The 41,459-nt window shown below is 62.9% G+C and carries 38 protein-coding genes (1 of these 38 only partly in view); 23 read left to right on the top strand and 15 right to left on the bottom strand.

The window, feature by feature from the left end; translation table 11 throughout:
* Positions 1-42: 42 nt before the first annotated feature.
* The 8 genes from HWE17_RS09700 (at position 43) to HWE17_RS09665 (ending at position 9,727) form a co-directional block, all read left to right on the top strand.
* On the top strand, positions 43-1,941 hold the full coding sequence (locus tag HWE17_RS09700) for an ATP-binding protein (protein WP_176388624.1): 1,899 nt from the start codon (positions 43-45) through the stop codon (positions 1,939-1,941).
* Positions 1,942-1,944: 3 nt separating this feature from the next.
* Entirely contained in the window at positions 1,945-3,291 is a 1,347-nt protein-coding gene (locus tag HWE17_RS09695) for a sigma-54 dependent transcriptional regulator (protein ID WP_070224931.1), read from the top strand.
* Positions 3,292-3,407: 116 nt separating this feature from the next.
* A complete protein-coding gene (locus HWE17_RS09690) occupies positions 3,408-3,851 on the top strand; it encodes a hypothetical protein (protein ID WP_176388623.1) in 444 nt (147 codons plus the stop codon).
* A gap of 27 nt (positions 3,852-3,878) precedes the next feature.
* A complete protein-coding gene (locus HWE17_RS09685; RefSeq protein ID WP_176388622.1) occupies positions 3,879-4,391 on the top strand; it encodes a hypothetical protein in 513 nt (170 codons plus the stop codon).
* Positions 4,392-4,507: 116 nt separating this feature from the next.
* Positions 4,508-4,837: a hypothetical protein gene (locus HWE17_RS09680; RefSeq protein WP_176388621.1), complete on the top strand. Its 330-nt coding sequence runs from the start codon at positions 4,508-4,510 to the stop codon at positions 4,835-4,837.
* Between the two features lie 69 nt (positions 4,838-4,906).
* Positions 4,907-5,587 carry a hypothetical protein gene (locus HWE17_RS09675; RefSeq protein WP_176388620.1) on the top strand — a complete coding sequence of 227 codons (681 nt, stop codon included), beginning with the start codon at positions 4,907-4,909 and terminating at the stop codon, positions 5,585-5,587.
* A 91-nt stretch (positions 5,588-5,678) separates the two neighbouring features.
* A complete protein-coding gene (locus tag HWE17_RS09670) occupies positions 5,679-7,997 on the top strand; it encodes a DUF3274 domain-containing protein (RefSeq protein WP_176388619.1) in 2,319 nt (772 codons plus the stop codon).
* Positions 7,998-8,104: 107 nt separating this feature from the next.
* A complete protein-coding gene (locus HWE17_RS09665; protein WP_176388618.1) occupies positions 8,105-9,727 on the top strand; it encodes a DUF2875 family protein in 1,623 nt (540 codons plus the stop codon).
* Between the two features lie 2 nt (positions 9,728-9,729).
* On the opposite strand, the gene pbpC is transcribed toward HWE17_RS09665, so the two are convergent.
* Positions 9,730-11,820 carry a penicillin-binding protein 1C gene (pbpC, locus tag HWE17_RS09660; protein WP_176388617.1) on the bottom strand — a complete coding sequence of 697 codons (2,091 nt, stop codon included), beginning with the start codon at positions 11,818-11,820 and terminating at the stop codon, positions 9,730-9,732.
* Positions 11,821-11,837: 17 nt separating this feature from the next.
* Entirely contained in the window at positions 11,838-17,546 is a 5,709-nt protein-coding gene (locus HWE17_RS09655) for an alpha-2-macroglobulin (protein WP_176388632.1), read from the bottom strand.
* Between the two features lie 516 nt (positions 17,547-18,062).
* Between HWE17_RS09655 and HWE17_RS09650 the strand changes: the two genes are divergently transcribed.
* Positions 18,063-19,088, top strand: coding sequence for an OmpA family protein (locus HWE17_RS09650; protein ID WP_035826268.1), 1,026 nt, complete (start codon positions 18,063-18,065; stop codon positions 19,086-19,088).
* 70 nt (positions 19,089-19,158) lie between these two features.
* Positions 19,159-20,106 (top strand): YihY/virulence factor BrkB family protein, encoded by a 948-nt coding sequence (locus HWE17_RS09645; RefSeq protein WP_035826263.1) that lies wholly within the window; start codon positions 19,159-19,161, stop codon positions 20,104-20,106.
* A 62-nt stretch (positions 20,107-20,168) separates the two neighbouring features.
* Here HWE17_RS09645 and HWE17_RS09640 read toward each other — a convergent pair whose 3' ends face one another.
* From HWE17_RS09640 to HWE17_RS09630, 3 genes are all read right to left on the bottom strand, one after another.
* Positions 20,169-21,260: an AI-2E family transporter gene (locus HWE17_RS09640; protein ID WP_099402586.1), complete on the bottom strand. Its 1,092-nt coding sequence runs from the start codon at positions 21,258-21,260 to the stop codon at positions 20,169-20,171.
* Positions 21,261-21,437: 177 nt separating this feature from the next.
* Positions 21,438-21,749, bottom strand: a complete 312-nt coding sequence (locus HWE17_RS09635) for a BON domain-containing protein (RefSeq protein ID WP_035826258.1) — start codon at positions 21,747-21,749, stop codon at positions 21,438-21,440.
* Positions 21,750-21,831: 82 nt separating this feature from the next.
* Positions 21,832-22,386: a hypothetical protein gene (locus HWE17_RS09630; protein WP_035826256.1), complete on the bottom strand. Its 555-nt coding sequence runs from the start codon at positions 22,384-22,386 to the stop codon at positions 21,832-21,834.
* A 269-nt stretch (positions 22,387-22,655) separates the two neighbouring features.
* Between HWE17_RS09630 and HWE17_RS09625 the strand changes: the two genes are divergently transcribed.
* From HWE17_RS09625 to HWE17_RS09615, 3 genes are read left to right on the top strand one after another with little or no spacing between them, the layout of a single operon-like run.
* Positions 22,656-23,102 (top strand): glycine zipper 2TM domain-containing protein, encoded by a 447-nt coding sequence (locus HWE17_RS09625; protein WP_034786328.1) that lies wholly within the window; start codon positions 22,656-22,658, stop codon positions 23,100-23,102.
* Between the two features lie 59 nt (positions 23,103-23,161).
* Positions 23,162-23,314, top strand: a complete 153-nt coding sequence (locus tag HWE17_RS09620) for a DUF3309 family protein (protein ID WP_010396415.1) — start codon at positions 23,162-23,164, stop codon at positions 23,312-23,314.
* Between the two features lie 44 nt (positions 23,315-23,358).
* Positions 23,359-23,661: a hypothetical protein gene (locus HWE17_RS09615; RefSeq protein WP_176388616.1), complete on the top strand. Its 303-nt coding sequence runs from the start codon at positions 23,359-23,361 to the stop codon at positions 23,659-23,661.
* A 3-nt stretch (positions 23,662-23,664) separates the two neighbouring features.
* Here the strand turns inward: HWE17_RS09615 and HWE17_RS09610 are convergent, their stop codons facing one another.
* The 7 genes from HWE17_RS09610 to HWE17_RS09580 all read right to left on the bottom strand — a co-directional run bounded on the left by HWE17_RS09610 (position 23,665) and on the right by HWE17_RS09580 (position 28,040).
* The gene (locus tag HWE17_RS09610) at positions 23,665-24,819 is read right to left on the bottom strand and encodes a patatin-like phospholipase family protein (protein ID WP_035826254.1); all 1,155 of its coding nucleotides are present in this window, start codon (positions 24,817-24,819) and stop codon (positions 23,665-23,667) included.
* Positions 24,820-24,953: 134 nt separating this feature from the next.
* Positions 24,954-25,292 carry a hypothetical protein gene (locus tag HWE17_RS09605; RefSeq protein ID WP_035826249.1) on the bottom strand — a complete coding sequence of 113 codons (339 nt, stop codon included), beginning with the start codon at positions 25,290-25,292 and terminating at the stop codon, positions 24,954-24,956.
* Positions 25,293-25,313: 21 nt separating this feature from the next.
* Positions 25,314-25,700, bottom strand: a complete 387-nt coding sequence (locus tag HWE17_RS09600; RefSeq protein ID WP_034758936.1) for a phage holin family protein — start codon at positions 25,698-25,700, stop codon at positions 25,314-25,316.
* 18 nt (positions 25,701-25,718) lie between these two features.
* Entirely contained in the window at positions 25,719-26,021 is a 303-nt protein-coding gene (locus tag HWE17_RS09595) for a YqjD family protein (protein WP_035826246.1), read from the bottom strand.
* Between the two features lie 58 nt (positions 26,022-26,079).
* On the bottom strand, positions 26,080-26,616 hold the full coding sequence (locus HWE17_RS09590) for a bacterioferritin (RefSeq protein ID WP_099402792.1): 537 nt from the start codon (positions 26,614-26,616) through the stop codon (positions 26,080-26,082).
* Positions 26,617-26,703: 87 nt separating this feature from the next.
* On the bottom strand, positions 26,704-27,603 hold the full coding sequence (locus HWE17_RS09585) for an OmpA family protein (RefSeq protein WP_034758945.1): 900 nt from the start codon (positions 27,601-27,603) through the stop codon (positions 26,704-26,706).
* A gap of 32 nt (positions 27,604-27,635) precedes the next feature.
* Complete coding sequence (locus HWE17_RS09580) at positions 27,636-28,040, bottom strand: DUF4398 domain-containing protein (protein ID WP_051959496.1); 405 nt, start codon at positions 28,038-28,040, stop codon at positions 27,636-27,638.
* Between the two features lie 256 nt (positions 28,041-28,296).
* Here HWE17_RS09580 and HWE17_RS09575 point away from each other — a divergent pair, with 256 nt between their 5' ends.
* Positions 28,297-30,336, top strand: a complete 2,040-nt coding sequence (locus HWE17_RS09575; RefSeq protein WP_176388615.1) for an AsmA family protein — start codon at positions 28,297-28,299, stop codon at positions 30,334-30,336.
* Between the two features lie 181 nt (positions 30,337-30,517).
* The gene (locus HWE17_RS09570; RefSeq protein ID WP_077401543.1) at positions 30,518-30,736 is read left to right on the top strand and encodes a glycine zipper 2TM domain-containing protein; all 219 of its coding nucleotides are present in this window, start codon (positions 30,518-30,520) and stop codon (positions 30,734-30,736) included.
* A 95-nt stretch (positions 30,737-30,831) separates the two neighbouring features.
* Here HWE17_RS09570 and HWE17_RS09565 read toward each other — a convergent pair whose 3' ends face one another.
* Entirely contained in the window at positions 30,832-31,608 is a 777-nt protein-coding gene (locus HWE17_RS09565) for a Crp/Fnr family transcriptional regulator (RefSeq protein ID WP_255206177.1), read from the bottom strand.
* 186 nt (positions 31,609-31,794) lie between these two features.
* On the opposite strand from HWE17_RS09565, the gene HWE17_RS09560 reads away from it, so the two are divergent.
* The 4 genes from HWE17_RS09560 (at position 31,795) to HWE17_RS09545 (ending at position 34,024) form a co-directional block, all read left to right on the top strand.
* Positions 31,795-32,460, top strand: a complete 666-nt coding sequence (locus tag HWE17_RS09560; RefSeq protein WP_176388614.1) for a glycine zipper 2TM domain-containing protein — start codon at positions 31,795-31,797, stop codon at positions 32,458-32,460.
* A gap of 166 nt (positions 32,461-32,626) precedes the next feature.
* Complete coding sequence (locus HWE17_RS09555) at positions 32,627-32,869, top strand: hypothetical protein (RefSeq protein ID WP_035826237.1); 243 nt, start codon at positions 32,627-32,629, stop codon at positions 32,867-32,869.
* Positions 32,870-33,052: 183 nt separating this feature from the next.
* Positions 33,053-33,199, top strand: a complete 147-nt coding sequence (locus tag HWE17_RS09550) for a lmo0937 family membrane protein (RefSeq protein WP_010396376.1) — start codon at positions 33,053-33,055, stop codon at positions 33,197-33,199.
* Positions 33,200-33,340: 141 nt separating this feature from the next.
* On the top strand, positions 33,341-34,024 hold the full coding sequence (locus HWE17_RS09545) for an OmpA family protein (RefSeq protein ID WP_235211818.1): 684 nt from the start codon (positions 33,341-33,343) through the stop codon (positions 34,022-34,024).
* Between the two features lie 70 nt (positions 34,025-34,094).
* Here the strand turns inward: HWE17_RS09545 and HWE17_RS09540 are convergent, their stop codons facing one another.
* Positions 34,095-36,938, bottom strand: coding sequence for a pitrilysin family protein (locus HWE17_RS09540; protein ID WP_176388613.1), 2,844 nt, complete (start codon positions 36,936-36,938; stop codon positions 34,095-34,097).
* A gap of 292 nt (positions 36,939-37,230) precedes the next feature.
* Here HWE17_RS09540 and HWE17_RS09535 point away from each other — a divergent pair, with 292 nt between their 5' ends.
* The 3 genes from HWE17_RS09535 (at position 37,231) to HWE17_RS09525 (ending at position 39,782) form a co-directional block, all read left to right on the top strand.
* On the top strand, positions 37,231-37,506 hold the full coding sequence (locus HWE17_RS09535) for a hypothetical protein (RefSeq protein ID WP_035826233.1): 276 nt from the start codon (positions 37,231-37,233) through the stop codon (positions 37,504-37,506).
* 82 nt (positions 37,507-37,588) lie between these two features.
* Positions 37,589-39,136 carry a TerC family protein gene (locus tag HWE17_RS09530; protein WP_176388612.1) on the top strand — a complete coding sequence of 516 codons (1,548 nt, stop codon included), beginning with the start codon at positions 37,589-37,591 and terminating at the stop codon, positions 39,134-39,136.
* A gap of 67 nt (positions 39,137-39,203) precedes the next feature.
* Positions 39,204-39,782, top strand: a complete 579-nt coding sequence (locus HWE17_RS09525; protein WP_176388611.1) for a DUF3617 domain-containing protein — start codon at positions 39,204-39,206, stop codon at positions 39,780-39,782.
* Here the strand turns inward: HWE17_RS09525 and HWE17_RS09520 are convergent.
* Complete coding sequence (locus tag HWE17_RS09520) at positions 39,770-40,879, bottom strand: porin (protein ID WP_176388610.1); 1,110 nt, start codon at positions 40,877-40,879, stop codon at positions 39,770-39,772. The two genes, HWE17_RS09525 and HWE17_RS09520, sit on opposite strands and share 13 nt — an antisense overlap.
* A 317-nt stretch (positions 40,880-41,196) precedes the next feature.
* Here HWE17_RS09520 and HWE17_RS09515 point away from each other — a divergent pair, with 317 nt between their 5' ends.
* Positions 41,197-41,459, top strand: the start of a protein-coding gene (locus tag HWE17_RS09515) for a site-specific recombinase (RefSeq protein WP_035826217.1). The gene runs 1,849 nt beyond the window's last position; 263 of the gene's 2,112 nt are visible here — the first part of the coding sequence; its start codon is at positions 41,197-41,199; the stop codon falls past the right edge of the window.

The following is a 41,459-nucleotide window of genomic DNA, read 5'->3' as shown; positions in this document are numbered from 1 at the left end:
GTCGTAACAAACCCGAGAATTTAACCCGACACACGGAGCACCATGGCATTCGGCAAACGGACCCTGAGACCCGCGCTCGTCCCCATGCTGGCCGTGGGATCGCTGGTCGTGCTGACGTGGGCATCGTATGCCTGGGTCCAGCAGCGCCAGCTCGATGAATTGCACCGCACCCTCGATTCGCGCGCGGAACTGTATGCGGCGTCCATCGGCGGCGCCCTCAATAAATACGAATTCCTGCCCCTGGCCGTGGCCCAGAGCGATGCCGTGGCACAATTGCTGGAGCAGCCCAGCGCCGACAAGGTCACGCAGATCAACGCCTACCTGGTCGACATGAACCGCCGCGCGGGCGCCTTTGCCGTCTACGTGCTCGATGACAAGGGCACGACCCTGGCGTCGAGCAACTGGCAAGAGCGCAGCTCGTATGTCGGCGTCAACTACGGTTTCCGGCCCTACTTCAAGGATGCGTTCGCGGGCGGCATCGGCCGCTTCTACGGCATCGGCGCCTCGACCTTCGAAGCCGGCTATTTCATTTCGCAACCCGTGCAGCGCAACGGGCGCATCATCGGCATCGTCGCCGCCAAGGTCAACCTGGACTGGATCGAGCAATCGTGGCGCACGCCCGGCGCGGGCGAACAGATCTGGGTCAAGGATGCAAATGGCGTGCTGATCCTGGCCACCACACCCGCCTTCAAGTTCAAGACCCTGGCCCCGCTGTCGGCGGCCGCGAAGAACAACATCAGCGAACAGCGCCAGTTCCTGCAAGAAAATCTGCCCATCCTGCCGCACCGTGTCAGCCGCCAGTTCGCCGACGGCGCCAGCGTGATGACCCTGGAACGACCGCAAACGGGCGATACGCCGGCCCTGTCCGGCAGCGCGGACAAGGTGGATTACCTCGCCGTGAACCGCGCCCTGGGTCCGCTGCAATGGCAGATCACCGTGCTGGCCGAACTCGACCAGGTTGACGAGGCGGCGCGCAACGCGGCCATCGCCGCTGCGCTGGGCTGGGCCTTGCTGCTGCTGGCCCTGATGTATGCGCGCCAGCGCCGGCGCCGCATCGCCGACAAGCTCAATGCGCAGCAAACCCTGGCGCGCGCCTATGAACAGCTGGAAATCAAGGTCGAACAGCGCACGGCCGACCTGGTCCACGCGAACGGCCGCCTGCAAGCCGAGGTGGCCGAGCGCGAGCGGGCCGAACAGACCCTGCGCTATGCCCAGGCGGAACTGGTGCAAAGCGGCAAGCTGGCGGCCATCGGCCAGATGGCGGCCGGCGTGACGCACGAACTGAACCAGCCGCTGGCCGCCCTGCAAACGTTTTCCGACAATGCCAAGGTGTTTCTGGCAAGGGGCCGCATCGACGATGCGCTCGACAACCTGTCGACCATTTCCGACCTCGTCAAGCGGCTCGGCTATGTCACGTCGCAATTGAAAGGCTTTGCGCGGCGCAGCGACGATGCCCGCAAGCCCGTCAGCGTGCGCCAGGCATTTGCGCAAACCATGCTGCAAATCCGCACGCGCAAGCATTCGCAGCGCCTGACCCTGCATGAAAACTGGCATGAGGACGACATCATCGTGCTGTGCAACGCCATCGGCCTGGAGCAAGTGTTCACCAACCTGATCACCAACGCCATGGATGCCGTGCCGGAAAGCGAACCCGTGCAGATCTGGTTCCAGGTGCGCCGCGAAGGCGACCTCGCCGTGCTGCATATCACCGATAATGGCCCCGGCATCCCGCTGGCCTCGCTCGACAAGATATTCGACCCCTTCTATACCACCAAGGAACACGGGCTGGGCTTGGGATTATCGATCAGCGCAGGCATACTGCGCGCGGCCGGCAGCGCCCTGGCCGTGCGCAACCGCAGCGCGCAGGAAGGGGGCGGCGCACAATTTACCATCACCCTGAGCTGCGCCCCGGGGGAGCATAAGATAGAGACGAAGGAATAGGGAATGCACGAGAATAATTTTGAAGGCATGCAAGTGCTGCTAGTGGAAGACGATGCCGTCGTGCGCAAGGGCGCCCGGCAATCGCTGGAACTGGCGGGCCTGCAAGTGACGGCTGTCGCCACGGCCGAGGAAGCGCTGCCCTACCTGGTGCCTGAATTTGCCGGCATTTTATTGAGCGACATCAAGCTGCCCGGCATGGATGGCTTGAAACTGCTCGATATCGCCGTGGCACAGGATGCCAGCCTGCCCGTCATCCTCGTCACGGGCCACGGCGACGTGTCGATGGCCGTGGGCGCCATGCGCCGTGGCGCCTACGATTTCATCGAAAAACCGTTCTCCGCCGACTTGCTGGTGGAAGTGTGCCGCCGCGCCCTGGATAAACGCCACCTGGTGCTGGAAAACATGAACTTGCGCCGCCAGCTCGAGCAGCGGGTCGGCATCGAAGCGCGCATCGTGGGCCGCAGCGCGGCCATGGCCAAGGTGCGCCAGCTGGTGCTGAACCTGGCGCCGAAATCGGCCGACATCATCATCCTCGGCGAAACGGGCACGGGAAAAGAACTGATCGCCCGCTGCCTGCACGACTTCAGCGAGCGGCGCGACCACCCTTTCGTGGCGATCAACTGCGGCGCCCTGCCCGAATCGATCTTCGAGTCGGAACTGTTCGGCCACGAGGAAGGCGCGTTTACGGGCGCGCAGCGCCAGCGCATCGGCAAGATCGAATACGCGAACGGCGGTACCCTGTTTCTCGATGAAATCGAAAGCATGCCGCTGGCCCTGCAAGTCAAGCTGCTGCGCGTGCTGCAGGAGCGGCAGGTGGAGCGGCTCGGTTCCAATAAACTGATTTCCGTCAATTTCCGCGTCATTGCCGCCGCCAAGGAAGACTTGAATGTGCTGGCGGAACAGGGCAAATTCCGGCCCGACCTGTATTACCGCCTGAACGTGGCCAGCCTGACCCTGCCTGCCCTGCGCAACCGGCGCGAAGATATCCCCCTGCTGTTCGAATTTTTCGTGCTGCAGGCGGCGCTGCGCTATGGCCAGCCGGCCGCCCTCGTCAGCGGCGAACTGATCGCCTCGCTGATGGCGCAGCGCTGGGCCGGCAATGTGCGCGAGCTGCACAATGTGGCCGACCGCTTCGTGCTGGGCTTGCTTGACGACACCCTCAGCCCGGCCGGCTGCCGCGAAGCGTCGCTGGCCGAGCAAGTCGACACCTTCGAGATTTCCATCATCGAGGAAGCCTTGCGCCGCCACAACGGCAACGTCATCGACGCGGCTGCAGCTTTGAATATCCCGAAGAAAACCCTGTACGACAAGCTCAAGCGCTTCGATATTTCCACCGAGCAGTTCCGCTGAGGCCTGCGCCGCGGCCAGCCATGCACCCACAGCCGCGGGCGGCGCGCTCCTACTTGCCGGCCTGCCCGCGCATGCCAGAATCGTGACTCCACTTCCTGCCAAGAGAAGGAGTTCCCATGAAACCATCCGCATTGATGCTGGCCATCCTGCTGTTCGCTAGTGCAAGCGCCCTGGCACAGGCCCAATCGACGGGCACTGGCAACACCGGTACGTCCGCGCAGCAAAACACATCGCAAGACGACGCGACGACGACGCGCAAGAATGGCAAGAAACAGCACAAGAAATCCGGCAAATCGCGCAGCCACGATACGGGACAATCGACCAGCGCGGGACAACCCACCAGCGGCACCAACTCGGGCGGCGGCGCCCCGGGCAGCGCTGGCCAGTCCGCAGGCAACGCCGCGCGCAGCGGCACGCAAAACATGAACGGCAATACGGGCGGTACAGGCACGTCGGGGACATCGGGGACATCGGGGACATCGGGAACTTCCGGCAATACCGGCACCTCTGGCACGTCGGGCAACACGGGCGTGGTACCGCCGCGCCAGCCTGGCCGCTAAACGCCAGCAACGCGGCACGGGATAGCCATGAAGGCGCTGCAGGCCGCGCTGCTGCTGCACGGCCTGCTGGGCGGGGCCGACGTCATCCTCAACCACGAGTTGCTCGTGCGGTTGCCGTCGCGCCCGGGTGCGGCCGCCGAGCAGCGCCTGCACAGCGCCCGCGAAGCCATCTTCGGCCTGCTGTTCCCCTCGCTGGGCCTGTTCAGCTGGCATGGCTGGCTCACTTGCTGGCCTGTAGCTTTGCTGCTGGCGGAAATACTCGTCTCGCTGCGCGACACCGTGATCGAAGGCAACACGCGCCGCTTGCCCGTCCCGGAGCGCATCCTGCACGTCCTGCTCTTCATTAACCTAGGCGTGATCGCCACCTTGCTGCTGCAGGCGCTGCCCGGCTGGCTGGCCCTGCCGACGGCCATGCAAGTCCTGCCGCCCGGTGGCCCCGGCCAGTGGCTGGCCGCCATGGGCGCCATCTCGCTGGCGTGGTGCGTGCGTGACGGCCTGAGCGCGCGGCGCCTGCGCTTGCGTGCGATCCAGCATGCCTGAACACTGGCAATATGCTCACACACGCATGCGGCATATTCCTACTTGGAAACGGCGGCATGCATGTGACAATCGAGTCTCGACAGCAGTATTCCAACTTTCTACACAGGACACGCACCATGAAAACTCCCGCTCTCTTGCTGGCCGCCACCCTGATGACCGTTGGCGGCGCCTGGGTGCAAGCCCAGTCGACAACGAATCTGAACCAGACGGGCAACCACACCAACAATGCCAGGGATCCGGGCCAGCAATCGGATGCCTCCGACAAGCTCGACAACAAAGGCAAGCTGATCCACGACGGCAAGACCAGCAAAACTCGCACGGACAAACGCACGCGGCGCGGGAAGCCGGCAGCCAACCCGGAAAACAAGCCCCACACCGGCGCGCCAACCGAGCCGCCAGCGTCGACGCCAGCAGTGCCCAGCATCCCCGTCGCCCCCACGAAATAGTGTCAGCGCTGCGCCACGTTGCTTTCAGGCACGCTATCATCGCGCCTTTGCAAAATAGCCAGGAAGACAATGAAAGCAGCATGGTGTGGAATGATGGCGGCAGGGGTATTGACGGCCGCGAGCGTACAGGCGGCGCCCACGGTGGGCGAGTGCATGGAACTGACGACGGGTGTCAAGTTCAGCAAGAACAATGGCGACGCGCAAGTCAACGTCGAGGAACTATTCGAGGGCAAGAAACAAAAGGGCACGCAGCTGATCCTCAATGGCGGCGTGCTGCTGGCCACGTCCTACCAGGACATCCGCGACGGCCAGGTATTCCTGACGGGCAACGTCCACTACAACGAAGACGGCACAGTGCGCAGCAAGAACGTTTACACGCCGCAGTCCGCCATCCCCGCCAACATGCGCCCCGGCCAGGAAGTGCGCGTGCAATTCTCGGACACGCAAACGAGCACCCACTACCCGCTGGCGGGCCTGTCCGACAAGATCACCACCTCGACGCGCACGGACGAGCGCAATTTCTCCATCACCTTCCTGGGCTGGGAACGCCTGGAACTGGGCGGCCGCCGCTTCCCCGACGCCTGCAAGTTCGAACTGCATGACGTGGGCGGAAAAAGCAAAGGCAAAAGTGGCGAATACGTGTGGTACGCGCAAGGCTTCGGCGTGATCATGACGGACAAGCTGGACAAGAATGGCGAGGTGCAGCCCGCGTATCGGATTGCGCTGACGAAGATCCTCAGTGCGCCATAAGGCGGCCCTCTCCCCGCAATGCTTGCGTAAACGCAATTAAGCCGCCGTCCCGCCCCTCTACACTGTCCTGTCTGGTCAGCATGGAGCGGCGATGGCATATCCAAAACTTCCCTACACCAGCGGCAAGAGTAGCGCCCTGCTCCATGGCGGCCGCCTCAACGACGCCATCGTGCGCATCCGCCCTGAACTGCCCGGCAACGTCATCGTCATCCATGGCGTGAACGACGTCGGCACCAGTTTTGGCGCCGTGGAAAAAGGACTCTGCCAGGGACTCGATGCGCGCATGTATGGCGGCGGCCACGTGTTCACCCCGGCCACCTACCGCCTGCCGCAGGCATCCGACAAGAAGGAAGCCTTGGCCGATCCGGACGATGTATTTTTCAAGCGCCAGCCGGATGACACGACGTACAGCCCCGTCATCCCGTTTTACTGGGGCTTTCGCGAACAAGGCAACGCCAGCAAAGTGGTCAACGGCCAGAACACGGACCGCTATGGCAACCGCCTGGACAAGGATATGTCGAAGAACGGCGGCCCGTTCGGCAATGCCACCAATACCCTGCCCGACATGTGGAACAAGGGATTATTCTCTCCGTACGACGTGGGCGGCGACCCCGTACGCCCTTTGAAGACGGCGCCGGGCCGCATGTACATGGTGCTGGCGGCCAAGCGCCTGGCCGCGCTCATCGCCATGATCCGCGATTACGACAGCGACGACGTGGTTTCCATCGTCGCGCACAGCCAGGGCTGCTTGATCTCGCTGCTGGCGCAAGCCTTCCTGCTCGACGAAGGCAAGCGACCCGCCGACACGCTGATCCTCACGCATCCGCCCTACAGCCTGGTGGAAGACACGACCATGTTCTTCGGCGCGGCGGAATCGAGCCGCATCTTTGGCGGCGGCCGGGATGCGGTAATGGAAAGCCAGTACGACGCCATCAACAACCGCCAGACGCTGCATGCGCGCCTGCAAACCCTGGCGCAGATCGTACAAGGCGTGGTGGCAAAAAGGCATGCCACGCCCGCCTTTACACAAATCAAGGATCACACCGTCTGCCATGGGATGGCAGGCGCGGCATGGCGCGCGGAAGCGGACCGCGACAACCGGGGCAAGGTCTACCTGTACTTTTGCCCCGAAGACATGACTGTAGCGCTGGATAATATGCAGGGCATCGGCTGGCAAGGCATACCCGACCACATCGATGGCCATGGCCTGTCCAAAACCAAGGGCAAGACGGACAAAAGCATCTGGGGTGATGGCCCCACCTACTGGGAAAAGGATTTCCAGCGCCGGCAACCGCTAGCGGAACTGGGTAAAGGATTTTACCAGCGTGTCTTTACCAACAAACAGCGCCCCGATGCGGCTGGCAAAAACAATGGGCCGGTGCTGGTAGGCCTGCCGCCGCACGACTTCGCCCTGCGGCTGGAAGGCGAGGACGACCATGCCCACGTGGCCGGCGCCAACCGGGGCCACCGCGGCAACCACGACGAGGCGCCATGGCCGCCCGTCAAACCCAGCAAATGGAATATCTTTTCCACGGAAGCGGGTCGGCGCGAAGGCTTGCGCACGATCAATGGCGAAGCCTTGCGCGTACCCGGGAAAGCCGTGCTCGACGGCGGCGAGATCCGCCCTGGGCAATTCCCGAAGGATTCCGACCAGGCAAGGCTGCCGCGCGACCAGCAAGGACCGTGCGAGGAAGTCGACCCAATCGATGCAGCCATCGCGGTGACCAGCAAGAAAGGTTTGCGGATGCGCAAGCAGGAAATCAATGCCGATCCGCGGCCGCTCAAGCATCGCATTCCCGAATACGGCGTCGGCATGTTCGGCTCGGGCCAGCGCGATCAGGTGGAAAAAGCCCTGAACCTGGGCAAGGAAGCAGGCGACCAATGCAAGATCGACCGCGTCTCGCGCCATCCGGGTGGTGGCGACAATCTGCTTGTGAATCGCGAAGAAACGCCGAACGAGGCGCGCAAGCGCTGGCAGAACGAGGTCAGCCCAAAATCCTTCCACGGGGCCATCATCGGCAACGCGGAAAACCATCGCAACGTGACGGCGTATGACGTGGCCATCGGCAGCGGGAAGGCGAGCAGTGATCCAAGGTTTTATGAATATTTGTGCGCCGTTGCCGACTGGCGATTACAAGGCGATATCCGCAATCCAGTGCGACCATCCATCCCCCGATGGAATGACTTCAAGAAAAAATTTGCAATCTACCTGGCGGCAGAACCGGCGCAGCGCCAGCTCATTATCAAAGGCAATGCCGACTACTACAGCTCGGGAGTGTTGCCAGCCTTCGTGCCTGCCTTGCAGGCGGGTCTACCATCCACTGTTGTGTGTGAAACAATCAACGGCAGGCGTACCGAATCGGTCGTCACGCCAGTCGTCCACAAGCCAAGCGACGATATCCCAAAATGAAAAGTACATTTCCACGCTTACGATACCCACTCGGTGCCGCCCTCATCGTGTTGGCTCTATTTGGGTCTTTGCTGATCGGTCCGTCACCTTTCTTATTGGAGTCCACGATGCGTAGTAAATTATGGCACCACCTGCAATGGCTGTTGCTGATCCCGCCCATCGTCGCGGCTACATTGCTCGGCTCTCGCTGGCTGCATTCGTCCAAGCCTGTGGCCATCGCACAGCCGCAAGTGCAACAAGCGGCGCCCAGCGAACAGGACAAGCGGGAATATGTGCTGGAAGTCATCGGTCTCGGCGTCACTCTGGACAAGTATCGCCAAGGCAAGCTGTGGGAAGCGCTGCAGCAGGGAAATGCCTATGCCAGCATCCGCGAACAGGACAAGGAAAAATACACCTGGGACGCCATGCAAAGAGCTGGGATAGCAGGTGGCCGCGGCGGCGACACGCTGGAGAATGGGGCGAGGGATACTCCCATGTATTTCGGCGTCCCCGTTTTCAATGCTGAGCCACCGATCTTCAATTCGCGCATGCTGGACAGCCCCGACTCACCAGCCATAGGCCTGGCCGGTGGCGCCGCGTCATCCGGTCTGCACTGGCATCTGTTCGCCAGTGGTCCACGCCGCCTGAGCGAACATCCGGACCGCATCCTGGAAGAGGTATTTGCCTTTTTCGATGCCCATCCCGACGTGCCTTACATCGTGCTCAATTCCGAAGACAGCATGCCCACGCGCGACCTGTACAGTCCTGACAACTCTCCGCCGCTCACACATGACGGCCGCTACATCCCCGAAATGCCCGACACCTCCGCCCTCTTTGTGCTGGCCCGGCGTGAGCGCATCGACGCCGTGCGGAAGTTTGCATATGACGATGCGCCGCCCGAGGACAGCGTCGATGACCTCAACACCTACGGCGTGGCGCGGCGCCTGTATCTGGCCTATGACAAATTGATGCGAGCAGTGCCCCATCCAGACAAAAAAGAAGACCCGAGTGCATTCACCCAGCGTCAGCCCTCAATCGCCGAATGGCTCCCCGTCGCCGCGCAATTCGCGCAGCGCTCCGATATCCGCGGCACGGGCAGCTTCAGCATGCTCGACAGGCTCCAGCACAAGACCTACCAACCGCCCAAAGACTGGCAACCCACGCCCTGGTTTCCCTTGCCCTTCAACAAGGAACAACTGGCGCAGCTGGACCGCCTGCCGACCTTCGGTTTCATCCACCGGCCCACGTTTGTCAGGATGACGGATGAGCACGGCAAGCCCCTGACGCGGCGCGATCAGCGCGAGCAAGCCTTGCAGGCGGGCTGGCAACAAGCCTTGCGCAGCTTGCCGGAAGCCGAGCGCCCCGCTGCCCCGGCGCGCCTGGTCGCCGCCACCGGTGGCAATCAGGCGCAGCTGGTGGCGCTGCACAAGACCTTGCTGAGCCATGCGGAAGATGGCGGCACGGAACTCGACAGCGGCAATACGGCGCAGTGGATCGACACGGACCAGCGCCTGGGCAACACGGGCGCGGCCACCCTGTTCGTGCAGATGGCCATCGGCGTGATGGGCAGCTACCGCGATGGCGGCGTCAGCGCCGTGGTGAACCTGCGCAACCCGGACGAAGCGACCATCGTACTGGTCAGCCCGCCGTCGGACGAAAAACGCCGCACGCAAAAGCATCCGCACGGCGGCGATGTGCTGCGGCACTACGTCACGCCGGCCATCGACCCGGCGAATTATCCGGCGAACTGATCTCAGTGCGCGGCAAGCGGCGCCAAGGCGTTCCCCCGCACCTGAAACGCCACCTTCGCCACCGTCTTGCCAGCATCATCGACGAGGGCCAGCGCGTGCTTGCCCGGCACGGGGCGCCAGCTGATGCTGTCAAGCGCAGCGCCCATGTCCTTGCCGTCGAGCACCCAGCGCAAGTCGCGGCTGCCCTGCGCCTGGAAGAAGACGCGCTGCAGGGCGGGCGGGATGTCGGGGTCGATGGCGAGGATGCTGTCCTCGGCCGGATACATGATGGCGGGCGGCTTCACGGTGTCGCCCAAGACGGCGATGACGGGGCTTTCCGTGCCGGTGATAAACCATTCGCGGCGCGGCGCTTCCAGCGCGGGCTGGTAGGCCACCATCTGCTGCAACACGCCGGGCGGCGCTTTAGGGGCATGGCTGGGCACGTTCTTGTGCAGGTAATCCATCACGTCGCGCCAGACGGGCGCGGCGCCAGTCACGCCCGACACGTCCCACATGGGCTTGCCGTCGAAATTGCCCACCCACACGCCCACCGTGTAGCGCGCCGAGTAGCCCATGCACCAGTTGTCGCGCATGTCCTTGCTCGTGCCCGTCTTGACGGCGCTCCAGAAATTTGTTCCCAGCTCGTTGCGCAAGCCAAACGTCATGCTGCGCGCGGCGCGGTCGGCCAGGATATCGCCGACGATGAAGGCGGCGCCTGGCTCCATCACACGGCGCCGGTCCTTGCCGGCCTGCCCCGGCTGCAGGCTGGCGGTGCTGTACAAGCCGCCGTTGGCCAGCGCGCGGTAGGCGTTGGCCAGTTCCAGCAAAGTTACTTCAGAGGAGCCCAGCGCCAGCGAAGGGCCGTAGTATTCGGCAGGTTCCGTCAGGCTGGACAGGCCCACGTCCTTCAGGCGGTTGTAGAACCCGTCCTGCCCCGTCAGCAGCACCGTGCGCACGGCGGGAATGTTCAGGGAGCTGGCCAGGCTGGTGCGGGCGCTGACGTAACCCTTGAAATTGCGGTCGTAGTTTTGCGGCGCATACATGCCGGACGCCGTAGCGACGTCGAGCGGCGAGTCGTCCATGACGGACGCGGCCGTCATCAAGCGGCGCTCGATGGCCAGTTCATACAAGAACGGTTTTAATGTGGAACCGGCCTGGCGCAGAGCCGTCACGCCATCGACGTGGCTGCCGCCCGCATTGCCCACATAGGCGAGGATTTCTCCGCTGCGGTTATCCAACACGATGATGGCGCCATCGTTGACATTGCGCTCGCGCAAGGACGCCAGTTGCTGGCGCAGATTTTCCTGTGCAAAGCGCTGCAAGGGACCATCGAGCGTGCTGGCGACTTGCGCGCCCGGCTGCTTCAGCAGCTGCTGCGCCACTTGCGGCGCCGGCGCCAGCTCCGCATACAACGCGTTGCGCTGCAGGGCCGTCTGCACGCGCTGACCGATCAGCTGGCAACTGCTGTCCATGCGCCACTCTTTGGCCAGCGCGCAGGCACGCCGCGTGACGGTGGCCGGCGGCGCGTTCGGTGCGCGCACGAGGCTGGCCAGGATGATGGCGTCCGTCTGGTTCAGGCCCGACGGTGCCTTGCCGAACAGGCTGTACGAGGCGGACGCGATGCCTTGCAGTTCGCCGCGGAACGAGACGAGGTTCAAATACGCTTCGAAAATCTGCGCCTTGCTCCAGCTGTCCTCGATGGCTTGGGCGGCGCGCATCTGATCCCATTTCTGGCGCAGGCTGCGTCCGCCCGAGGACGCCTGCAAATCCGCATCGAGCTGGCCCGCCAGCTGCATGGTGATGGTCGAAGCGCCCCGGGGCTTTTTTGAAAACAGATTGTCCCAGGCGGCCGTGGCCAGCGCGGACACATCCACGCCGCCATGGCGCATGAAGCGCTGGTCTTCCGCCAGCAGCACGGCTTGCTGCACGGCCGGCGAGATATCGGCCAGCGGCACCCATGGCAAGCGCCGCACCTTCATGTCCACGCGCAACGATTGCAGCGGTGCGCCGCTGCGGTCCAGCAATTGTGCTTCCGAACTGCGGTAGGCGGCTTGCACCTGGGCCGGCGTCAAGACCGCCTCGGCGAAGACGGGGCCGGCCAGCAGGCAGCCCATGACAACAATGACACTCCTCACTGCCCCACCTTCACATTCGCGTTCGGCGACTCGCCAAACATTTCGGGCGAATACATGGCTTCGATGCGCGTGGCCGGCAGGCTGAAGTCACCTGCATTGTTCAGGCGCACCGTGTATTCCACGCTCCAGCTGCCCTTCGGAACAAACGCGTAATACGCGCGGAAGGCGTCGAAAGCCCGTTCCTCGAACGTGGGCCAGACCCAGCCCGTGGATTTTTCGCCCGCCGTCATCAGCTGCGAATCACGGCCCAGGCCGTTGCCCAGCACCGTGGCGCTGGCCGGAATCGGGTCGTCGACCACCACCCAGCTCATGTCCGCCTGCGCCGACAAGTCCAGGCGCACGCGGTAGACATCGCCGCGTGACCACTGGCCTGTCGCTTTCTGTTCCACCGGCGTAATGGTTTTCTTGATCGTGTAACCGCTGGACACGGGCGCCTTGAGCGGGATGGCCGCCAGGCTTTGCACGGTGGCCCAAGGCTTGCCGGTGCCGCTGTGCGCGAGGCCCAGGGTATCCGTGCCCTTCGGCCACGCCTGCAGCACGGGGCCGACTTTCGCCACGCCATTCCACACGAGCGCTTGCGTATCGCCGCCCAGCTTGACGGCGCTTGCGCCCGTCACGGGGGTGGATTCGAACTTCGCGGAGAACTTGGCAATCGCCAGCGTGCCCCAGGCGTTGGCTACCGTCGTATCCCAGCGGCCCTTTTTCTGCCGGCCCATGCTGCCGCGCACGAGGCGGCCGATGTCATCTTTCCACGCCGGGTTGTCCATCACGGCCAGCAGCAGGCGGTTGGCGTTGACGTCGCCCGAGACCATCAGCCACCACCAGTTATCCTTGCGCTCGGTGGAAAAGCCCATGGTCGTGCCCTGGAAATTCAGGCGCGAACGCAGGATCTGCTGCGCCTCGGCCAGCAGCGCATCGCGGCGCGCCAGGCTTGGCGTGCGTTGCAACAACAAGCTCCAGTCGATGACGGCCGAGGTAGGCCACAGGTTCGGGTTGATGCTGATGCTCTCCAGCGCATCGGGCGGCACCTTGTTCGAACGCGACAGCGCTTCCAGCGCAGCAAGTTTACGCACGGCCAGGTCGGTCGTATCCAGCGTGGAACGGCGCACGATGCGGCCTTGCACGAAGGCCGTCAAGGCTGCTTCCATGCGGTTTTTCGTCTGCTCGGGAATCGCATAGCCCGCTTCCCGGGTTGCCGACAACACATACGCCGTCAGGCTGTCGCTGCCCTGCTCCATGATGGGGAAGTATTTCAGCATGCCATCGCTGTCCAGATAGGCGGGCAGGCTGGCGGCCAGCTTGTTCCACGCGTCCTGGTCTTGCAGGGCGATGGCTTTCGACGTGTTTTGCTCGAAGCAGGTGTACGGATACGCGGCCATGTACTCGCGCACGCCGGGCAGTTCGCCACCGAGCTTGGCGACAAAGCTGGTCTGGATGCCGCCCCGGCCCGGCAAGGCGCCGGCCGGCATTTGCACGGACATATTGACGGGCTTGTCGATCTGCTGCAAGGTGGCCTGATACGTGCGCACGGGCGTGGCCTGGCCCACCTTTTGCGTGATTTTCAGTTTATCGGAGGTGTTGCCAAGCCCGCTGCCCGCTTTCGCGCTGATTTCCCACATGACCGTTTGTGCACCGAGCGGCACTTGGTAATCCCACCCCACTTCGCGCGCTTCGCCCGCCGCCAGGCTCAAGCTCTGCCGCGGCAGCGCCTTGCCGGCCGCGCTGGCGTTGAGGTCCACGCTCAAGGACGCGGCCGAGGTGTTGCGCACCGTGAATCCGGCGCGCAACTGGTCGCCTTCGCGCACGAGCGTCGGCAAGCCCGACATCAAAATCAAGTCTTGCGAGCTGCGGATATCCGTGCTGCCCGTGCCAAACAATTCCTTGCCGGCACTGGCGATGGCGACGATGCGGAACGCCGTCAGCGAGTCGTTCAGCGGCACTTGCACCGTGGCTTCGCCCTTGGCGTCGAGCTTGACGGTGCCCTTCCAGAACAGCAAGGTGTCGAACAATTCGCGGCTCGCGCCCTTGCCGCCGCCACCGCCGGCCGGGAAGGCCTTGCGGCCGAAGTGGCGCTTGCCGATCACCTGCATTTGCGCCGTCGCCGTTTCCACCTGCAGGCTGCGCTGCGCCATCATGGTGTCGAGCAATTTCCAGCTATCGTTGGGCATCAGTTCCAGCAGCCCCGTGTCGACGGCCGCCAGCGCCACTTCGGCGCCGGCCGGCAACGGCTTGCCATCGGCGCGGCGCACGCGCACGGACACTTCCGCCTTGTCCCGCGTTTTATATACCTCCTTGTCGGACACCACCATGACGTTCAGTTCATGCGCCTGCCACCCCACGTTCAGCGGTGCGATGCCCATCTTGTAAGCTGGCTTACCCAGGTCGACCAAGGCCGTCGGCTGCACGCCATCGACCCTGCCCCGCACGACAAACACGGACACGTATACATTCGGTGCGTAGTTCGGTTTGACCGGGATATTGACCACTGGTTCCCGGCCATTGAGCTGGCGCACATAGGTGTCGAGAATGCCTTCGCGCTCGACCGTGATCAAGGCCGTGCCCGCGCGGAACGGCATGCGTACTTGCAAGCTCGCTTCCTGGCCCGGTTCATAGCGTTTCTTTTCCGGCAGCACATCGATACGGTCATTGTCGCTGGCGTTGAACCACCAGTCGCCGCTGCCGGCCACCCAGGTTTCGCGGTTGGCGACGGCCGCGTTGCCGGATGCATCCTGCGTGCTGGCGCGCAAGACCAGATTGCCGCTGGCGGGCGCTTTCACGTCGCACATCAACAAGCCCTTGCCATCCGTCTTGCCCGAGCACGCCGGCCCCAGCTTGACCACTTCGCTGCTGTTTTCATACGCATAGAAGCCGCCGATCAGGCGCCGGCGGTGCGAATAGCTGTTGCGCTGGAAGAAGTCGACGGCGACCGGGGCATTCGCCACGGGCTTGCCATTCGTGCCGAGCACGGCCACCGTGAACTTGAAGGCATCCTTGCTCAAGGCCCATGCATCGGGCTTGATGCCGATCACATAGTTTGACGGCCACAGCGGCACTCTCGTGGCAACGGAAGCCGTCTCGCCATTCGCATCCTGGAAGGCCATTTCCGCCACCAGGTCGCGCGGCGTGGACAGCTGCGGCAACTGGTCGATGACGATGCGCGCGCCGCCCGCCTTGTCCAGGCTCAAGCTTTGCGTCCGCGCAGCAGCTGCACCGACACCAGCCGCGCCATGGCCTTCGTCCTGCCATTCGCCCTCGTCGTCGTCATAGCCCGTGCCTTGTTTCACAAGACCTTCCTTCACGTCGCCATTGCTGAAGCTATAGTCGGGATAGTCGGCAAACGTCACGCTCTTATCTTGCAGCACCGTGCGCAGCTTGACGGGCGCATTCGTGGCGGCGCCGCCGGCCAGGTACGTGATTTGCGCATCGAGGGCCAGCTGCTTCGCCTGCACGGCGGGTGCTTTCGGCCCTTGCAGCACGGCTTTCATGGTCGGCACGCGGAACGCTTCGACGCGGAAACTGCCGGACGGGCGTCCCGCCATCGTCACGCTGTATTCTCCCTGCTTGGCGTCGGCGGGAATGACCCAGTCGCTTTCCGCCGAGCCGCTGGCGGACCAGCGCAGCGGCAATTGATAGTTCTGGTCGCTGCCCTGGTGCGTGATGACGACGGAGGTGGCGCTGCCGGGACCGTTGTTCTTGTCGACCAGGCTCATGCCCTCGCCCGTGTGCTTGCGGATGAAATGCTTCATGTGCACGGTTTCGCCGGCGCGCAGCAAGGTGCGGTCGAATACCGTCGCCAGCAGGGTGTTGTCGGCGCGCGTATCGTCGGTCGGCAAATTGAAACGCCAGGCTTCGATGCCGCCCACCCAGTCCGACAGGGTGAACGTCATGTCGCCGCCGCTGCGCGCACTGATAAAGTAGCGGCCATTGTTCTTGCAGCTGGAATTGGCCAGCTCGCCGGGAATGTGCGCCACGCCGTCCGCCCCCGTGGCGCCTTGCCACAGCAACTTGCCGGCGCAGTCGCGCACGGCCACTTGCGCTTTCGCAACAGGCGCGCCCTTGTCGAGCGACGTCACCCACACGAGCGACGATTGCGCGCCATGCTTGAAGTGGGCCGCCAGATTCGTCACCAGCGCGGCCGTGCGGATGTAGGCCGTCGTCGGTTTGCCGAGCAATACTTTACCGAGGATCGGGCTGGCCAGCTCGACCACGTAAAAGCCCGGTTTTTGCAACGGAATGCCGATCACTTCAAAGGTTTTCTTGCCATCGGGACGCGGCAGGCTGATGGGGCGCGTGCCGGCCGCGCCCGCCAGCACGGATTTGCTCATGTTGCCAGCATATTGGGCGTACGGCTGCCAGTATTCGCCGCCGTCGCCATTGCCGGCCAGGCGCTGCATCCACTCGATGATGAACTTGTCGTCATTGTCGGGCACGCGCAAGGTGGCGCCCGTGGCGGCAGCCGATGGCTGCGCGACTTCCTTGCCCGACAGCACGGGTTCGATATTGCGCACGGTGACGGGCAGCAAGCCGTCGCCCTTGGCTTCGATGATGCCGAACGGGGCCGGGAATTTGAGCAGCGGCGGCTGTTCGCCCGTGCGCACCGTCATGGGAAAGCGCGCGCGGTTGAGCAAGGTGCGGCCCGCGTCATCCGTCAGCTTCGGCGGCAGGCTCAGGACAAAACTGGCTTGCACGGGAAAGGGGCCGTTGAAGGCGGCGCTGTACAGGAACTCGGCCTTTTCTTCCTCTTTTGAAATCGTCGGCGCATACGTCTTGCCGCCGCCCTTCAGGCTCATGGCGCGCACCTGCGCCGCGCTCACGGGCGCGGAAAACTGCACGCGCATGGGCAGGAACGGGATGCACTGTTCCTTCGGATTGCTGCGCTCGCAGCTGAATTTGGCCGTGAAGTCGGGACGCGTCTTGAACTGCAGCGTTTGCGCCTTGTCCGTGGCGATGCCGCTGGCGCTGGCGATGCCTTCGCCCCACACCAGCGACACCTTGGCGTTGGCGGGGAAGCTGCGCTTGCATTGCAGCACGGTGACGGGCAGCGGCGGCGCGCCCTTGCTGGCGACGGGCATGCCCACTTTCCAGACCGTGCCGCGCTTCTTGAAATACACGGTCAGGTAGCGGTCGAGAAAGCTCTTGCGCAGGGTCAATACCTGCTCCAGCTCCTTGCCTTTAAGCAGGCGCACGGGAATCTTTTCATTGATGCCGTCGGCGCGGCAATACGCGTTGGCGGCCACGCTGGCCTCGTTTGGCGCAGCGTCCAGGCCCAGCACGAAGATCTGGTTCTCATCGATATACGGCTGGCCGTCATACGGTACGGCCTCGACGATGGCCGGGCCGCCCGTGGTGAAACGGTACGACGCCGTCCCCTGCAAGGGCTTGCCGGCCTGGTCCTTCAGGCCCGGCTTCAAGGTGAAGCTGCACGCCACGCCGGCCGGCAAGTCGCGCTCGAAATCGTAGTTCCAGTTGCGCTCGTCAGCCCAGCGCCCCGCGCCCGCCACGACGGCAGGTTCAGCCTTGCCGCAATCGATGGCGAACGGCGCGGGCAAGCCCATGTCGCCGAACGGCACCATCGGCGTGGCGAACTGAGCCCGCACCTGGCGCACGGCCTTGACCGTGCCGCTCGGTGAAAACAGGGACACGCCGCTATCGGCCCAGGCCGGCAGAGCCATGCCCAGCGACAGCAACAGACATAGCGGGCCCATTTTGCCAAATGGCGGGGAAGAAACAGCACGGGGGTGGTCAGGCACAGGTGACTCCTTGATGAAAAGTGGCGGAGCTGGCTGCTGCGCGCAAAAGTTGCCCGAGAGAAGCCCGGCAAAGCAAGCGAACGCGGCGGGAATACAACATCAATGTAATATTAGTTATCAAGCTCATCATTGTTGCTAATATACAGTGGCACGCTGGTAACAAGTCGTACGATTGCCTCCAGTCGCGGCGCCAGGATGTGGCCGTGATTGCAAAAGTTTGCCGAGGCGAATTAGTTTTTTTCAACACCAAAGTATTTGTCGTGAATCTGCAACACCATTGATATACCGCAATGCTTTGTGCGCTATCGCACCGACCACTTGAACCTGCAACCGTATTCTCTACTCCAACAGCAGTGCATTTATCGCAAGAAAGCGCACCTGGAATTGCTGTCTATCTCTAGCAATAGCATGTCTGGCAGTTGTCGCATTGATGCAGTAGAGAAAATCTCTTATCAACGTTGGGAGTTACTTGTGAATAATCTAAAAAAAATCGCCGTTGCCGCCGCAGTACTGTGCTCCGCCCTCGGCGCACAGGCCCAGGAAATCAATCCCTCCTGGTACATTCAACCCAGCCTCAACGCACTCAAGCCAGATTCCGACTTCGCCACGGATAAAACCGGCTATGGCGCAGGCTTGCGTTTCGGTAAACCCGTTTCGCCGGACTGGGATATCCAGCTGGGCACCACGTATGCCCGCTCCAAGGATGGCGGTCAGCGCTACCAGCAAAATACGCTGGGCGTAGACGGTCTGTACATGTTCTCGCGCAAAGCTTTCCGCCCCTTCCTGCTCGTTGGTGCCGGCATGCAGCGCGACAAGGACACCAGCTTCGCTTTCGGCGAACGCAGCAAGAGCTCGCCTTACGCCAGCGTCGGTCTGGGCTTCCAGTCCACGATCAATGATCAATTGTCGTTCCAGGCTGACATCCGCAATGTGCACGGTTTCCTGCGCGGCAATACGTTCGACCCGAGCAGCAAGTCCAACAACTACTATGTCACCGTGGGCCTGAACTTCGCGTTCGACAAACCAGCTGCACCACCGCCACCACCGCCACCGCCGCCAGCGCGTGAAGAAGTCGTCGTGGTCGTGCCGCCACCACCGCCGCCACCGCCAGCACGCTTTGAAAAAGTGACGATGGCGGCAACGGAACTGTTCGCGTTCGACAGCGCCAAGCTGGGCCCGACACAGACCAAGCTCGACGAAATCGCCCGCGTGCTGAACGCCGCACCAGACGTCAACAACGTCGTCATCAGTGGTTATGCCGACCGCATCGGTTCGCCCAAGTACAACCTGAAACTGTCGCAGCAGCGCGCTGATGCAGTCAAGGAATACCTGGTCGGTCATGGTGTCGCCGCTAACCGTCTGACGGCCGAAGGCAAGGGCTCCACCAATCCTGTCGTCACCTGCGACAACAAGAAACGTGCCGACCTGATCAAGTGCCTGGAACCAAACCGCCGCGTTGAAGTGGAACAAATCACCATCGAACGCCGCGTGCAGTAAGCTCAACAGTGGTACGCCACTTGTGAATAAAAAAAGGGGCTCGCGCCCCTTTTTTGCATTGAAAGCCATCATGAATATTTCTACCCGCTATCCCAAGCTGGCTGGCCTGGCGCCGTTCAGCAAGCAGATGCGCAGCGTCATCGTCTGTTCCGTCACCGAATGGCTGGAACACCGCGCCTCAAGCAAGGGCGCCGCCCTCGCCTACTACACCCTGTTTTCCATCGCCCCCATCCTCGTGCTGGTGATTGCCATCGCCGGCTTTTTCTATGGCCCGGCCGCCGCGCGCGGCGAGCTGATGGGACAACTGCAGGGCTTGCTGGGCACACAGGGCGCCGAAGCCATCCAGCTGGTGCTGGCCGGCGCGAAAAACCATGAACAGGGGCGCATCGCCACCCTCATCGCCAGCGCCCTGCTGCTGTTTGGCGCCACCAGCGTGTTTGCCGAGCTGAAAGCCAGTCTCGATGAAATCTGGCAAGTGCCGCCATTGAAGGAAGCGGGCGCCTGGGACATGCTGCGCACGCGCTTGCTGTCCTTCGGCCTGGTGCTGGTGCTGGCCTTCCTGCTGATGGTGTCGCTGGTGGTCAACGCGGCCATGGCCATCCTCGCCAACTTCTGGGAAGGCGTGTGGAAGGACACGGCCGTGCTGTTTACCATCCTGTCGAACCTGATCGGCTTTGCCGTCATCGCCAGCCTGTTTGCCGTCATCTACAAAATGCTGCCGCGCGTGCGCCTGTCCTGGCGCGACGTGGTGATCGGCGCCGTCGGCACGGCCTTCATGTTTTCATTGGGGAAGTATGCAATTGGCGTGTATATCGGCAATAGCGGCGTGGCCAGCAGCTATGGCGCGGCCGGTTCGCTGGTAGCCCTGCTGTTGTGGGTGTATTACTCGGCACAAATCTTCTTCCTGGGCGCTGAATTCACGCGCCAGTTCGCCCTGCAGCTGGGCAGCATGAAGGATATGCCGAAGACGGACGATGGCGACGTGCAAGTCAAGATATTGAAACGCCACCAGTCCTGATTCCCTCGCTACACATGCGAAAACGGCACCCGCGGGTGCCGTTTTTCTTGCGTTGTAGCAAACTACTCGCCCAGCAATTCCGCCACCACTTCCATGCCCTGCACGCGCTCGGCGACGACTTTCACGATGACGATGATGGGCACGCCCAGCAGCAAGCCCCAGACGCCCCACAGCCAGCCCCAGAACAGCAGGCTGATGAACACGGCCGTGGGATTCATGCGGGCGATGCGCCCCGTCATCCAGGTGGTGACAAAGGTGCCGACCAGGGTGGCGATGGCCATCGACGTGCCCGTCACCAGCAAGACCATTTCCAGCGATTCGAACTGCAAAAAGGCCACCAGGCCCGTGGCGATGGTGATGAGCAAGGGGCCGAAATACGGCATGATGTGCAGCAAGCCGGCCACGATGGCCCAGGCGCCCGCATTTTCCAGGCCGATCACGCGCAGGGCGATCCACATCAGGACGGCCAGCAAGCCATTCGTGACGAGCAGCATGAACATATAGTTCTGGATCGAGGTATTGATGTCTTCCAGGATGTGCACGGTGACCTTCTTGCGGCTCAGCGACGGCCCCGTCAGCTTGACGAGCTTGCGCTTGAAGGTGTCGCCCGACAGCAGCAGGAAAAACACGAGGAAGATGACCATGGTGGCCTGGCTGAGAAAGCCCACCAGGCCCAGCGAACCGGCCCAGACCCAGTCCATGATCTTGAAATTGGGCGCCTCGGCCGCGGCGGCGCGGCGGTTGTTGCGGCGCGCTTCGGCGCCGGCGGCCACTTGCTCGATTTCATTGGCCACGGCCTGCATCTTCTGGAAGGTGCTGTTCTTGCCGCCCGTATTGGCGGCGATCAGGCGCGACAGCTTATGCGTGGCGGCCGGCAATTCTTCAACGATGGATTCGAATTCGCCCTGCACGCGCTCGACCACGACGAGGGAGCCGAACAGGATCAGGGCCGTGACGGCCGTGGCGCCGATGGCGCGCGGCAGGCGCAGCTTTTCCAGCCAGGCGACGACGGGATTGAGGGTGTAGGCAATGAAAATGCCGAAAATAACGGGAATGAGGAATTTCTGTGCCCACTGCAGCGCATAAATGAAGCTGACGGTGGCGATGATGCCCAGCGCCAAGCCGCGCGCATTGACGTGCAGCGGCAAACGCAAGGATGAATCGGGGTGCTCCACAGGCGTGCCGGGAGGTGGCCCGGCAGGCTCGGTGGAAGCAGCCGCCACCGGCTCGGGCGGGGTATCTTTAGGCTGGATATGCATGCGATTCCCGCGACGGTCGGTGGTGGACCGCAGCGCCAGCCGTGGGGCTGGCCGCTGCGGCAGGTCATGCCATTACTTGACGCGGATGTCGTTTTTGACCGACTTCACGCCCTTGACACCACGGGCGACTTCGCCTGCCTTGGAGGCATCCGACGGCTGGGCCACGAAGCCGCTCAGCTGAACCACGCCCTTGAAGGTTTCAACGTTGATTTCCGTCGATTTCAGGGTAGGCTCATTGAAGATGCTGGCTTTCACTTTGGTGGTGATGGCCGCGTCGTCGATGTACTCGCCCGTGCCTTCTTTGGTTGGGGTCGAAGCGCAACCTGCAACGGCGAACAGGGAAGCGATGAAAAGGCCAGTAGCGATAGATTTAGTGAATTTCATGGTTTTTTCCTTAGGAGTGGTCAATCAATGTGCTCACAATGAGCTTCTTATACCAGTGTGGTGACTGCGCGCCGGAGGGAGCTCAGTAGCCAAACTGGGTTTTTGCAGCCTTGATACAGTCATCCTTGGCTGCGCCGGCTAATGCATCGCATTTTTCTGTCGCGACCTTGTACTCGGCTTTTCTTTTTGCTTCACGCGCATCGCTGCGCGCTTCGATGACTTTCTTGTCCGCCTTGGCATCGGCCAGGGCCGCCACTTTGGTGGACTTGGCCAGCTTCACGCAGACATCCTTGTCGTTGCCCGTCAGCGCATCGCAGCGCGTCAGGTCGACGTCGTAGTTCGCATCGGCAATCTTGATGCGCGCCTTGGTGTAGGCACGCAGGGTATTCGTGTATTGCGCCTGGGCCACCGCTTCATCGTAGGCGCGCACGGCTTTCGCTTCGGCGACGCAGACATCCTTCGGGTTGCCCGTGATTTTTTCGCACTCGGCATGTGCCAGCTTGTAGTTCAGGCCCGCCTGCTCATTGGCCGCCTTGTAGGCTGCTTTCGCTTCCGGCGTGGCCGCCACGGCCTGACCGCCCCAGGCGGCGCATGCCAGGCTGACGACGATGGCGGTGAAAAGCTTATTCTTGTTCATATTGTGTTTCTCCCTGGTGGTAGCAAGCATGTCTGCTTGGCATGACTACCGTTTTACGTGGATCGCCGCCTCTCTTCTGTACGCTGCCGTACACAAGTAATTTATTTTGAAAGCGGAAGGGATACAGGGATAAATAACAACGTTTTGATGGATCGCCACGGTAAAAAATACCATTTTTGGCAGCAAATAACTACGTGCGGCAGCGTACAGACCGGAAACAGGGGCATGACTAAGATGGCACTACACCCTCACCTCGTCAGGAGAATAAAATGAAAACCAACGCCACCTTGGCTGCACTGATGCTCGCCGCCACCGCCGCACTCAGCGGTTGCGCCACCGGTCCTTCCCAGTCACAACAATATTACCCGGCCAACCAGCCTGAATCGGCCATGTACGGCACCGTCGACTCCATCCAGATCGTGCAGGGTGGCGGACAAACCAGCGGCGCCGGCGCCGTGGTCGGCGGCATCGCCGGCGCCCTGCTGGGCAATACCATCGGCTCGGGCGGCGGACGCACAGCCGCCACCGTGGCGGGCGCCGTTGCCGGCGGCGTCGTGGGCAATCAGGTCGAAGGCCGCAGGCAGCAAGCGCAGGCTTACCAGATCAGCGTACGCCTCGACAACGGCGAATACCGCACCGTGGTGCAGGACAATGCGAATGATTTGCGCCCGGGCAACCGCGTGCGCGTCGTTGACGGCCGCGTCTACCGCTATTAATCCGCTGGCCGGGCTTGTCCGCAAGCCTGCGCCGGACCATGCACCAACAAGGAGATACCATGGGCACCATCATTCTGATCATCTTGATCCTGGCCCTGGTCGGCGTCCTGCCCACCTGGCCGCATAGCCGCAACTGGGGTTACGGCCCCAGCGGCATCGCCGGCCTGGTCGTAGTGATACTGATCCTGCTATTACTGACGGGCAGGTTGTAAAAAAAGGCGCTACGGCGCCTTTTTTATTTCAAGGAGGAAATATCATGACTATCCACAACACACTCTTGGCCACCCTGTTCGCCTGCAGCTTGGCGCCATTCGCGCTGGCCCAGACGGCCGCGCCGCAACCGGGCGACCCGCAACGCTGGTACCAGGAAGACAGCACGGCGCAAGCCCAGCTGCGCACCCTGCGCAAGGAAATCGCCGCCGCCCTGGCCGAGGCCAAAAAAGCCTGCCGTTCGGAACCATCCGCCGCGCGCGCCAGTTGCCTGAAGGACGCGCAAGACACGTATCGGCAAGATATGGCGAACGCGGAAAAACTGCGCGAGGCCGCGCATCCGCAGTGACGATCAGGCAGCGTCGCGTTCGTATGGCGGCAACTCGTGCACCACCAGCGGCGTGTCTTCCGTCACAAAAGCCAGCCAGCCGGCAGCCTTGATTGCGCGCAAGCCATCCTGGTAGCCCTGCTCCCAGCGCCACTCGATGGAGCCCTTGGAGAAATTGATGTCCTTGGCCGCCATGTGCCAGTCGCGCCCCGCGTACGGCAGGCGCACGATGTGCATGGTGCTGTCGCAGCCCAGCGCCACCAGCTCTTGCGTCTGCTGGCGGTTGTGCTTGGTGTCGGGCAGGCCGGCGTACAGTTCGCGCAATTTGCGCTGCAAGGTATGCGTATTGACGTAATCGGCGATATGCCGCTTCGAGCGCGACGCGAAGGTGACGTCCTTTTGCCGCGTCTGCACTTCATCGAGGGTGGTCGGTTCCGGCCCTTCCGAGCTCCACAGGTCCACCATGAAGACCAGGGTGTCGACGTGGGGCGTGTCGTCGAGCACGGTTTCCAGCGGCGTGTTCGAGTACAGGCCGCCATCCCAGTATAAATCGCCATCGACGCGCACGCCGGCAAAGCCGGGCGGCAAGGCGCCGCTGGCGCGGATATGGTCGGCCGTCAGCGGTTGCTGCTGGCTGTCAAAACTGGTGAGGCTGCCGCATTTGACGCGCAGGGCGTTGACCGTCAGGCGCATGCCGCCGGGCTGGTTCAGGTAATCGAAATCGACCAGTTCCTCGAGGGTGCCGGCCAGCTCGCTGGTGTCATAAAAACTCGCCTCTTCCGGCTTGACGGCGATTCCAGCGGGAAACAGGCTGAAGGTGCGCGGCTTGAAGAAGCCGGGCACGCCGCGCAGCACCGTATCGAGCGTGGCCAGCCAGATGTTCGAGCGGCGCTGCTGGTCGGAGACCAGGTTCATGTCGATGCTGTCGCGGTGCGCCACGCGCTGCCAGAACTCTTTCAGACGCACGAGCCTGTCTTCGTGCTTGTTGCCGGCCAGAATGGCCGCATTGATGGCGCCGATCGAGGTGCCCACCACCCAGTCCGGCGCCAGGCCATGCTCGTGCAGCGCGTGGTAGACGCCGGCCTGGTAGGCACCCAGTGCGCCGCCGCCCTGCAGCACCAGCACGATGCGCAGGCGCGAGGGATTTAACTGATTGATCGGTGTCTTCGAATTCGTCATCAAGATGGCCCTCTGTCCGCCGCGCGTGTGCGGCGTAAATCATTGTAAGGGATTGCGCCTGTCTGCGCCGGACGTTGGGTACGGGCAAAAAAAACGCCGTCAATGACGGCGTTCCTGTGCAACACGGCTGGCGTTCAGCGCTTGCGGCGCAGCCAGCTGGCGGCAACGGCGGCAACGGCCACGAGGACCAGGGCCGGCTTGACCAGTTTCTTGCGTCCGATAAAGGACAGCGCCGTCAGCACGTAAGGCATGGCGCCTTGCAAACGCATGCCGCCCGGCGCCAGCAGCGATTCGACGCGGTGGCCGGCAAAGCCGACCGCCGTCTCGACCACGCCCTGCAGCATCGACTCGGGACGCAATGCGTAGCCCACGTTGGCGCGCGCATGCACGATGCCCACGCGGTACATTTCGCCCTGGGCGATCAGCAGGCGCTTGCGGGCGGCTTGCGCCGCCAGTTTGTCGTTTTCCGACATGAATTCTCCTCGTGAGGCCGCTTACATCAGCATGTCGCGGTCAGCCTTCAATTCCGCCATGGTGGCCGGCATGGACAGCTTTCCTTGACGCAGCATGGCGCGCGCATACATCACCAGCGCGATGGCCAGCAGTACGAACACGACCGTCATGATCGCCAGGATCTTCCAGCCCAGGCTATCCCAGGCCAGGAAGACGATCAGCACGCTGCCGTAAGCGATGGCAAACAAGCCCGCCACGGTCGCCAGCGCGAAAATGACAATCAGCTGCAGCATGTGATTGCGCACTTCCGACAGTTCGATGGTGGCCAGTTCCAGCCGCGACAACATCAGTCCGACGGCGTTTTTGGCCAGGCCGGCAACCGAGCCGATCAATCCCGGCCCCTGGTGAGACGAAGCAGACTTGTCCATATCGCTCCTGACAGTGGATTACTTGCGGCCCAGGATGAAGCCGACCAGCACGCCGACGCCAGCGGCGACAGCCACGGTGCGCCATGGGTTTTCCTTGACATAGCCGTCAGCCTGGGCAGCCATCTGCTTGGTGGCAACGATGGCCGACGCCTGCGCTTCATGCGCCTTGGCCAGGGCGGCGTCCAGGGTTTTCATGCCCTTGACGCGCACTTCGTCGGCTTTTTCGCCCGTCAGGGCGGCAGCGGCGCTGAACAGGGCTTGCGCATCCTTGACCAGGGTTTTGACATCGTTATTGACGGTGGTGATATTGTTTTCCAACATGGTTTAGCTCCTTAGCTGTGGATGAATGTAGTTACTATACCTACTTTACTCAAAAACACTATTCCATCAGATCGCGCATATCATCGGCGTGCTCTTCCTCGACAGCCATGATCTTGATCAACAAATGGCGTGTGGTCGGGTCTTTGTCGCCGATTTTCACGATCATCTGGCGATACGACTCGATCGCTACCCGTTCCGCGATCAGATTGGCACGCACCATACTTTGCACGTCTTCGGAGTCATCATACTCGGCATGGCTACGCGCAAGCAATGTTGCAGGATTAAAATCTGGCTTGCCATTCAATTGCACGATGCGTTCGGCCAGCCAGTCGGCGTGCTCCTGCTCCTGCTGCGCATGTTCCAGGAACTCGGCCTTGATGCTGCCGTTGTCGCGCCCGCTGACGGTGTAGTAATGGCGTTTATAGCGCGCAATACACACCAGTTCGGTGGCCAGCGCCCCATTCAACAGGGTGATCAACTCCTGGCGGTCGGCCTGGTAGCCGGCCGTCACGGCGCCGTCGTCCAGGTTTTTGGCGGCGGCGCGGATGGCTGCCGTATCGATGCCAGCTGGAATCTCAACAGATGTTTGGGTCATGATGTTTCCTTTCAAGTCTTGCATGGGTATCCACCGGCCAAGCTTCGGCCGGTGCTGCCTTTCTACTGCCGCGTCAACTGACGCGGCTTAGCGGCGGGCGGGAATGGCCGTGTTGTCCTCGGACAAGACGATTTCCACACGGCGATTCAGCTGGCGGTTTGCCGCCGTGTCGTTGCCGGCGGCCGGATAGGCGGCGCCATAGCCTTTCGTGGCGATGCGGTCGCGGCTGATGCCTTGCTCCAGCAGTGCATTGCGCACGGACTCGGCGCGGCGTTGCGACAATTCCAGGTTGTGCGCGGAGCCGCCCGTGCTATCCGTAAAGCCTTCGATCAGCACGGTGCGCTGCGGATTGTTTTTCAGCACGTCGGCCAGCTTGCGCGCCGTATTCGCGCCATCGGCCGTCAGGTTCGCCTTGTCCGTGCCAAACAGCACGTCGCCCAGGGTGATCACCATGCCGCGTTCGGTTTTCTTGGCGGCCAGGTCGGCCAGCTGCGCTTCGAGTCCGGCGGCGCGGGCTTGCGCATCGCGGGCCGACGCTTCGGCCGCTTGCGCCTGGGCCTTGGCCGCTTCCGCATCCGCTTGCGCCGACTGGGCGCGGGCCGTGGCCTGGTCAGCCTGCTGCGTGCGCGCATCGAGGCGCAACTGATCGCGCTGCTTGCCGGCGTTGGCGATATCGGCTTCCGCCGCCTTCTGCTTGGCGACTTCCTGCGCCGTGGCTATCTTTTGCTTGGCCAGGTAGGCCAGCTTGTCGACTTTTTCGCTATCTTCCTGGCGCGTGGCGGCCGCGTTCGCCGCTTCCAGCGCAGCGCTCGCTTCGCGGAATTCGCGTGGTGCATAGGTCGACACGATCGGGTTCGATTGCGCCGCCATGTAGTCGCCGCGCGTCTGGTCGAGCAGGCTGGTGGTGGTCGGTGCGGAGCTGCAGGCTGCAACAAAGGCGGCCATGGCCAGCAGGCCGGGAATGGTGGTGTAAGTAGCTTTTTTCATGATGGGGTCCTGTTATTAGTTATTGTTGTGGCTTATTGTTTTGGGGCTTGCTGATTGGCACGGTCGAGCTCTTCGCGCATGACGCGGATGTTCTCGTTGATTTCATCGGCGGCGCTGGTGGCCTTGGCCGAGTTGGCCTTGCTTTGCGCCAGCTTGGCATCGGCTTGCGCCTGGTCGGCCAGGTCGCGCGCCATCTTGTAGTCGCGGTCTTTCAAGGCCTGGTTAGCCATGCGCATTTTTTCGCGGGCCGAACGCATTTCATCGGGTGCCAGGTCGGCGGCGCCGGCGCTGGCGGCGTTATCGACGGCGGCGCGCGACACGGCGACGTCGGCCGTGGCAGGCGTTTTCAGGCTGGAGCAGCCCGTCATCAGGACAACGGCGGTGGCGCAGGCGGCCAAGGCGGCCAATGGGGACATCTTGAAATCTCGGTTTGTCATTTTTCTTCTCCTGGAGAATGTTAAGCGTGAGGGTTAGATGCGGTGCATCTGGAATCAGGAACTGCGTTTGATGTATGACGTTATAGGCTCCGGCTCCCCGCATATCCGTTCGGTGCCGCACATAGGGTAAGAAATCGACAATACTTGCATTGGCAACGTGCGCCAGCGCACGTGTCCGCCAGCAAAAGCTGAAACAGGCCCGGCCTTGGAGCGATTCCTGTAGCATCGCAACTACTTGTACAGAAAGAATCAGCTTATGCCGCTCTCCCGCCGTCAGAAAATCGCCCTCGCCAGCACCGCCGTGCTCATCGCCCTGCCCGTCACCGCCGCCATCGTCCTGTCGAACATGGATTGGAACCGCGCCAAGCCCTGGCTCAATGCGCGCGCCAGCGACGCGCTGGGACGTCCATTCGCCATCGACGGCGACCTGGCGCTGACGTGGCATCAGCCAGCCGGTACCGCGGGGCAAAAAACCTGGCGCGACTATCTGCCCTGGCCGCACCTGCAGGCCAAGGATGTGCGCCTGGGCAACCCGAGCGCGATGACGGACACGGATGGCCAGGCGCAGCTGGCCACCGTCAGCCAGCTGGCGTTCTCGCTCAACCCGCTGGCCCTGCTGGACAAGAAAATCATCATCCCGCAATTGCGCTTCGACACACCGCAGGTGCGCTTGCTGCGCAGCAAGGATGGCAAAAATAACTGGACCTTCGACAAGCAGGAGCAGCCATCGCCGTGGCAGCTGGAATTGCAAAGCGTGGTCTTCAGCAAGGGCACCGTCTATCTGAACGATGGCGTCAGCAAAACGGCGATGCGCGCCGATGTCGACACCATCGCGGACGATGCGCGCTACGGCATCGCCTGGACGCTGTCGGGCACCTACCGCGGCGAAACCGTCAAGGGCGGCGGCAAGGCGGGCGGCGTGCTGTCGCTGCAGCGGCAAGGCACGCCCTTCCCCATCCAGGCCGACATGCGCGCGAGCGGCAGCAGCGTGGCCATCGAAGGCACTCTGACGCGCCCGACAGACCTGGCCGCGCTCGACGTGCGCCTGAAGTTATCCGGACCCAGCATGGCCCGCCTGTATCCATTGACGGGCGTGCTGCTGCCGGAGACGCCGCATTTCAGCACGGAAGGCCATTTGACGGGCACCCTGGCGCCGCGCGGCGGCGAGTGGGTGTACGACAAATTCAGCGGCAAGGTGGGCTCCAGCGACATCAGTGGCAAGCTGGCCTTTTCCGCCAGCACGCCGCGCAAGCGCCTGACGGGTGAAGTCCATTCGCGCCTGCTGCAATTTTCCGACCTCGGCCCGCTGGTGGGCGCCGATTCCAGCGCCAGCAAGAAGGAGCGGGGCGTGCCGTCGACGCAGCCGGCCGGCCGCGTGCTGCCGGTGGAAACCTTCAAGACGGAACGCTGGACCAGCCTGGACGCCGACGTGCGCTACACGGCCGACAAGATCACGCGCGATGCCGAGCTGCCGATCAGCAAGCTCGACACGCATGTGGTGCTGACGGACGGCGTGCTCTCGCTCACGCCCCTGAATTTCAACGTGGCGGGCGGCACCCTGACGTCGCAAATCAAGCTCGACGGCAGCGGCAAAGTTATCGCCAACGGCATCGCGGCCGAACTCAAGGCCAGCGCCCGCCATCTGCACATCCAGCAACTGTTTCCCCGCCTGCCCGCCCTGCAGGCCAGCGTGGGCGAGATCAATGGCGATGCATCGCTGTCGGCCACGGGCAATTCCGTCGCCACCCTGCTGGGCAGCTCGAACGGCGAAGTGCGCGCGCTGATCAACCGGGGCAGCATCAGCAAACTGTTATTGGAAGAAATGGGCTTGAATATCGGCAGTGTCGTGCTGGCCAAACTGTCTGGCGACAAGCAGGTCAGGCTGAACTGCATGGCCGCCGACTTCGCCGTCACCAAGGGACTGATGCGCACGCGCCAGTTCATCGTCGACACGGATGACGCCGTCCTGAATATCGATGGCACGGTGAACCTGGCCGATGAACGGCTGGACCTGACCCTGCGGCCGGACAGCAAGGGCTTGCGCGTCTTTTCGCTGCGCTCGCCCCTGTATGTGCATGGCACGTTCAGCAAGCCCGACGTGAGCGTGGACAAGGGCGTGCTGGCCCTGCGCGCCGGTGGCGCACTGGCGCTGGCCGTGGTGGCGCCCGTGGCGGCGCTGCTGCCGCTCGTCAATACCGGCCCCGTCGAAGATAGCGAATGCGCGGCACTGCTGGCCCAGGCGCGCGTGAAACCGGTGGCACCGAAACCGGGCAAGGCGCCGCGCAAAAGCAATTGAGAAATACGCAGCCGTGCACGATTACAATTGTTACACCCCTATGTGCGTTGCCGAACAGACCCTGCCTTGCCACAATCCTATTCTGTAATCGTGCCTGAAACACCCAAGACGTGGCGATACGAAGTCTCACCGGCCCATACCATGCCGGCGCCACGAGGTCCGAATTCATAGGAGAACTATCATGCAAATCATTAAAAAAATCGCCGCTACCACTTCCGTTGCCGCTCTGCTGCTGAGCTTGACTGCTTGCGCCAACATGTCCGGCCAGGATAAAAACACCGCCATCGGCGCTGGCGTCGGCGCCGTTGCCGGCTCCGTGCTGACGGGCGGCAGCGCCATCGGCGCAGTCGGCGGCGCCGCCGTCGGCGGCGTGATCGGTAACCAGGTCAAGCCGAAGTAATCGTTATCTGAAAAGCGGGGTGGGTGCGCAGGCGCCCGCCCCGCTTTTTTGCGTCCGGCTTCCGTTGATGAAATTGAAAAGTTATTCTGAGGAAATCAGACGAAGACGTTGGCCATGCCGATGGCGCCGCTATCCTTGACCAGCTCGTAACAGCGGCAGGAAACGGCTTCGAGGCCGGCAGAATCGAGAATCTCGATATTGCCGCGGCTGTAGGTGATGAGTTTTTGCTGTTGCAGCGCGCTGGCTGCCTTGGTCACGCCGACCCGCCGCACGCCGAGGGTGTGGGCGAGAAATTCATGCGTGAGGTGAAATTTTTCGGACTGCAGGCGGTCGCGCGTGATCAGCAGCGAACGGGCCAGGCGCGCTTCGAGCACGTGGAAGCGGCTGCACACGGCAATCTGGATGGCTTGCGCCAGCAGGGTGTCCGTGTAGCGGTACAGCAAACGCTGCAGGGATTCGAGCTGGGCGAACTCGGCGCAGAAGTCGGCCCGCGCGATGCGGCTGGCCGTGCCGGAACGCTGCACCACGGCACGCACTTGCGCCAGGTCATGACCGAGCGCGACGGATGCGCCCAGCACGCCTTCGCGGCCGACGGAGCCCACTTCCAGGGTCATGCGGCCCTCCGCCACGGCCAGCAGCGAAATCAGGCAATCGCCGGGGAAATAGATGTGGCCGATAGGCTGGCCCGGTTCGTACAGCACCTCGCCCACCTCGACCGTGACGCTATCGAACAGCGCGGTCAGGTGCCGCAAATCGTGCTCGGGCAGGCTGGCCAGCAAGCGGTTGCCGGCGTCAGGCGCGCCCGCAGGCGACCCCAGGCCGGATCGGCCTGTATCGCGGGACAGGGTCGTGCTGGCGTTCGTTAGTGGCATTGCTTTTCCTTGGTGTCGTTACAACTCGACATAATTTTTACTTAGCCTACGGTGCAGTACCGGCCCTGTATGTACGGTGACGCACGGAAGCGGAGCAAGCGGCACAGCACACTGGCAACAGACGCAAATAACACGCAGAACACGCATCACCCTTTTTATTATTTTAAAAAAACCAAGGAGCCTTCCATGACCACCACCACCAAATCCCTCCATCCGCTGGTGCTTGCCGCCGCCGTCGCCGTCCTGCTGTTTTGCGGCGTCGGCACGGCTGCCCTGATGGGCTGGCTGCCTTCCTCCCAGGGCGATAGCCAGCCGCTGGCGGCCAGCACCTCGGCCGAGCAAATGGCCAACCTGCAGGCGAACCAGCCGCAAGCGAACTTGCAAGCGTCCGGCGCGCAGCCGCTGGCCGCCCTGCCGCCACAGCAGCAACAGCAACCACAGCAGCAGCCGGTGCGCCAGCCGCAACCACAGCCACAGCCACAGCCACAATATGCGGCCGCCCCGGCGCCGCAGGTATGCAGCAATTGTGGCGTGATCGAAGCCATCCATGAAGTCAATACGCGCGCCGAAGGCAGCGGCGTGGGCGCGGCCGGCGGCGCCGTCGTCGGCGGCTTGCTGGGCAACCAGGTCGGCGGCGGTCACGGCAAGCAGCTGGCCACCGTGCTGGGTGCCGTCGGCGGCGCCGTGGCCGGCAACCAGATCGAAGGCAGCGTGCGCGCCACGCGCAGCTACAACATCGTCGTGCGCCTGGATAACGGCAAGACACGCACCGTACACCAGAGCGCCGCGCCGAACTGGCGCCAGGGCGACCGCGTGCGCGTCGTCAACGGCGGCTTGCGCGCCATCGGCTAAGTTGGCCAAGGCAGCGGCAGCGCCGCGATGCGTTGCAAACTGAATACACGCCCGGCCTGTCCGGGCGTTTTCTTTTTAACAATGTTCGTTGGCGTACAGATGAGCTTGCCGTCGCGCGAGATGATGCATTCAGGAAAGTTCAACGAAACGTCATCAAGGAGTAGCCATGCAAGACGACAAGACAGGCAGCAACAGTATCTGGCTGGGATTGATTGGCGGCGGCTTGCTGGCCACCGCGCTGGGTTTCTGCGCGCTGGACCTGGCGCCGCAAGCGGGCAGTCCCGTGTTCGGCGTCATGCTGCTGTTGACGGGCGGCATGGTCAGCTGCCTGGCGGGCGCCGTCGGCATGGCCGGCATGCTGGCATGGGTGCCGGGCATGGCCGATGAACACGCCGACCGCTCGCGCTAGTTGAGCCTTGTGTACGACAGCGTACAGAAGGCAAGGGAAACAAAGTAGACACTTAGTCATGGCATCAGCGTTCAGCGACCCGGTCGCCGCGCAATGACAAGAACCGATGACGGCGCCACGCGCCAGCGCCTGCAAGGCCAAGGCAGTCGCCGTCATCCACACATTACTCTCGGAGGACACATCATGCTGTATACAATCGCCGTCGTACTCATTATTCTTTGGCTGCTGGGCCTGGTAACTTCCTATACCATTGGCGGCTTCATCCACATCCTGCTGGTGGTCGCCGTGATCATGGTGCTGCTGCGCCTGATCAGCGGGCGCGGTTTATAGAGGCCAATTGACTGGCCAGAGGGGCGGTGCGCGTGCGAACGGGCGCCGCCCTTTTGCGTGCGCTGGCAAGCAGGCCCATTTTGCAGTAACGTGTACGGGTAGTCCTGGGTATGTCCCAATAACAAAACAAGGAGAAAATCCATGAAAGAAACATTCAAAAAAGGCCCTGGCGCCAAATCCCTGATCGGCATGCTGGTGATCGCACTGGCCGCCAGCGGCTGTGCGGATATGTCCTCAACGCAACGTGGCACGGCCACGGGCGCCGGCATTGGCGCGGGCCTGGGCGCCTTGATCGGCGGCACCACCGGTGGCGGCAGCAGCGGCCGCACGGCCGGCGGCGCCCTGCTGGGTGCGGCAGCTGGCGCCGTGGTCGGCAATATCTGGTCGAACCGCATGGAAAACCAGAAGCGCGCGATGGAACAAGCGACACAGGGTACTGGTGTGCAAGTGTCGCAAACGGCCGATAACCGCCTGAAAATGGAAATTCCAAGCGACATTTCCTTCGACACCAACCGCGCCGACATCAAGGGCAACTTCCGCCCCATCCTCGACCGCTTTGCCGCCACCCTGAACGAAAACCCGAACACCACGGTCAGCATCATCGGCCATACGGACAGCACGGGCAGCGCTTCCATCAACGAACCGCTGTCGGTGGAACGCGCCGCCCATACGCGCGACTACCTGTCCATGCGCGGCGTCTCGCCGACCCGCGTCGTCACGGAAGGCCGCGGCGCCCGCGAGCCGATCGCCTCGAATGCGGATGCATCGGGACGCGCACGCAACCGCCGCGTGGAAATCTACGTAGCCGAAATGGCGCCGCGCTAAGTTGACATGTTTCAATAAAAAACCCGCCGGCAAGGTAACTTGCCGGCGGGTTTTTTCCATGTAAAACAGCTTATTTCGACGTCGTTGCCTTGGCGCCGCTTTCACCCTCTTTCGCCACCTTGGCGAAGTCGCCCGCCACCACCACCGAGACGGCCGATGGCTTCAGGTATTCGCGCAGGCCCTGGTTCACTTGCGCCAGGGTAAGGGCCGACACCTTCGCTTCCAGGTCCTTGTCGTAGGCCAGGGTGCGGCCTTGCGTCAGGTAGCCGGCCAGGTAGTTGGCCAGACCAGTGTCCTGCGTGCGGCCCACTTCTTCCGATTGCAGCCAGCCTTTCTTCGCTTCGGCCAGTTCCTCTTGCGTGAAGCCGTCGGCCAGCACCTTGGCGATTTCCTCGCGCAGGGCCGCTTCCACCTTGACCGTGTTTTGCGGCGCGCTGATGGCATACGCCATCCAGTAACCGGCCGGTTCGCGCGACGGCACGCTCACTTGCGAGCCGACGCCGTACGACAGGCCTTCCTTCTGGCGGATACGGTCGGCCAGGCGGCTGCGCAAGGTGCCGCCGCCGAGCATGTGATTGGCGATCAGCAAGGCCGGATAGCCAGCGGCGTCATCCTTCAGGGCCAGCGGCTGGATGGCGAACAGCACGCTGTTGGCCTTGTCCGGTGTTTCCAGGGTGACTTTCTCGCCGCTGACGGGCTTGACGGCGTCGGGAATGCGCACATACGGCTGCTGCGCCTTCCAGTTGCCGTACAGGCTAGCCACTTGCGCCTTCAGCGCGACCGGGTCGAAGTCGCCCACGGCGGCAAAAGTCGCGTTCGCCGCGCCATAATAGCCACCATGGAAGGCTTTCACATCCGCCACGTTGACGCCCTTCCAGCCCGCCAGTTCGTCCGGCAAGGTGCTGACATGGCGCACATGGCCTGCCGGCGTGGCGTCGAGCAGGCGACGGAAGGCGTTCGTGGCCAGCGGTTGCGGTTCAGGCAGCTCCTGCTCCGCGCGGCCGACGCGCTCGCGCTGCAGTTCCAGGAATTCCGTTTCACTGAGGGCCGGTTTTTGCAGCACTTGCGCCAGCAGCTCCATGGCGGCCGGCAAGTTCTCGCGTTTGCCCATCAGCACGGCCGTGACGCCCTCGGCATTGCCCGAGACGACCACTTGCGTACCCAGCTGGTCGAACTTGTCCTTCACTTCCTGGCGCGACAGTGTATCCGTGCCACGCACCAGCAGATTGGCCGTGTAGCTGCCCACTTGCCCCTTGCCGCGCAGGCTCTCTTCGCTGCCAATCTGCAATTTCAACACGACGCTAACGGTGCTGCCCTTGGTTTTCTTCGGCAGCAAGGCGCCCTTCAAGCCATTCGGCAAGGTGAAGCGCGTGGTGCGCGCCTCGATATTGTCGGGGCTCGGATCGAACGCTTCGCCCTGCGCCACGATGGCGCGGCCCGTGTAGCCGGCCAGTTGCGGCGCCACGTCGGCGTAGGCCGGCACGACCGTGCGGTCCGGCGCATCGGTAGGAATGAAGCGGCCCAGGGTGCGGTTCGAGCTCTTCAGGTATTTCTCGGCCGCCGCCTGCACCTGCGCCGTCGTCAGCTTGTCGAGCTGGTCGCGCTGCAGGAAGAACAGGCGCCAGTCGCCTGCCGCCAGGGACTCCGTCAGGGCGATCGTCAGGTTGGCCGTGTTCGAAGTGGCCAGTTCGATCTGCTTGTTCAATTGCTGCTTGACCCGCGCCACTTCCGCATCCGTGACGGGCTGCGACTTCAGCTCTTCCAGCACTTTCAGCATGGCCGCCTGCGCCGCATCGAGGTTGCCATCGAGCGGCACCAGCGCGCCGAACACGTTGTAGCCCGGCTCCAGGTTGCTCACGGAGTTGTATTCAATCTTGCTGGCCAGCTTGGTTTCCACCAGCGCCTTGTGCAGGCGGCCAGCGGGCGCGTCCGTCAGCACGTGACCCAGCACCTCGATGGCGACGGCGTCCGGGTTGCCGGACGGCGCCACGTGGTAGCCGGCGCCGACGAACTGCGTGCCGCCGCTGCGGCGCACCGTCACGGCGCGCTCGCCATCCTGCACCGGTTCGGCCGTGTAGGTCGGCTCGATCACGCGCGTCGGTTTCGGGATCTTGCCGAACAGCTCATTGATCTGCTTCAAGACCTTGGCTTCGTCGAAGCGGCCCGCCACCATCAGCACGGCGTTATCTGGCTGATAATATTTATGATAAAACGCGCGCAAGCGGGGAATGTTCACCTGCTCGATGTCGGAACGGGCGCCGATGGTCGACTTGCCATAGTTGTGCCAGTCGTAGGCGATGGCCTGGATGCGTTCGCTCGTCACGCTGATCGGGTCGCTCTCGCCCCTCTCGAACTCGTTGCGCACGACGGTCATCTCGCCCTTTTGCGTCTTCGGATTCCACAGGTCGTTCTGGTCGATGGCCGCGTTGACCATGCGGTCCGCTTCCAGGGCCAGCATCTGGCGCAGGTTGTCGTCGTTGGCCGGGAAGGTGGCGTAGTAATTGGTGCGGTCGTACCAGGTGGTGCCGTTGAAATCGGCACCCGTCGAATTCAGGATCTCGACCGGGGTTTTCGTGCCCTTCTTGACGCCGAAGTTGGCGCTGGGCTTGAACAGCAAGTGTTCCAGCAAGTGGGCCATGCCCGTTTCGCCATAGTTTTCATGGCGCGAGCCGACCAGGTAGACGATGTTGGTGGTCAGGGTCGGCTTGCTGGCATCGGGGAACAGCAGCACGCGCAAGCCGTTGGCCAGGCGGTATTCGGTGATGCCTTCGACGGACGTGACTTTGACGGCGGCGCGGCTGGGCGCAGCCTTGCCGGTTTTCTGGGTCGGCGCCGCTTCCACGGGGGGGGCGGCAAGGATGAACGAAGGCGAGAGGATGCCGGCGGCAAGCAGGAGGGCGGTAATGGGTTTCAAGGCAAGGTCCTGGTAACACTACATGATTAGGCAAGGCGCAACAGCAAGCGCCATGGAATACATACTGAGTGCAAGAATGATCACGGGGCCAACGCTGCGTCTTCGCCGCCACGTGAAATTATTGCTCTCGTAATTTACGGCATGCTTGTCACTTGCGCAAGTCCCTGTCATCAAGCTGTTATCTGCCCGTGTTATACTCCACGGTTCCAGAACTATCTGCCTGTATATGAGACGAGCTCTCGTCCTGCTCTGCCTTTTTGTTTTCATCGCTTTACCCCAGGCGTTCGCCAGCATGGCTTACGCCAGCCCTTCCCCATTCCAGCATGCAATCGCGGCCGGCGCTACCGCCACGCCCGCCTTCAGCATCGACTGTGCCGACGCCAGCCTCCATGCGGGCCTGCCTGGCGACAGCTGCGATACTGAAGAATGCGACAACGACCCCATCACGCTGTACCCGAGCTCGCGCCAGGCCGTGCCGTTTTACGCCATCATTTGGCAAGCGGGACCGGGCGCACTTGCCGAAGCGGACGTGCGGCTGGCCACCCGGCCGCCGCGCGTCCGCCTCTGAAGACATGCATGCAGCACCCACGCGCCCGGGGCTTTAGCCGCCGGGCACGCTTTACACTGATCGACTTTACAAGGTTACACACATGGAATGGTTATTTGACCCGACAATCTGGGTCGGCCTGCTGACGCTGGTCGTACTGGAAATCGTACTGGGTATCGACAACCTGATTTTCATCGCCATCCTGGCCGAGAAACTGCCGCCGCACCAGCGCGACCAGGCCAGAGTGCTGGGCCTGACCCTGGCCCTCGTCATGCGCCTGGGCCTGCTCTCGCTGATTTCCTGGCTGGTCACTCTGACCACGCCATTATTTTCCATATTGACATTCTCGTTTTCAGGGCGCGACCTGATCCTGCTCGTCGGCGGCCTGTTCCTGCTGTTCAAGGCCACCAGCGAGCTGCACGAGCGCCTCGAAGGCGTCACGCACGCCCAGACGGGCCCGAAAGTCTACGCCGGCTTCGGCCTCGTGGTGGCGCAGATCGTCGTGCTCGACGCCGTCTTTTCGCTCGACGCCGTCATCACGGCTGTCGGCATGGTGGAAAACCTGTACGTGATGATGGCGGCCGTCGTCATTTCCATCGTCGTCATGATGCTCGCCTCGAAGGTGCTGACGCGCTTCGTCAACGCCCACCCCACCGTCGTCGTGCTGTGCCTGAGCTTCCTGCTGATGATCGGCCTGTCGCTGGTCGCCGAAGGCCTGGGCTTCCACATTCCGAAAGGCTATCTGTACGCCGCCATCGGCTTTTCCATCGTCATCGAGTTCTTCAACCAGCTGGCGCGCCGCAACTTCCTCAAGCTGCAGTCGAACGCCCCGCTGCGCGACCGCACGGCGCAAGCCGTGCTCAGCCTGTTGGGCGGACGCAAGGGCCGCGAAGCCGTGGAAGAGCACGAAGTCAAGGAAACGCCCGACGTCTCCGCCTTCGGCGTGGAAGAGCGCAACATGGTCAGCGGCGTCCTGACCCTGGCCGAGCGCTCGATCCGCTCCGTCATGACGCCGCGCGGCGACGTGTCGTGGGTCAACCTGAACGACAGCAGCGACAAGATGCTGCAATTGCTGCGCGAAACGCCGCACAGCATGATTCCTGTCTGCAATGATGACCTCGACAACGTGGTCGGCATCGCGCGCAGCAAGGACCTCATCGAGGACCTCGTCTCGCGCGGCAAGATCGACCCGGCCAGCATGCGCGAAGCCGTCGTCGTGCCGGAAGCGGCCGGGGTGTTGAAAGCCATGGAAACATTAAAGCGCTCGCGCGGCCAGCTGGTGCTGGTGGTCGACGAGTTCGGCACCGTGCAAGGCGTGCTCACGCCCATCGACATCCTGGAAGCCATCGCCGGCGAATTCCCCGACGAGGACGAACAGCCCGACGTGGAAGTGCTGGGCCCCGGCCACTGGCGCATCGATGGCGCGACGGACTTGCATTACCTGGAGCAAGTGTTCGAAACGGAAACCCTGGTCAGCGAAGACGGCGAGTACAACTCGCTGGCCGGCTTCCTGCTGGCGCACTTCGAAAACATGCCGGCCGTGGGCGAAGTACTGGAACTCGATGATTTGCGCTATGAAATCCTCGAAGCCGACGAGCGCCGCATCGCCAGCGTGGACGTGCGCCGCATCGAACCCGATCACAGTTTGTAACACAATGGCAAGCGTGCCCCGCTTGCCATGCCGTATGCTGGGGTCTGCCTTTTCTGGAGACGCCAACATGAAACATTCTTTGCTACGCCTGAGTTTACTGGCTTGCGCCGCCCTGGGCAGCCACGCTGGCGCCCAGGCCGCCTCGCCATCGGCCACCATCAAGCCGGGCCTGTGGCAAGTCGACAGCAAGATGGCGTCGCCCGACGCCGCCACCGACAACGCCATGTCCATGGTGCTGCAGCAACTGGGCAACCTTCCTCCCGATCAACGCAAGCAGCTGGAAAGCATGGCGGCCAGTCGCGGCATGGCCATGCCCACCGTGGGCGCCGACGGCGCCGTGCGCGTGACGGCCTGCGTGACGCCGGACATGGCGGCGCGCAGGCAGATTCCCACGGGCCAGCCCGGCGATTGCAAATCGAAAAACACGGATATCGCGGGCGGCATGCAGGTGTCGTTCACTTGCGCCAACCCGAAATCGAGCGGCGAAGGCAAGGTGATGTTCACGGGCGAGCAGGCATTCAGCATGCAGCTGGCGGTGACGACCAGCGCGCGCGGCACGCCGGAACAGGTGAATGTGACGAGCAACGGCAAGTGGCTGGGAGCAACGTGCCCTGCCCCATCGGCGACAGCAGCTCAAAAGCCGTGACGAAAGCCCATGTTGAAGGCGGCGTCGCCGCGGCCCGCATCGCTGGCGTTGCCCACCGTGTAGCGGGCGCCGTTCTTGTTGTGGATCTTCGCGTAGGACGCGTAGAAATCGCTGCGCTTTGACAGCGAATACGTGAGGCCGACTGCCACCTGGCTGGCGTCGCGGTTGGCCAGGTCGCGGTCATCCTTGCGCACCCACGACGCCAGCAGTTTGAAGCCGCCCACGGGCACGGACACGCCCAGCAAGGTGTCGCGGCTGTCCGACGACGACATCGACAGGGCCAGCGAGCTATAGGCATTGTTCGGATCCCACGGCGAGCTGCCATAGCCCTTGTTCACGCCCACGGCGGCAAAGGCGGTGGCCACTTTGAGGTCGATATTTGCCGCGATCAGGGTGTTGCGGGCCGACATGTCGATGGCGGGCAAGGTGCCGGAGGCGAGGATGAAGTTGTTCTTGCGCTGGTGCGACACGCTGACATTCACGGCGCCGGCCGAATAGCCGAGGGTGGCGCCATACGCGCGGTTGTTGGCGTTGCTGTACGGCGACTCGCCAAAGCTGTAGATGGCGCTGGCGGTCACGCCGCGCAAGGCCGGCGTCACATATTTGACGGTATTGTCATAGCGTTTCACGCTGTAGCCGGCCAGGTTGCCGGCGCTGCCGGCCATGCCGCCCTTGAACGGGTCGGCCACGTCGGTCAGGGTCAGGTATTGCAGGTTGTACTGGCGCCCCAGGGTCAGCGCACCGAGGCGGCTGTCGAGGCCCACGTAGGCCTGGCGGCCGAACAAACGGCCCTCTTCCGACTGGCCCGTGTCGTTCTGGATACCCGCTTCCAGGGTAAACACGGCCGTGACGTCATTGCCCAGCGCCTCGCGGCCCTGCAGGCCCAGGCGCGAGCCGGACGCGACGCCGCCGGACACCTTGGCGCCGGCGCAACTGGCGGCGCAACCGCGCTCGGCCACGATGCCTGCATCGAGCACGCCGTACACGGCAACGTTACTGGATGCGGCACTGCCTGCGCCATCGGCAGCCTGGGCCGTCGCGCCCAGCGCGAATGGCCCCATCCCTATCACAGCAAGCGCAAAATACGAGGTCTTCATGATAAATATCTCGGCAACGTGAATGAAACTTCCCGGTATTGATCAGGACATGCGCTGTGTGTCTGATCTCAGTGTTACCTTATCCCCGCTTTTTGTCCAGCGTCCGTGCGTTGTACAACAGAAACTTCAGCTTAGCCCCAGGAAACACGTCGCGCACTGACAACACACAATATTGACCATGATTCAGCTAATTTGCGGCAAAATGGCGTGAAATGCAGGCCCTGCCGTAAAGCAATGTTCGGTGGCGAACGTTGCGCGATTTGACGCAGGCGGTACACTACTGGTTTTACCGACAGCGGCTCGCCCGTTTTTTCTGCATGCTAGCTATCCTCGAACGCATTGACCCCAACTCCAGCAATATCGACTTGCTGGTGGAATTATTCAACTCACTGCGTCCCAAGCGCTCCCACGACAGCGCTACCGCGATTGCCAACGTGCGCACCCTGCGCCAGCTACTCAAAGGTAACCCCGCGCAAGCGCGCGCCCTGCACGAATACGTGCTGCGCGTGCTGGCCGCGCGCCGCCATGCCAGCCTGTACACCGACATCGGCGTGCTGTCGAACAGCGGTTTCTTCACGGA

The sequence above is a fragment of the Janthinobacterium sp. BJB401 genome (assembly GCF_013372745.1).
GTDB lineage: Bacteria > Pseudomonadota > Gammaproteobacteria > Burkholderiales > Burkholderiaceae_D > Janthinobacterium > Janthinobacterium rivuli.
Note: the sequence above shows the minus strand (reverse complement) of the source record. Positions and strands in the feature narration are given on the sequence as shown.

What these genes read in the sequence shown, in the direction of transcription:
- HWE17_RS09620 (WP_010396415.1), top strand. Translation starts at nt 23,162, where the DNA reads ATGGGCACCATCATTCTGATCATCTTGATCCTGGCCCTGGTCGGCGTC.
- HWE17_RS09555 (WP_035826237.1), top strand. Translation starts at nt 32,627, where the DNA reads ATGCAAGACGACAAGACAGGCAGCAACAGTATCTGGCTGGGATTGATT.
- HWE17_RS09685 (WP_176388622.1), top strand. Translation starts at nt 3,879, where the DNA reads ATGAAGGCGCTGCAGGCCGCGCTGCTGCTGCACGGCCTGCTGGGCGGG.
- HWE17_RS09695 (WP_070224931.1), top strand. Translation starts at nt 1,945, where the DNA reads ATGCACGAGAATAATTTTGAAGGCATGCAAGTGCTGCTAGTGGAAGAC.
- HWE17_RS09655 (WP_176388632.1), bottom strand. Translation starts at nt 17,546, where the DNA reads ATGGGCCCGCTATGTCTGTTGCTGTCGCTGGGCATGGCTCTGCCGGCC.
- HWE17_RS09670 (WP_176388619.1), top strand. Translation starts at nt 5,679, where the DNA reads ATGGCATATCCAAAACTTCCCTACACCAGCGGCAAGAGTAGCGCCCTG.
- HWE17_RS09665 (WP_176388618.1), top strand. Translation starts at nt 8,105, where the DNA reads ATGCGTAGTAAATTATGGCACCACCTGCAATGGCTGTTGCTGATCCCG.
- HWE17_RS09675 (WP_176388620.1), top strand. Translation starts at nt 4,907, where the DNA reads ATGAAAGCAGCATGGTGTGGAATGATGGCGGCAGGGGTATTGACGGCC.
- HWE17_RS09700 (WP_176388624.1), top strand. Translation starts at nt 43, where the DNA reads ATGGCATTCGGCAAACGGACCCTGAGACCCGCGCTCGTCCCCATGCTG.
- HWE17_RS09595 (WP_035826246.1), bottom strand. Translation starts at nt 26,021, where the DNA reads ATGTTGGAAAACAATATCACCACCGTCAATAACGATGTCAAAACCCTG.
- HWE17_RS09690 (WP_176388623.1), top strand. Translation starts at nt 3,408, where the DNA reads ATGAAACCATCCGCATTGATGCTGGCCATCCTGCTGTTCGCTAGTGCA.
- HWE17_RS09590 (WP_099402792.1), bottom strand. Translation starts at nt 26,616, where the DNA reads ATGACCCAAACATCTGTTGAGATTCCAGCTGGCATCGATACGGCAGCC.
- HWE17_RS09580 (WP_051959496.1), bottom strand. Translation starts at nt 28,040, where the DNA reads ATGACAAACCGAGATTTCAAGATGTCCCCATTGGCCGCCTTGGCCGCC.
- HWE17_RS09585 (WP_034758945.1), bottom strand. Translation starts at nt 27,603, where the DNA reads ATGAAAAAAGCTACTTACACCACCATTCCCGGCCTGCTGGCCATGGCC.
- HWE17_RS09560 (WP_176388614.1), top strand. Translation starts at nt 31,795, where the DNA reads ATGACCACCACCACCAAATCCCTCCATCCGCTGGTGCTTGCCGCCGCC.
- HWE17_RS09645 (WP_035826263.1), top strand. Translation starts at nt 19,159, where the DNA reads ATGAATATTTCTACCCGCTATCCCAAGCTGGCTGGCCTGGCGCCGTTC.
- HWE17_RS09535 (WP_035826233.1), top strand. Translation starts at nt 37,231, where the DNA reads ATGGCTTACGCCAGCCCTTCCCCATTCCAGCATGCAATCGCGGCCGGC.
- HWE17_RS09565 (WP_255206177.1), bottom strand. Translation starts at nt 31,608, where the DNA reads ATGCCACTAACGAACGCCAGCACGACCCTGTCCCGCGATACAGGCCGA.
- pbpC (WP_176388617.1), bottom strand. Translation starts at nt 11,820, where the DNA reads ATGGGCTGCCTGCTGGCCGGCCCCGTCTTCGCCGAGGCGGTCTTGACG.
- HWE17_RS09525 (WP_176388611.1), top strand. Translation starts at nt 39,204, where the DNA reads ATGAAACATTCTTTGCTACGCCTGAGTTTACTGGCTTGCGCCGCCCTG.
- HWE17_RS09615 (WP_176388616.1), top strand. Translation starts at nt 23,359, where the DNA reads ATGACTATCCACAACACACTCTTGGCCACCCTGTTCGCCTGCAGCTTG.
- HWE17_RS09545 (WP_235211818.1), top strand. Translation starts at nt 33,341, where the DNA reads ATGAAAGAAACATTCAAAAAAGGCCCTGGCGCCAAATCCCTGATCGGC.
- HWE17_RS09570 (WP_077401543.1), top strand. Translation starts at nt 30,518, where the DNA reads ATGCAAATCATTAAAAAAATCGCCGCTACCACTTCCGTTGCCGCTCTG.
- HWE17_RS09635 (WP_035826258.1), bottom strand. Translation starts at nt 21,749, where the DNA reads ATGAAATTCACTAAATCTATCGCTACTGGCCTTTTCATCGCTTCCCTG.
- HWE17_RS09520 (WP_176388610.1), bottom strand. Translation starts at nt 40,879, where the DNA reads ATGAAGACCTCGTATTTTGCGCTTGCTGTGATAGGGATGGGGCCATTC.
- HWE17_RS09530 (WP_176388612.1), top strand. Translation starts at nt 37,589, where the DNA reads ATGGAATGGTTATTTGACCCGACAATCTGGGTCGGCCTGCTGACGCTG.
- HWE17_RS09680 (WP_176388621.1), top strand. Translation starts at nt 4,508, where the DNA reads ATGAAAACTCCCGCTCTCTTGCTGGCCGCCACCCTGATGACCGTTGGC.
- HWE17_RS09600 (WP_034758936.1), bottom strand. Translation starts at nt 25,700, where the DNA reads ATGGACAAGTCTGCTTCGTCTCACCAGGGGCCGGGATTGATCGGCTCG.
- HWE17_RS09575 (WP_176388615.1), top strand. Translation starts at nt 28,297, where the DNA reads ATGCCGCTCTCCCGCCGTCAGAAAATCGCCCTCGCCAGCACCGCCGTG.
- HWE17_RS09630 (WP_035826256.1), bottom strand. Translation starts at nt 22,386, where the DNA reads ATGAACAAGAATAAGCTTTTCACCGCCATCGTCGTCAGCCTGGCATGC.
- HWE17_RS09605 (WP_035826249.1), bottom strand. Translation starts at nt 25,292, where the DNA reads ATGTCGGAAAACGACAAACTGGCGGCGCAAGCCGCCCGCAAGCGCCTG.
- HWE17_RS09610 (WP_035826254.1), bottom strand. Translation starts at nt 24,819, where the DNA reads ATGACGAATTCGAAGACACCGATCAATCAGTTAAATCCCTCGCGCCTG.
- HWE17_RS09625 (WP_034786328.1), top strand. Translation starts at nt 22,656, where the DNA reads ATGAAAACCAACGCCACCTTGGCTGCACTGATGCTCGCCGCCACCGCC.
- HWE17_RS09550 (WP_010396376.1), top strand. Translation starts at nt 33,053, where the DNA reads ATGCTGTATACAATCGCCGTCGTACTCATTATTCTTTGGCTGCTGGGC.